General features: G+C 70.8%; 56 protein-coding genes (1 of these 56 only partly in view). 20 read left to right on the forward strand and 36 right to left on the reverse strand.

All coding sequences use genetic code 11. From position 1 onward, the window contains the following. From QL987_RS01185 to QL987_RS01215, 7 genes are all read right to left on the reverse strand, one after another. On the reverse strand, positions 1–1243 hold a 1243-nt coding region (locus tag QL987_RS01185; RefSeq protein ID WP_290155879.1), incomplete at its 3' end, for a histidine kinase dimerization/phospho-acceptor domain-containing protein. Beyond that, entirely contained in the window at positions 1240–1965 is a 726-nt protein-coding gene (locus QL987_RS01190; protein ID WP_290155881.1) for a response regulator transcription factor, read from the reverse strand. The genes QL987_RS01190 and QL987_RS01185, both read right to left, overlap by 4 nt. 54 nt (positions 1966–2019) lie before the next feature. Continuing rightward, entirely contained in the window at positions 2020–4170 is a 2151-nt protein-coding gene (locus QL987_RS01195; RefSeq protein ID WP_290155882.1) for a glycosyltransferase family 39 protein, read from the reverse strand. Between the two features lie 90 nt (positions 4171–4260). Beyond that, a complete protein-coding gene (locus QL987_RS01200) occupies positions 4261–5016 on the reverse strand; it encodes an HAD-IB family hydrolase (protein WP_290155883.1) in 756 nt (251 codons plus the stop codon). Between the two features lie 41 nt (positions 5017–5057). Further along, positions 5058–5531: a hypothetical protein gene (locus QL987_RS01205; RefSeq protein WP_290155884.1), complete on the reverse strand. Its 474-nt coding sequence runs from the start codon at positions 5529–5531 to the stop codon at positions 5058–5060. A gap of 140 nt (positions 5532–5671) precedes the next feature. Continuing rightward, positions 5672–6484, reverse strand: a complete 813-nt coding sequence (locus QL987_RS01210) for a fructosamine kinase family protein (RefSeq protein WP_290155885.1) — start codon at positions 6482–6484, stop codon at positions 5672–5674. Positions 6485–6551: 67 nt separating this feature from the next. Then, entirely contained in the window at positions 6552–7400 is an 849-nt protein-coding gene (locus tag QL987_RS01215) for a LysR family transcriptional regulator (protein WP_290155886.1), read from the reverse strand. 70 nt (positions 7401–7470) lie between these two features. Here QL987_RS01215 and QL987_RS01220 point away from each other — a divergent pair, with 70 nt between their 5' ends. Genes QL987_RS01220 through QL987_RS01230 form a run of 3 tightly spaced genes read left to right on the forward strand, consistent with a single transcriptional unit; the run spans position 7471 to position 10480 of the window. Next, positions 7471–8379 carry a DMT family transporter gene (locus QL987_RS01220; protein ID WP_290155887.1) on the forward strand — a complete coding sequence of 303 codons (909 nt, stop codon included), beginning with the start codon at positions 7471–7473 and terminating at the stop codon, positions 8377–8379. A 33-nt stretch (positions 8380–8412) separates the two neighbouring features. Then, positions 8413–9282 (forward strand): UbiA family prenyltransferase, encoded by an 870-nt coding sequence (locus tag QL987_RS01225; protein ID WP_290155889.1) that lies wholly within the window; start codon positions 8413–8415, stop codon positions 9280–9282. A gap of 31 nt (positions 9283–9313) precedes the next feature. Beyond that, positions 9314–10480, forward strand: a complete 1167-nt coding sequence (locus tag QL987_RS01230; protein ID WP_290155891.1) for a N(5)-(carboxyethyl)ornithine synthase — start codon at positions 9314–9316, stop codon at positions 10478–10480. Between the two features lie 144 nt (positions 10481–10624). Here QL987_RS01230 and QL987_RS01235 read toward each other — a convergent pair whose 3' ends face one another. Further along, complete coding sequence (locus tag QL987_RS01235) at positions 10625–11824, reverse strand: FAD-dependent monooxygenase (RefSeq protein WP_290155892.1); 1200 nt, start codon at positions 11822–11824, stop codon at positions 10625–10627. 116 nt (positions 11825–11940) lie between these two features. Here QL987_RS01235 and QL987_RS01240 point away from each other — a divergent pair, with 116 nt between their 5' ends. Continuing rightward, a complete protein-coding gene (locus QL987_RS01240) occupies positions 11941–12165 on the forward strand; it encodes a hypothetical protein (RefSeq protein ID WP_253464432.1) in 225 nt (74 codons plus the stop codon). Continuing rightward, positions 12162–13400, forward strand: coding sequence for an MFS transporter (locus tag QL987_RS01245; protein WP_290155893.1), 1239 nt, complete (start codon positions 12162–12164; stop codon positions 13398–13400). Before QL987_RS01240 ends, QL987_RS01245 begins: the two co-directional genes overlap by 4 nt. 115 nt (positions 13401–13515) lie before the next feature. Here QL987_RS01245 and QL987_RS01250 read toward each other — a convergent pair whose 3' ends face one another. The 3 genes from QL987_RS01250 to QL987_RS01260 form a co-directional block, all read right to left on the reverse strand. Then, on the reverse strand, positions 13516–14718 hold the full coding sequence (locus QL987_RS01250) for an acyltransferase (protein WP_290155894.1): 1203 nt from the start codon (positions 14716–14718) through the stop codon (positions 13516–13518). 150 nt (positions 14719–14868) lie between these two features. Further along, on the reverse strand, positions 14869–16200 hold the full coding sequence (locus tag QL987_RS01255) for an NAD(P)/FAD-dependent oxidoreductase (RefSeq protein ID WP_290155895.1): 1332 nt from the start codon (positions 16198–16200) through the stop codon (positions 14869–14871). Between the two features lie 115 nt (positions 16201–16315). Next, positions 16316–16786, reverse strand: coding sequence for a hypothetical protein (locus tag QL987_RS01260; RefSeq protein WP_290155896.1), 471 nt, complete (start codon positions 16784–16786; stop codon positions 16316–16318). A 148-nt stretch (positions 16787–16934) separates the two neighbouring features. Between QL987_RS01260 and QL987_RS01265 the strand changes: the two genes are divergently transcribed. Further along, the gene (locus QL987_RS01265; protein WP_290155897.1) at positions 16935–17723 is read left to right on the forward strand and encodes an alpha/beta fold hydrolase; all 789 of its coding nucleotides are present in this window, start codon (positions 16935–16937) and stop codon (positions 17721–17723) included. Next, positions 17720–18454, forward strand: a complete 735-nt coding sequence (locus QL987_RS01270; protein WP_308118706.1) for an alpha/beta hydrolase — start codon at positions 17720–17722, stop codon at positions 18452–18454. The genes QL987_RS01265 and QL987_RS01270 overlap by 4 nt, the downstream gene beginning before the upstream one ends. A 238-nt stretch (positions 18455–18692) precedes the next feature. Here the strand turns inward: QL987_RS01270 and QL987_RS01275 are convergent, their stop codons facing one another. Then, the gene (locus QL987_RS01275; protein ID WP_290155898.1) at positions 18693–19700 is read right to left on the reverse strand and encodes a LacI family DNA-binding transcriptional regulator; all 1008 of its coding nucleotides are present in this window, start codon (positions 19698–19700) and stop codon (positions 18693–18695) included. Positions 19701–19856: 156 nt separating this feature from the next. Then, entirely contained in the window at positions 19857–21095 is a 1239-nt protein-coding gene (locus QL987_RS01280) for an endo-1,4-beta-xylanase (protein ID WP_290155899.1), read from the reverse strand. Between the two features lie 633 nt (positions 21096–21728). Between QL987_RS01280 and QL987_RS01285 the strand changes: the two genes are divergently transcribed. Together QL987_RS01285 and QL987_RS01290 are read left to right on the forward strand one after the other, a co-directional pair. Then, a complete protein-coding gene (locus tag QL987_RS01285; RefSeq protein ID WP_146248161.1) occupies positions 21729–22232 on the forward strand; it encodes a hypothetical protein in 504 nt (167 codons plus the stop codon). A 364-nt stretch (positions 22233–22596) separates the two neighbouring features. Continuing rightward, a complete protein-coding gene (locus QL987_RS01290) occupies positions 22597–22935 on the forward strand; it encodes a hypothetical protein (protein WP_290155900.1) in 339 nt (112 codons plus the stop codon). 28 nt (positions 22936–22963) lie between these two features. Here QL987_RS01290 and QL987_RS01295 read toward each other — a convergent pair whose 3' ends face one another. Next, a complete protein-coding gene (locus tag QL987_RS01295) occupies positions 22964–23416 on the reverse strand; it encodes an NUDIX domain-containing protein (protein WP_290155901.1) in 453 nt (150 codons plus the stop codon). 105 nt (positions 23417–23521) lie between these two features. Between QL987_RS01295 and QL987_RS01300 the strand changes: the two genes are divergently transcribed. Next, on the forward strand, positions 23522–23872 hold the full coding sequence (locus tag QL987_RS01300) for a VOC family protein (RefSeq protein WP_056071613.1): 351 nt from the start codon (positions 23522–23524) through the stop codon (positions 23870–23872). 130 nt (positions 23873–24002) lie between these two features. Here QL987_RS01300 and QL987_RS01305 read toward each other — a convergent pair whose 3' ends face one another. The 5 genes from QL987_RS01305 to QL987_RS01320 all read right to left on the reverse strand — a co-directional run bounded on the left by QL987_RS01305 (position 24003) and on the right by QL987_RS01320 (position 26649). Next, entirely contained in the window at positions 24003–24473 is a 471-nt protein-coding gene (locus tag QL987_RS01305) for a GNAT family N-acetyltransferase (protein WP_253465808.1), read from the reverse strand. Between the two features lie 67 nt (positions 24474–24540). Next, positions 24541–24756 carry a hypothetical protein gene (locus tag QL987_RS01310; RefSeq protein WP_290155903.1) on the reverse strand — a complete coding sequence of 72 codons (216 nt, stop codon included), beginning with the start codon at positions 24754–24756 and terminating at the stop codon, positions 24541–24543. A 121-nt stretch (positions 24757–24877) separates the two neighbouring features. Continuing rightward, positions 24878–25309 (reverse strand): hypothetical protein, encoded by a 432-nt coding sequence (locus QL987_RS01315; protein WP_290155904.1) that lies wholly within the window; start codon positions 25307–25309, stop codon positions 24878–24880. A gap of 255 nt (positions 25310–25564) precedes the next feature. After that, on the reverse strand, positions 25565–25933 hold the full coding sequence (locus QL987_RS16880; RefSeq protein ID WP_356839140.1) for an SdpI family protein: 369 nt from the start codon (positions 25931–25933) through the stop codon (positions 25565–25567). Positions 25934–26223: 290 nt separating this feature from the next. Beyond that, positions 26224–26649 (reverse strand): hypothetical protein, encoded by a 426-nt coding sequence (locus tag QL987_RS01320; RefSeq protein WP_290155905.1) that lies wholly within the window; start codon positions 26647–26649, stop codon positions 26224–26226. Between the two features lie 304 nt (positions 26650–26953). On the opposite strand from QL987_RS01320, the gene QL987_RS01325 reads away from it, so the two are divergent. Next, positions 26954–27223 carry a cytidine deaminase gene (locus QL987_RS01325; RefSeq protein ID WP_290155906.1) on the forward strand — a complete coding sequence of 90 codons (270 nt, stop codon included), beginning with the start codon at positions 26954–26956 and terminating at the stop codon, positions 27221–27223. A 45-nt stretch (positions 27224–27268) separates the two neighbouring features. Here QL987_RS01325 and QL987_RS01330 read toward each other — a convergent pair whose 3' ends face one another. From QL987_RS01330 to QL987_RS01350, 5 genes are all read right to left on the reverse strand, one after another. Beyond that, the gene (locus QL987_RS01330) at positions 27269–28081 is read right to left on the reverse strand and encodes an AAA family ATPase (RefSeq protein WP_055960810.1); all 813 of its coding nucleotides are present in this window, start codon (positions 28079–28081) and stop codon (positions 27269–27271) included. Then, positions 28078–29481 (reverse strand): Mu transposase C-terminal domain-containing protein, encoded by a 1404-nt coding sequence (locus QL987_RS01335; RefSeq protein ID WP_071301383.1) that lies wholly within the window; start codon positions 29479–29481, stop codon positions 28078–28080. Before QL987_RS01335 ends, QL987_RS01330 begins: the two co-directional genes overlap by 4 nt. 6 nt (positions 29482–29487) lie before the next feature. Further along, positions 29488–30090: a recombinase family protein gene (locus QL987_RS01340; RefSeq protein ID WP_055960814.1), complete on the reverse strand. Its 603-nt coding sequence runs from the start codon at positions 30088–30090 to the stop codon at positions 29488–29490. Between the two features lie 140 nt (positions 30091–30230). Beyond that, the gene (locus QL987_RS01345; protein ID WP_253465504.1) at positions 30231–30659 is read right to left on the reverse strand and encodes a uracil-DNA glycosylase; all 429 of its coding nucleotides are present in this window, start codon (positions 30657–30659) and stop codon (positions 30231–30233) included. Positions 30660–30799: 140 nt separating this feature from the next. Continuing rightward, complete coding sequence (locus tag QL987_RS01350) at positions 30800–31864, reverse strand: TDT family transporter (RefSeq protein ID WP_240614499.1); 1065 nt, start codon at positions 31862–31864, stop codon at positions 30800–30802. Between the two features lie 165 nt (positions 31865–32029). Between QL987_RS01350 and QL987_RS01355 the strand changes: the two genes are divergently transcribed. Further along, positions 32030–32962, forward strand: coding sequence for a LysR family transcriptional regulator (locus tag QL987_RS01355; protein WP_208385475.1), 933 nt, complete (start codon positions 32030–32032; stop codon positions 32960–32962). On the opposite strand, the gene eno is transcribed toward QL987_RS01355, so the two are convergent. The 8 genes from eno to QL987_RS01395 all read right to left on the reverse strand — a co-directional run bounded on the left by eno (position 32947) and on the right by QL987_RS01395 (position 39634). Continuing rightward, a complete protein-coding gene (gene eno / locus QL987_RS01360; protein WP_083393829.1) occupies positions 32947–34281 on the reverse strand; it encodes a phosphopyruvate hydratase in 1335 nt (444 codons plus the stop codon). The two genes, QL987_RS01355 and eno, sit on opposite strands and share 16 nt — an antisense overlap. Before the next feature lie 145 nt (positions 34282–34426). Next, positions 34427–34912, reverse strand: coding sequence for an inorganic diphosphatase (locus QL987_RS01365; protein ID WP_055960822.1), 486 nt, complete (start codon positions 34910–34912; stop codon positions 34427–34429). A 26-nt stretch (positions 34913–34938) separates the two neighbouring features. Continuing rightward, a complete protein-coding gene (locus QL987_RS01370) occupies positions 34939–35310 on the reverse strand; it encodes a CrcB family protein (protein ID WP_055960823.1) in 372 nt (123 codons plus the stop codon). Next, complete coding sequence (locus QL987_RS01375; RefSeq protein ID WP_055962328.1) at positions 35307–35717, reverse strand: CrcB family protein; 411 nt, start codon at positions 35715–35717, stop codon at positions 35307–35309. The genes QL987_RS01370 and QL987_RS01375 overlap by 4 nt, the downstream gene beginning before the upstream one ends. A gap of 89 nt (positions 35718–35806) precedes the next feature. After that, positions 35807–36562, reverse strand: a complete 756-nt coding sequence (locus QL987_RS01380; RefSeq protein WP_290155907.1) for a 2,3-diphosphoglycerate-dependent phosphoglycerate mutase — start codon at positions 36560–36562, stop codon at positions 35807–35809. Further along, positions 36547–37053 (reverse strand): universal stress protein, encoded by a 507-nt coding sequence (locus tag QL987_RS01385; RefSeq protein ID WP_060915497.1) that lies wholly within the window; start codon positions 37051–37053, stop codon positions 36547–36549. The genes QL987_RS01380 and QL987_RS01385 overlap by 16 nt, the downstream gene beginning before the upstream one ends. 1016 nt (positions 37054–38069) lie before the next feature. After that, positions 38070–38894: a hypothetical protein gene (locus QL987_RS01390; RefSeq protein ID WP_290155909.1), complete on the reverse strand. Its 825-nt coding sequence runs from the start codon at positions 38892–38894 to the stop codon at positions 38070–38072. Positions 38895–39202: 308 nt separating this feature from the next. Next, positions 39203–39634 carry a hypothetical protein gene (locus QL987_RS01395; protein WP_290155910.1) on the reverse strand — a complete coding sequence of 144 codons (432 nt, stop codon included), beginning with the start codon at positions 39632–39634 and terminating at the stop codon, positions 39203–39205. 261 nt (positions 39635–39895) lie between these two features. Here QL987_RS01395 and QL987_RS01400 point away from each other — a divergent pair, with 261 nt between their 5' ends. Further along, positions 39896–40297, forward strand: coding sequence for a DUF6578 domain-containing protein (locus QL987_RS01400; protein ID WP_290155911.1), 402 nt, complete (start codon positions 39896–39898; stop codon positions 40295–40297). Between the two features lie 303 nt (positions 40298–40600). Here QL987_RS01400 and QL987_RS01405 read toward each other — a convergent pair whose 3' ends face one another. After that, entirely contained in the window at positions 40601–41635 is a 1035-nt protein-coding gene (locus tag QL987_RS01405) for a LacI family DNA-binding transcriptional regulator (protein WP_253464395.1), read from the reverse strand. A 154-nt stretch (positions 41636–41789) separates the two neighbouring features. Between QL987_RS01405 and QL987_RS01410 the strand changes: the two genes are divergently transcribed. The 6 genes from QL987_RS01410 (at position 41790) to QL987_RS01435 (ending at position 49561) form a co-directional block, all read left to right on the forward strand. Further along, a complete protein-coding gene (locus QL987_RS01410; RefSeq protein WP_290155912.1) occupies positions 41790–43091 on the forward strand; it encodes an extracellular solute-binding protein in 1302 nt (433 codons plus the stop codon). A 2-nt stretch (positions 43092–43093) separates the two neighbouring features. Then, positions 43094–44125 carry a sugar ABC transporter permease gene (locus QL987_RS01415; protein WP_111074509.1) on the forward strand — a complete coding sequence of 344 codons (1032 nt, stop codon included), beginning with the start codon at positions 43094–43096 and terminating at the stop codon, positions 44123–44125. After that, positions 44125–45006 (forward strand): carbohydrate ABC transporter permease, encoded by an 882-nt coding sequence (locus QL987_RS01420; RefSeq protein WP_290155914.1) that lies wholly within the window; start codon positions 44125–44127, stop codon positions 45004–45006. Before QL987_RS01415 ends, QL987_RS01420 begins: the two co-directional genes overlap by 1 nt. Next, positions 45003–47456, forward strand: a complete 2454-nt coding sequence (locus QL987_RS01425) for a glycoside hydrolase family 3 N-terminal domain-containing protein (protein WP_290155916.1) — start codon at positions 45003–45005, stop codon at positions 47454–47456. The genes QL987_RS01420 and QL987_RS01425 overlap by 4 nt, the downstream gene beginning before the upstream one ends. 175 nt (positions 47457–47631) lie before the next feature. Then, positions 47632–48858 carry a multidrug effflux MFS transporter gene (locus QL987_RS01430; protein ID WP_290155918.1) on the forward strand — a complete coding sequence of 409 codons (1227 nt, stop codon included), beginning with the start codon at positions 47632–47634 and terminating at the stop codon, positions 48856–48858. A gap of 97 nt (positions 48859–48955) precedes the next feature. Next, positions 48956–49561, forward strand: a complete 606-nt coding sequence (locus tag QL987_RS01435) for a YbaK/EbsC family protein (protein ID WP_290155920.1) — start codon at positions 48956–48958, stop codon at positions 49559–49561. 10 nt (positions 49562–49571) lie between these two features. Here the strand turns inward: QL987_RS01435 and QL987_RS01440 are convergent, their stop codons facing one another. After that, positions 49572–49940 (reverse strand): VOC family protein, encoded by a 369-nt coding sequence (locus tag QL987_RS01440; RefSeq protein WP_290155922.1) that lies wholly within the window; start codon positions 49938–49940, stop codon positions 49572–49574. Positions 49941–50161: 221 nt separating this feature from the next. On the opposite strand from QL987_RS01440, the gene QL987_RS01445 reads away from it, so the two are divergent. Further along, entirely contained in the window at positions 50162–50887 is a 726-nt protein-coding gene (locus QL987_RS01445) for a hypothetical protein (protein WP_290155924.1), read from the forward strand. Positions 50888–50946: 59 nt separating this feature from the next. Here the strand turns inward: QL987_RS01445 and hrpA are convergent, their stop codons facing one another. Together hrpA and QL987_RS01455 are read right to left on the reverse strand one after the other, a co-directional pair. Further along, positions 50947–54786: an ATP-dependent RNA helicase HrpA gene (gene hrpA, locus QL987_RS01450; protein WP_290155926.1), complete on the reverse strand. Its 3840-nt coding sequence runs from the start codon at positions 54784–54786 to the stop codon at positions 50947–50949. 34 nt (positions 54787–54820) lie between these two features. Beyond that, on the reverse strand, positions 54821–56445 hold the 3' portion of the coding sequence (locus QL987_RS01455; RefSeq protein WP_290155928.1) for a DUF255 domain-containing protein. It continues 232 nt past the right edge of the window; 1625 of the gene's 1857 nt are visible here — the last part of the coding sequence; the start codon falls outside the window, past its right edge; it ends in the stop codon at positions 54821–54823.

The following is a 56445-nucleotide window of genomic DNA, read 5'->3' on the forward strand; positions in this document are numbered from 1 at the left end:
GACGGAGGGCTCCGGCGTCACCGTCGACCACGATGGGGTCGTCGTCGACCTGCAGCGTCCAGCGGTGGCCGGGGGCGGTGGTGCGGGCGTCCATCGTCGCCTCGACGACGATCGACGTCAGGTCCACCGGTTGGGTGGTCCTGGACGTGGTCGAGCCGGCAGCGGTCGGGCCTGCCGCGACCGCAGCGGCGTCGAGCCGGGCCAGCAGCAGGAGCTCCTCGACCAGGTCGCCCATCCGGCGGGCTTCGGTGCCGATCCGGTCGACGTTCCGCCGGACCTCGGCTGGGTCGTCGGTGCGCCCGGTCAGCTCGGCGTAGGCGCGGACGGTGGCGATCGGGGTGCGGAGCTCGTGGGAGGCGTCGGCGACGAAGGTCCGCATGCCGGCCTCGGCGTCACGGCGGACGGTCAGGGCACGGGCGACGTGGCCGAGCAGCCGGTTGAGTGCGGCGCCGACCTGGCCGACCTCGCGACTGGCGGCGAGGTCGGCGTCCGCGACCCGGGCGGGGATGTCTGGTTCGCCCCGGTCGAGGTCGAGGGTGGTGACGCTCGACGCCACCGCGGCGACGTGCTCGAGCGGCCGCAGGGACCGGCGGACGAGCAGTGCGCCGGCCCAGCAGGCGACGAGCAGTCCGACGAGGGTGACCGCCGCGATGACGAGCAGCAGACGACCGATCGACGCGTCGAGGTCATCGAGCGGCAGCGCCGTGACGAAGACGTCCCCGTCCGAGCCGACGGCCTGCGCGCGGAAGGCCCCGAGGGTGCCGAGACCCGTCGTGACCGGCTGCCCGGTTGGGTCCAACGCGGCGAGGGTCCGCTGCTGCGCCGTGGTCAGGGTGTGCTGGCGTCCTCGCGCGTCGGTGTAGCCACCGAGGACCACGTCGCCGTCCCGGTAGATCGCGATCACCGTGCCCGCGGACTGCCCGGGAGCGCCGATGAACGTGTTGTCGGGATCGGGCGCAGCGGACGACGAGCCCGACGAAGACGAGGACCCAGACGACGACGATCCCGACGACGACCCGGACGGCGAACCGGTCGGGAACCCGCTCGGCATCCCACCGGGCGGCCCACCGACCACCCGGCTCGCAGCCGTCGCGAGCTCGGCGTCGAGCCGTCCGACCAGGTACCCCCGGTACGCGACGACGGTCACCGCCCCGACGACGACGTTGGTCGCGACGAGCAACAGGGCGACGGCGGCGACGATCCGCCACCGCAGCGACGGCGCCCGCCCGCTCCGACCGCTCACGGGGACGGCCGGAGCACGTACCCGGCTCCGCGGACGGTGTGGATCAGCGGCTCGCGTCCGGCGTCGACCTTCTTCCGGAGGTACGACACGTACATGTCCACGAGGTTCGACGACGACCCGAAGTCCATGCCCCACACGTGTGCCAGCAGGTGTTCGCGCGACAGCACCCGGTTGGCGTTCCGGGCCAGGTGCCGCAGCAGTTCGTACTCGGTGGGGGTGAGGTCGATCGGGTCGTCGCCGCGGCTGACGGTGCGGGTCTCCTCGTCGAGCCGGAGGTCCCCGACCACGACCGCGGTGTCCGCCGCCGCGGTCGCCGCGACCCGGGCCGAGGTCCGGGCGAGGATCCGAGCCCGGGCGACGAGTTCGTCGATGCCGAACGGTTTCGTCAGGTAGTCGTCGCCGCCCCGTGTGAGTCCCGCGAGCCGGTCCTCGGCGGCGTCCCGGGCGGTGAGGAACAGCACCCGGACGTCGTCGCGGGCGTCCCGGAGCCGGTCGAGCACGGTGAAGCCGTCGATGTCCGGCAGCATCACGTCGAGGACGATCACGTCGGGCTGGCCCGCGCGGGCGGCGAAGAGCACGTCCCGTCCGCGGTGGACGGTCTGCACGGCCCACCCGTCGGCGGCGAACGCCAGCCCGACCGCCTCGGCCAGGGCGTGTTCGTCGTCGACGACGAGGACACGGACGGGTGTGCCGTCGGTCCGTGTGAGCGGGGTGCCTGCCACGGGGGCGAGCCTACCCACGGTGCCGTCCGCGTCCTGGTCGTCGTGCACGTGCGCCTACCCCGCCGCGCCGAGGTCGTAGACGGTCTGCCCGCCGACCGTCGTCGCGTCGTAGTTCGCCGCGACCCACTCCGCGATGGCGCTCGCGGTGGACGAACCGCCGCCCATGCCGCCGCCGGTTCCCGAGGCGATGTAGTAGCCGATCCTGCCCGCCGCCACGTCCGCCTGGAACTCCGCCAGGGTCGGGGTGGGGTCGCTCGACCAGCCGCCGATCGCCATCACGGCGGTGTCGGTGTCGAGTTCGAGCTGTGCGGCGGACTGCGAGCCGCCGACCGCGGCGGACCAGGTGGTGTCGGTCGATCGGAGCAGCTCCTCGAGCGCCGAGGACGTCGAGGCGCCGCCGCCCATGCCGCCACCGGTCCGGGAGCCGCCGTCGCTGCTGTCGGACGGGAGGCTCGTCCCCGACCCCGACGCGTTGGTCCCGTCCCCGGTGGTCCCGTCTCCCGTGGTCCCACCCGGCATCGCCGGCGGCTGGCCGCCGTCGGCGCCGGACGGCGGTGTCCCGCCGGGACCGCCCTGTGTGCCGGAGTCGCCGCTGTCGGAGCTGTCGTCCCCGGTGCCGGCGGCCGATCCGCCGGGGCCGTTCGTGCCTCCCGGCATGCCGCCCATGCCACCCGAGGTGCCGGACGGACCGACGCTCGGGATCGAACCGGAGTGCCCGACCGTGGTGGTGACGACCGCGTAGGCGGTGGTGCCGGTGAGGCCGCAGAGCGTACCGACGAGGACACCGACGGCGACGAGGCGACGCAGCTGCGGGACGCTGCCGATCACGATGAGCGCGGCCGAGAGCAGGCCGCCGGCGAGCACCAGCCACCGCAGCCAGGGCAGCCAGTCCGGGTTCTCGTTGAGCAGGCACCAGCTCCAGGCGGCGGTCGCACCGGTCATCGCGGCGAGGCCCAGGCGCCCGGTCGTGCGGTGTCGGGCGTGCCAGAGCAGGGCACCACCGGTCCCGACCAGTCCGGCGATCGCCGGGGTGAGCGCGACCGTGTAGTACGGGTGGATCGTGCCGGACATGTACGAGAAGACCAGCCCGGTGACGAGCAGCCAGCCGCCCCAGAGGACGAGTCCGGCGCGGGCCGGGTCGGCGAGGTGGCGCTGGCCGACGACGACCAGGCCGAGCACGAGGGCGATGAGGGCGGCCGGCAGGAGCCACGAGATCTCGAGGCCCATCTCGGACGAGAACAGCCGGTCGAGTCCGGTCGCGCCGCCGAAGGACGACCCCGCGGTGCCGCCGGTCGCGCCGCCGCCTCCGCCGTTGCCCGAGCCGCCGAAGATCCGGCCGAGCCCGTTGTACCCGAAGACCAGGTCGAGCACCGTGTCGTTCGTCGACCCGCCGATGTACGGGCGGGCGTCCGCCGGCCACAGTGCGACGGCGAGGACCCACCAGCCGGCCGCGACGACGAGCGAGACCGCGGCGATGAGCAGCCCGACGATGCGTCGCGGCCACGAGGTCCGGGCAGCGACCAGGTAGACCAGGCCGAACGCCGGCAGGACGAGCAGCCCCTGCAGCATCTTCGTCAGGAACGCGAACCCGAGCGCGACCCCGGCCAGGGCGAGCCACCGCCAGCTGCCCCGCGGCAGGGCACGCACGGTCGCGTACGCCCCGGCGGTCATGAGGAACACGAGCAGGGCGTCCGGGTTGTCGAAGCGGAACATCAGCGCCGCCGCCGGGGTCGCCGCGACGACGAGGCCCGCGAGCAGTGCGCCGACCCCCGCCGTGGTCGATCCCAGCCGCGCCAGGGTCCGGCGGACCGTGCCCCAGACCAGCGCGACGGTCCCGACGGCCATCAGCGCCTGGGGGAGCAGCAGGCTGGTGCTCGAGAAGCCGAACAGCCGCGCGGACAGCACCATCACCCACAGCGACGCCGGGGGCTTGTCGACCGTGATGAAGTTCGACGAGTCGAGCGAGCCGAAGAAGAACGCCGTCCACGACTTCGTGCCGGCCTGCACCGCGGCGGCGTAGAAGCTGTTGGCGTAGCCGGAGACGCTGAGGTCCCAGAGGTACAGCACGGCGGTCAGGGCGAGGAGCGCCCAGAACGCCGGCCGGAGCCAGCGGGCGTCCTCGCGCTCGCCGAGGAACAGACGAGCGAGGGGCGGGCGACGCCGGACCGGCGCGTCACTGCGCGCGCGGTCGCGACGATCGGTCACGGGTACCGGGTAGGTGGTCATGGCAGCGAGCATCGCGGTCGGGGGTCGACCCGGCCGATGGGTCTGCTGTGGAGCGCCTAAGACCGGCGATCAGGCGGTGGGCGTGCCGCCCGCGGTCGCGGCGTCCTGTCGGACCCGACGACGGGCCTCCCGGAGGCTCGAACGCTGCATCCGCATCGAGGGCCAGCCCGCCGCACGTGCGTGCGCCGCGAGTCCCTGGTCCGGGTTCACCACCACCGGGTTCCCGACGAGCGAGAGCAGCGGGATGTCGTGGCGTGAGTCGGAGTACGCCCAGCACACGGCCGGGTCGGCACCGGTCTCGCTGAGCAGCCGGCGCGCGGCCACGGCCTTGTGCTCGCCGTGCAGGAACGCGCCCTCGAGCCGGCCCGTGTAGGCGCCGTCGCTGGTCTCGAAGACGCTGCCGAGCGCGCCGGTGAGGCCGAGGCTGCGGGCGATCACCTCGGCCAGGAAGGTCGGCGTCGCGGTGACGAGCCACACCTGGTGGCCCTTCGCCAGGTGCTCCTGCGCCAGGGCGGCGGTCTCCGGCCACACGGTCGCGGCGGTGTGGCGGACGTAGACGTCGTCGGAGAGCTTCGCCATGTCGGCGACGGTGATGCCGGTGATGACCTCGAGCCCGCGGGTCTGGGCGGAGGCCAGGTGCCGGTCGTTCTCGCCCCGCACCTTGAACCGGGCGTGCTTCCACCCTGCACTGAGGATGTCCCGCGTGGTGATGAGCCCGGCGGCACGGAGTCCGCGCACCAGGTGGAACGCGCTCGCGCCGTGGATCAGGGTGTTGTCCACGTCGAAGAACGCGAGGACCGGGGTACCCGCCTGCTCGACCGTCATCGGCCCAGGCTAGGCGCTCCCCCTGACCCCTCGCGGACCGGTCAGGAGGTCCAGACGTTCGGCGCGATCTGGTGCAGGGCCTCGCTGCCGGTGTCGGTGAAGCCGTCGCTGACGAGGGACGTCTGGTGTCCCTGTTCGTCGAGCATGCTGACAACGACGGAGGCCCGCCCGACGAAGGAGCCGTCGGCCGCGTTCCCGCCGCACACGGTCCAGTTCCCGACGCTGTCCGGGCCGTCGGCGGCGATCAGACAGGCCCCGCCCTCCTGGCCGACCGCCACCCAGTAGGTCGTCCCGTCGACGGTGCCGACGCGTCGCTGGCTGTTCGGCACGACGGTGTCGTCGGATGCGGTGGAGCCGTCCGGCAGGGCGTCCGACGCCGCGAACGTGCGGTGCAGCACCGTCAGGTACTCGGACACGTCGGTGTGTTCCGCCGCTGCGCTCGTCCGGTGGGGCTTCGTCGGCACGTCGTCGTTGCCCGTGCAGCCGGTGAGTGCGAGCGCTGCCGCAACCGTCACCGCCGCGACGGTCGTCCTCGTGCGTGCCCTCGTGCGTGCTGTGGTCTGTCCCCGCATCGTTTCCCCTCGGCCGATGCCCGCAAGCTAGCGGTCCCCGTGGCTCCGGCGACAGTCCCACTTCCGCGCCGGGTCGGGAGGGGTCAGGCGTAGCGGCGGGCTGCGCGGAGGGCCGCGTCCGTGTACGAGCCGCCGAACAGCAGCACGTGCAACAGCAGCGGTGCCAGCTGGTGCAGCTCGACGCGCTCCTGCCACCCGGCCGCCAGGCGCGACTCGGCGTCGTACGCGGCCAGGACGGTCTCGAGGCGGGGCAGCCCGAACAGTGCGAGCAGCGCCAGGTCCGTCTCGGCGTGCCCACCGTGCGGGTTCGCGTCGATGAGCACCGCTCCGGTCGGCTCGGACCGGTCCCGCGGCCACAGCACGTTGCCGGCCCAGAGGTCCCCGTGCAGTCGGGCTGGGCCGTCACCGACCAGTGCGGGCTGCGGGGACCCGAGCGTGCCGTCCTCCAGCCGGTCGCAGACGCGCTCGAACACGGCCGCTTCTGCCCCGTCGTAGCCGCCCGCGTCGACGATGCGCTGCACGTAGTCGCGGATCCGGTACTCGGCGAAGAACTCGCCCCAGCTGTCGGGTGCCTCGGCGGCGGGCACGAACGGCGTCCGCGAGCGCCCCATCCGCAGCGGCCCGTTCGCGGGGAACCCGGGCGACGGCGCTCCCCAGTGCGACGCCCCGGCAGCGTGGGTGTGGGCGAGCGAACGACCGAAGCGCTCCGCCTGGGCCGCCGAGGGTGCGGCGTCGGAGATGAACTCGAGCTCGAGCACCGTCGGACGTGGGCGTGCCATGACCCGGGCTGTGCGGGTACCGCCGGCGTCCTCGGCCTCGGCGAGCCACTCCAGTCCGGCCGCCTCGGCAGCGGCCTCGTCCGGGCTGGTGAAGGTCTTGACGTAGGTCTCCGACATCACCCCATCCTGCCCGCGCACGCTCGGCGAGCGCACACCGCGCACACCGCCGCGCGCCGTCCGGGCCTCACACCGCGTCGACCAGCGCCCGCGCCAACGGGTGCCACGGCCGCGACGACGGCCCCGACAGCACCAGGGTCCGCTCGTACCGCGGCGCCACCGGCAGCATCACGAGCCCCGCGGGCAGCATCACGCGGCCGAGGGTCGGCACGATCGACACCCCCTCGCCGCGCTCGATCATCCCGAACATCGTGCTCATCTCCCGCACTCGATGGGCGTACCGGAAGGGCTGCCCCGCGAGCTCGTGCATCCGCTGGATCTGGTGCTCGCAGCCCCCGCCGCCGGCGACCAGGCCGTCGTCGTGCAGGTCGTCGAGCGTCAACGCCTCGGCAGCGGCGAGCGGGTGGTCGCGTCGCACCACGGCGGCCATCTCGTCGGTCGCCACGACGACCCCGCCGTCCGGCACGGTGACCGGGTCGACGAGCACCGCGGCGTCGACCGTCCCGGCTTCGAGCCACTCCGGCATCTCGTCGTCGTCGCCCTCGTAGACCTGCACGTCGACGTCGGGCAGCGTCACCGCCCAGAGTTCCCGGAGGCGCGGGAGCAGCCCTTGGCAGACGGTCGGGACGGCGGCGAGGCGCACGGTGCCGCGGGCCGTGGCGGGCCGGACCACGGCCTCCAGGGCGTCGACGGAGGCGAGCACGCTGCGGGCGTGGGCCAGCAGCCGCTCGCCCAGCGGGGTCGGGACGGTCGCGGAGCCACGGCGGACGACGGGGCCGCCGACCTCGCGCTCGAGTCCGGCGACGGCGTGCGAGACGGCGGACTGGCCGACCCCGAGGGCGACGGCCGCCGTGGTGAACGAGCCGGCGTCGACGGTCGCGACGAAGGCGCGGAGCTGGGGGAGCGAGACGGTCATGCGTGTCCTTCATGTCGGCATGAGGTCCATGCGTTTGCCGCATGTGCGTGGTGTGCCGAGACTAGGCCACATGAACGCCCTCCTCTACGTGCTCGTCGCCCTGACCTGGGGATCGAGCTTCTTCTTCGCGAAGATCGGGCTCGACGGCCTGGCACCCCAGCAGGTCGCCACCGTCCGCACCGTGCTCGGTGCGCTGACGCTCGTCGTGGTGCTCCTCGTCACGCGCCGTCGCTGGCCGCGGGAGAAGCGGGTCTGGGGGCACCTGCTCGTCGTCGCGGTGTTCCTCAACGCCGTCCCGTCCTCGCTGATGGCATGGGCGGAGCAGACCGTGCCGTCGGGCCTCGCGAGCATCTACAACGCGACGACGCCGATCATGACGCTGCTCGCGTTGGCCGTGCTGGTCCCCACCGAACGGCTCAGCCGTCGGCAGGTGGCCGGGATCGTCCTCGGCATCGTCGGGGTGCTCGTCCTGGTCGGGCCGTGGGACGTCCTCGGCGACCAGGAGGTCCTGGCGAGCGTCCCCGGCCAGGTCGCGCTGCTCGGCATGACCGCCTCGTACGGCATCGGCCTCGCGTGGCTCCGCCGCTTCGGCGTCGGCGGCGGGTACGACCCGACCACCGTCGCGACGGTGCAGCTCACCCTCGCGGCCGGGTTGATGCTGGTGGTCGCGCCCGTCGTCGCCACCGGTCCGGTGCAGCTGGACTGGAGGATCGTGGGCGCCATGGTCGCGCTCGGTGCCGTGGGCACGGGGCTGGCCTACGCGTGGAACACCCGGCTGGTCGGTGCGTGGGGCGCGGGCCGGGCCTCCACGGTGACCTACCTGACGCCGGTCGTCGGGGTCGCGCTCGGCGTCCTCGTCCTCGGTGAGCCGCTGCGGTGGAACGAGCCCGTGGGTGGGTTGGTCGTGCTCGCCGGGATCGCGTTGGCCTCCGGGCTGCTCGGGGCGCGGCGGCGACGGGTCGCGGCCTCGACGGTGTGACCGGCGGCACCACCCGGCCCGTACGCTGGCCGGGTGCCCGACGCCCCGACCACCTCGACGGTCCGCCTGCTGTTCGCGTCCTCGCACCCCGGCCCGACCGTCACCGTCACCGTCCTCGCCGCGGTCATCGCCACCGCGGTCGGGCACCCGTTCTGGGTCGTGCTGCTCGTGGCACTCGCCGTGGTCGCCGGTCAGCTGTCGATCGGGCTCGCGAACGACTGGATCGACGCCGACCGTGACCGCGCGGTGGGGCGGAGTGACAAGCCGGTCGCCCGTGGCCTGATCGCGGTCGGCACGGTCCGGACCGCCGCGTTCGTGACCGCCGGCGTCGCGGTCGTCCTCTCGCTGTTCCTCGGCCCGGTCGCCGCCGTCGCCCACGTCGTCCTCGTCGCGGCCGGCTGGGCCTACGACGCCGGACTCAAGCGGTCCGTCGCCTCGGTGGTGCCGTTCGTCGTGGCGTTCGGGCTCCTCCCGGTCGTCGCGGTCGCCGCCGGTCCCGACGGCGGGTGGCCGGCGACGTGGGCGATCGTCACCGGAGCGGTGTTCGGCATCGCGATCCACTGCACCAACGTCCTGCCGGACCTGGTCGACGACGCGGCCACCGGTGTCCGGGGCTTCCCGCACCGCCTCGGACTGCACGCGTCCGGGATCGTGGCGTTCGGCTCGCTCGTCGTCGCTGCCGTGCTGGTGCTCGTCGGGCAGCTGGGTGGCGACGACCCGGTCCGTGGTGTCGGGGCGGTGCTCGCGGTCCTCGGTGCCGTCGTGGTGGTCGTCCTCGCGGTGGTCGGGGTCCGGCTCGTGCTCACCGGTCCGCCGACACGCACGCTGTTCCGGCTCGTCATCGCGTCGTCGCTCGTGCTCGTCGTCGAGCTCGGGTTCGCCGGAGCCGCCCTCGTGGCCTGAGTCCTGCTCGGGTGCGCCGCTACAGTGCACCATGACCGAAACCACGCCCACCTCCCGCCCGCTCCGGCTCGGGGTGTTGGCCGTCTCCCGGAAGGCCGACGAACGTCGCCTGCCGATCCACCCCGCCCACTTCGGGCGCATCGACCCGGACCTGCGCGCTCAGATGGTCCTGGAGCGTGGGTACGGGGACCGGTTCGGTGTGCCCGACGCCGACCTCGAGCCGCTCGTCGCCGGCATGGCCACGCGCGCCGAGATCATCGCCACCGCCGACGTGGTGCTCCTGCCGAAGCCGCTCGCCGCCGACCTCGCCGACCTCCGCGACGGACAGGTGCTCTGGGGCTGGCCGCACTGCGTGCAGGACCAGGAGCTGACGCAGCTCGCGATCGACAAGCGCCTGACCCTGATCGCCTGGGAGGCCATGAACCACTGGCGCGAGGACGGCGGCTTCAGCCTGCACGTGTTCCACAAGAACAACGAGCTCGCCGGGTACTGCTCGGTCCTGCACGGACTGCAGCTCTGCGGCTCGACGGGGGACTACGGCCGTCGCCTGACCGCCGTCGTGATCGGCTTCGGTGCCACGGCTCGTGGCGCGGTCACGGCGTTGAACGCGCACGGGGTCCACGACGTCCGCGTCCTGACGAACCGGGACATCGCGGCGGTCGGGTCGCCGATCCCGTCGGTCGACATCCTGCAGTTCGAGCACGACGACCACGAGCCCTTCGCGAGCACGGTCCGGACGCCCGACGGCCCGGTGCCGCTGGCGCCCTACCTGGCCGAGAACGACATCGTCGTGAACTGCACGCTCCAGGACCCGAACGCACCGCTGACCTACCTGCGGACCGAGGACCTCGACGCCTTCCGTCCCGGCAGCCTCATCGTGGACGTGTCGATCGACGAGGGCATGGGCTTCGACTGGGCACGCTCGACGTCCTTCGCCGAACCGATGGTCACGGTCGGGGACTCGACGAACTACTACGCCGTCGACCACAGCCCGTCACTGCTCTGGAACTCGTCGACGTGGGAGATCAGCGAGGCGCTGATGCCGTTCCTCCGCACCGTGATGTCGGGGCCGTCGGCCTGGGCCGAGTCCGACACGATCCGCCGGGCGATCGAGATCGAGGACGGGCAGGTCCGCAACGACGCGATCCTGGCGTTCCAGGGTCGTGCGGCCGAGTACCCGCACGCGGTCACCGCCTGACGAGGCGACCGGAACGGCGTCTGGCCGAGACACGTCGGTCGGCCCGAGACGCCGCCGAATCCTGCGGCGTCCTGGGCGCTCGGCGGCGTCCTGCACAGACGGGCCCGTCTCGACCGGCCGCCCGTCCGTCCGCCCGCCCGCCGACTACGCCCACGCCATCGCGTAGAGCCGGGCGAGCGCACCCGAGGTCGGGAGGGCCAGGACGGACCGGAGCAGCGCCTCCCGGCCGACGCCGACCGCGTCCGGGACGGCACGACCGAGGGCCATGTTCGCCTCGGCCTGCCGACCCGCTCGACGGGCGGCGGCTTGTCGGCGCCGTGCGTAGGACGGCCACGGTCCGGCCTCGCCGGTCCGCACCGCGTCACTGAGCAGGGGCGCGAGGTCCGCCGCGTCCAGCCAGCCGAGGTTCATGCCCTGCCCGCCGATCGGGCTGATCTCGTGGGCCGCGTCGCCGATCAGGACGACGCGTCCGACGCCGATGCGCTCGGCGGTCCGCCGGCGGACGCGGAACGCGCTGAGCATCGAGCAGGTGGCCGGGTCGGGTGCGACGCCGGTGCGGTCGCGGACGATCGCGGCGAGCCGGGAGGCGCGTCCCGCCTCCGGTGCGTCCGCTGCGGTGGTCGGGGCGGACCCCTCCACGAGCGGGTCGTCGTCCGGGAGGAGCGCGACGTAGCGGCGACGGCCGCGCGGGAGCGGGAAGGACTCGACGACCCCGGCCGGTCCGACGTCGACGAGCGCGGTCGCGCGGGCATCGGCGTCCTCGGGGTCCGCGAAGTCGCCCATCACGTAGCGGTCGGGGTAGTCGCGGCCGGTCGTGCCGATGCCGAGCAGGTCCCGGACGACGCTGCGGGCCCCGTCGGCACCGACCACGAACGAGGCCCGGACGCTGACCGTCCGGCCGTCCCGGTCGGTGCCGGTCGCGTCGACGTGGTCGGCGTGTCGGTCGAGGCCGACGAGTGCGGTGCCGGTGCGGAGGGCATCCGGCGCGGCGGCGACCAGCCGCTCGCGCAGCAGGGTCTCGGTGCGGTGCTGGTCGAGCGTCGCCACGTACGGGTGGGTGTCGGAGGCCCGGTCGAACGACAGCGCGCCGAGCACCCGGCCGCGGCTGCGGGCGACACCGGTGCGGACGAGCACGGCCTCCTCGAGCACCGGACCGGCCAGGCCGACCTCGGCGAACGCGTCGAGCGACGGCGGGTGGATGCCGATGGCGCGGGAGCCGACCGGGTCGGTGGTCCGCCGTTCCCACACCTGGACCGCGGTGCCGCGTGCTGCGAGGAGCGCGCCGAGGAACAGGCCGACCGGTCCGCCGCCGACGACGAGGACGTCCGTGGTGTCCGTGGTCATTGGGCGAGCCTACGCAGGGCCGGGCGTACGGGCGGTCGGGGTGCGGATCGTGACCGGCGGCCGGACCCCCAAAGAGCCCTTTGACGGTCGTTCGGCCCGGCTGCCACGATGCCCTCATGTCCACCGTCGACGAGCTCCGCGCGACCGCCCGCGCGCAGGCTGACGGCCCCGGCGTCACCACGGACGCCGAACTCTGGGTGGACCCGGAGACCTGGCGTCGGGTGGTGCAGCACATCGGGCAGGCGTCCGCGATCCTGCACGCCGCTGCCCGCCCGCCGCGGACACCCGGCACGCGTCCGGTGTCCGTCACGGCCGCCCTCTTCCCCCTCCGCCGCTCGTGAGCACCACGGTCGACCGGTTCGGTCCGCTCCGGTCCGCGCCCTTCCGGTGGTTGCTGGCCGCGCGGACGACGAGCATCCTCGGCAACGCCGTCGCCCCGATCGCCCTGGCGTTCGCGGTGCTCGACCTGACCGGGTCCGCGGCGGACCTGGGTCTCGTCGTGGCGTCCCGGTCGGTCGCGAACGTCGCCGTCCTGCTGTTCGGTGGGGTGATCGCGGACCGGCTGCCGCGGGACGTGGTCCTGGTCGGGACGTCGTTCGCGGCCGCCGTCACGCAGGGCGCCGTGGCAGTGCTCGTCATCATCGGGTCGGCGAGCATCCCGTCGCTCGTGGTGCTGAGCGTCCTGAACGGAGCGGTCGCCGCCGTCAGCCTGCCCGCCGCGGGAGCACTCGTGCCCGACACCGTCCCCGAGACGCAGCTCCGGCCGGCGAACGCCCTGCTCCGCCTCGGTCTCAACGGCGGGAGCATCCTCGGCGCCTCGGCCGGTGCCGGACTCGTCGCGGTGGTCGGACCCGGGTGGGGGCTCGCCGTCGACGCGGCGGGCTTCGCAGTGGCCGGGGTCCTGTTCGGGCGGATGCGACTGCCGCGCGGGGCCCCCGACGTCGGCCGGACGGAGCGCACCTCGGTCGTCGCGGACCTCCGGGAGGGCTGGCGCGAGTTCGTCAGCCGCCGCTGGGTCTGGATCGTGGTGCTGCAGTTCGCCGTGCTCAACGCCGCCTTCGTCGGTGCCACGGCGGTGCTCGGGCCGGTCGTCGCAGACGCCTCGTTCGGCAGGGCGGCGTGGGGCCTCGTCGTCGCCGCGCTGTCGGTCGGGCTCGCGGTCGGCGCGGTGGTCGCGCTCCGCTGGCACCCGCGACACGCGCTCGGCATCGGGGTGGCGCTCATGGTCGTGGCCGCGGTGCCGGTCCTCACCCTGGCGCTCCGCCCCTCCGTGCCGGCGTTGATCGTGTCGTTCGCGGTCGCCGGAGCCGCGATCGAGGTCTTCTCGATCGCGTGGGACCAGTCCCTGCAGACGAACGTGCCACGGGACGTCCTGGCCCGCGTCTACTCGTACGACGCCGTCGGGTCGGTCGTCGCCGTGCCCTTCGGCGAGGCCCTCGTCGGCCCGCTCGCACACACGGTCGGCACCACGCCGACCCTGCTCGGGTGCGCCCTGCTCATCGTCGTCGCCACCGTGGCGGCCGCGGTCACGCCGAGCGTCCGGCGGGTGACGGTCCTGGAGGCTCGTCCCGCCTGATCCCGCAGGCCCCGGTCCCGCGGGCGGTCACGCCAGGCATGACACCACCCGACACCACACCACCAGACACCACAACAGCCGGCGGCAGGCCAGCCGCCGCCGCTGACCGGGGCCGTCAGCTCGTGGAGGCGCTCCGGGCGGCGCGGTCCTCGGCGACCAGTCGGCGGGCCTCCCGGGCGCGGGCGCGGAGCTTCTCGACCGGCAGCTCGACCGCGTAGGTCGCCCCGATCGACACCACGACAGCGGCGGCGAAGAGCCAGACGTTGCCGAACCAGCCGATCGCGAACGTGCCGAGCAGCGCGATGACGAGCGGGTGCCAGAGGTACGCGGAGTACGACACCCGGCGGCCGAACCAGGCGATCGGGCTCCAGGACAGCGCCCGGGACACCGGAGTCCGCACCGAGACGAGTCCGCCGATCAGCACCGCGGCGAAGAGCCCGGTCACCGGCATGAGCAGGCCGAAGGTCCACGCGTGCTCGGTCCAGTCGTCGCCGATCCAGAACTGCACCCCGAGCACCACCGCCGCACCGACCCAGGTGCCGACGTGCCCGGCGAGCCCCGCGGCGAAGGCCCGGAACCGGTCGTCGTCGAGCAGCAGGGCGAGCAGGCACCCGGTGGCGAGCGGCACGACACCGAGCACGGGGGAGAAGTACACGTCCGGCGTGGACCCACCGGAGGGGGCGCGGTAGCTCAACCAGGTCGCGGCGGAGGCGGCGACGATCACCGCGGACAGCCCGATGACGAGTGCGCGACGACGGCGTCCGAGAGCGAGCAGGACCACGAGCACCGGCGGCCAGACCAGGTAGAACTGCTCCTCCATCGACAGGCTCCACGTGTGCGCGAACACGCCCTGCGTGGTGTCCCAGAACGACCGGTAGAGGTTGCCCGTGTAGGTGAGGGCGATGAACGCGGCCTCGCCCGCGGAGAACGAGGCGCCCTTGTAGTCGCCGACCCAGTTCCAGAGCAGCAGTCCGGCGACGACGAGGGCGACCAGCGCCGGGTAGAGCCGCAGCAGGCGCTTCCACCAGAACGTGCCGAGTCGCACGGTGCCGGTCTTCCGGCGTTCGCGGAGCAGCAGCGTGGTGATGAGGTAGCCGGAGAGCACGAAGAACACGGTGACGCCGATCCACCCGCCCTCGAACTGCGGGACGTGCAGGTGGTACAGGATCACCATGACGATCGCGACGGTGCGCAGGCCGTCGAGGGCCAGGGCGCGGGAGGCGAGGGGTGCGGGCGCGGTCGACTGTGCGCTGGCGGCTGCGGTCCCCGTCCGGTGGACGGTCGTCGGGGATGGCGCCGGGGCTGCGGTCCGGGTCATCCGGCCAGTGTGCTCCGGCAGTCCATGAACCGGCTCAGTGCTGTCCGGTCCCGGCTGAACGATGGACCACACGACGGACGGGAGGCTCCCCACCGGACCGGTGGGGAGCCTCCCATCCGTCACGTGGTGACGGCTGTCGTGCGGTGGCGGCTACTCCGCCTTCTGCAGCTGCCAGGGCTCCGGCTCGCGGTCGCCGTTCGGACGGACCGGGCGCACGTCGCCGACGATCGGGATCGAGCGCTTCCGCATGAACCACACGTAGCGGACGAAGAAGTGGGTCAGCGTCGACATCCGGTTGCCGTTGCCGAGCAGGCTGGTGATGTGGACGAACACCCACGCCGCCCACGCGACCGGCCCGACCATGGTGATCCCGCCACGGAGCTGGGCGACCGCGGCGTTCGTGCCGATCGTCGCCATCGTGCCCTTGTCGAAGTACTTGAACCGCTCGGTCGGCTTGCCGGCCAGGAGCCGCTTGATCTGCTCGGCCGCGTGCTTGCCGCCCTGCAGTGCCGGCTGTGCGAGCTGCGCCAGCGCGCTGTCCTGCGCGGCGATGTCACCGGCCGAGAACACGCGCTCGACGCCCTTGACGCTGAGGTCGTCGTTCACCTGGATGCGACCGCCGTGGGTCTGCGGCAGACCCCAGTTGCCGACCTCCTTGTGTGCCGAGACGCCGGTCGCCCAGATCACCTGGGAGGCCGGGATGACCTCGCCGCCGGCGATCCGGACACCGTCGGGCATGACCTCTTCGACCCCGGCGTTGAGGCGCAGCACGACGCCGCGCTTCCGCAGGATCTTCGCCGCGTACCGGCGCAGGCGCGGAGCGAACGGCTTGAGGAGCTCGCCGCTGCGGTGCACGAGCGTGATCGAGATGTTGCCGCGTTCGATCTCCGGGTACGCGCCAACCAGCGCCTGGTCACGGAGTTCGGCGAGCGCGCCGGCCATCTCGACGCCGGTCGCACCGCCGCCGACGATGACGACGCGGATCTCGTCCGGGCCCTGCTTCGCCGCGGCCTGCTCCAGGCGCGTGAAGAGTTCGTCGCGGATGCGGAGCGCCTGCGACCGGGAGTACATCGAGTACGCGTACTCGTACGCACCGGGCGTGCCGAAGTAGCTGGTGTTCACGCCGTTGGCGAGGATCAGGTAGTCGTAGTGCAGGTGTTCGCCGTCGGACATCTCGGCGATCCGCTCGTCGTGCCGGATGCCGGTGAGCAGGCCGTGGCGGAAGTCCGCGTTCGACTGGCGGGCGCGCAGGCTGCGGAGGAAGTACGTCACGTCGCCGGCGTTCAGGCCGCCGGTCGCCACCTGGTACATGAGCGGCTGGAACATGTTGTAGACGTGGCGGTCGACGAGGGTGACCCGTACCGGAGCGTCCTTCAGCTCACGCATGGCGGCGATGCCGGCGAATCCACCGCCGACGATGACGACGTGCGGGCGGGTGTCCTGCGGCATGGTGAGCTCCGGGTTTCGTGCGGTCTGGGCCACCCAGAAGGGTACGCCGGTCAGGCGTCCACGCGGTCCACCTCTGCCGACCTCCGGTCTGCATCCAGCCGGGAGGCGCGGGTCGGGTCCGCCGGCAGCGTCCCGCACCCCGGTCGGCTCAGCTCCCCTGGGGGCTGACGGTGGCGCCGCCCGGCAGCTCCTGCGTGCTGCCGTTGCTCGTGCTGCCGCTCCCGTCGGTCCCGTTCCCGCCGGTTCCGGACTGCCCGCTCCCGGACTGCCCGCGCGGGCCGTACTGGCCACCACCCGGGCCGGTGAACGAGGAGACGCCGTGGCTCGCGACCGCGTGCCCGACCGCGAAGCCGACGCCACCGCCGACCAGCAGGGCGCCCAGGCCGATCGCCGCCGCGATGACCGGCCAGAACCACGGCGGGTGCGGGGTGCTCCGGCCCGCGGGTGCGGAGCCCGGGCCAGTGGCAGGGGCCGGGGCAGGGGTCGGCGTGCCGTACCAGGACGGTGGGGGCGGCGAGAGGGTGGCGGTCGGCGCTGCCGCCGGAGCAGCGGCCCAGGCGTCAGGGCGTTCGCCGTGCCGTTCGTCGGGTCGTCGTTCCGGAGGGGTCGTGTCGGTCATGGCCGTAGTGCACCCCGCGGACCTTGCAAGAGTCGAAGACCCGGCTGTCCCCGCGCTGCGGATCACGGACTGCGCGTCGCTGCGCGTCGCTGCGCGTCGCTGCGCTGCTCTCCCAGGTGGCGATCGGGCCCCGGCATAGTCTCGGGTGATGCGTGCGCTGGTGGAGACGGTCCGGGTCGACGGTCACCGCGTCCGACTCCGGACGGTGGCGCCCGCGGGACGCCTCCACGACGCGTTCGCCCCCACCGTCGTCCTGGTGCACGGCATCGGCATGTCGCACCGCTCGTTCCGCCGACTGCAGGCCGCGCTCTCGCGCAGTCACCGCACCGTCGCCGTCGACCTGCCCGGCTTCGGCGGGGTGCCGTCCTCCGGGCGTCGCTTCGAGGAGCACGAGTACGCCGACCTCGTCGTCCGCGCGGTCACCGAGCGGGGTGCCGGGGACCTCGTCGTCGTCGGCCAGTCGATGGGCACCCAGGTCGCCGTCGAAGCGGGCCTCCGGCACACCGACGTCGTGTCCTCCGTCGTGCTCATCGGCCCCGTCGTCGACGACCACCGACGCTCGCTGGTCCGGCTCGCCACCGCGCTCGCCGTCGACTGCACGTTCGAGGGCGTCCGGATGAACGCCGTCGTCCTCACCGACTACCTCCGGAGCGCCGCCCAGTACCTCCGCGAGCTCCGACCGATGCGCGACTACCGGATGCTCGACCGCGTCCGGGCCCTCACCGTGCCGGTGCTCGTCCTCCGCGGCGAACAGGACCCGATCGCGAAGCACGACTGGGGGCAGCGGGTCGTCGGCGCCGCCTCCCGCGGGGCACTCGTCGAACTGCCGGGCGGCCACCACGTGCAGGAGCGCCAGCCGGTCGCCGTCGCCCGGCTCATCGAGGAGTTCCGCCGGGTGCAGACCCTCGAGGCCAGTCGCGACGAGGTACCGCAGTGACCGACGCGACCACCGGCGGGGGCGGGGAGACGCGGACGACGGGAGCCGTGCCTCCCGTCCGGGTCGGACTCGTGCGACGCGCACGGTGGGCGCTGCTGGACTGGGTCTACGCCGTCGTCTGGCAGGTCCGCAGCCTGGGACCGACCACCGCCGACGACTACCGGACCGGCGACCGCCAGCCCGTCGTCGTGATCCCGGGCGTGTACGAGACCTGGCACTTCATGCGCCCTCTGATGGACGTGCTGCACGACCGCGGCCACCCGGTGCACGTGCTCACCGTGCTCCGGCACAACGTCAAGCCGGTGCCGCTGTCGGCAGAGGAAGTGATGGCGTACCTCGACGAGCACGACCTGCACGGAGCGCTCGTCCTGGCACACAGCAAGGGCGGCCTCATCGGCAAGTACGCGATGACCCGGCTGGACCCGCACGGCCGCATCGACCGGATGGTGGCGGTGTCGACGCCGTTCGCCGGCTCGAAGTACGCCGTCCTGGCACCCGTGCGGCACCTCCGGGTGTTCCGTGCCGCCGACCCGGTGCTGGCGGGCCTTGCTCGGGAGCTCGACGCGAACGCCCGGATCACCTCGGTGTACGCGGTGTTCGACACCCTGATCCCGGGCGGCAGCGAACTGACGGGCGCCGAGAACGTGCGGCTCGACCTCGGCGGGCACTTCCGGATCCTCGGCGACCGGCGCACGGCGGCTGCCGTCTTGCGGGCGGCGGACGGGGACTGACGGCGTCGGTGGTCGTTCACCGGGGGCGCCGGTCGCTGTCGGCGCGGCCTGCGGCGTCGGGGTCGCCGGGTCGGCCGGCGCCGTCCCTTCGCGCACGACGGCGATGCTCCTGCCGTGGTCGCACGACATGCCGGCCGCTCAGAGCTGAGGTCGCGCGTTCTGCCGTCGCGGGTACCCGGAGGCAGCAGTTCATGCGACCTCGGGGCTGAGGACGGGCCGGGGTCGCCCCGCCCGCGGGTCAGCGCCCCGCGACGCTCGCGCGCTCGACGATCCGGTGCGGTACGACGACGGTCCGGACCGGCGCCTCCCGGTCCTCGATGCGCCGCTCGAGCAGGTCGAGGGCCGCCGCCGCGAAGTCCCGCCGGTCGAACGACACCGTCGTCAACGCGGGCACCGCGAACGCCGCTTGGTCGACGTCGTCGAACCCGACGACGCTCACCTGCTCCGGCACGCGGACGCCCCGGCTGGCCAGGACGTGCAGCACGCCGAACGCGATCGAGTCGGTGAACGCGAACACCGCGTCGGGCAGCGGGTTCCGGTCGAGCCACTCGCCGAACGTCCTCGCTGCGGCCGAGGTCGTCCACTCCGGCAGCGGGACCCGCAGAGCAGGGTCGACGGCGACCAGCTGTGCGGCGAGCGCGTCCTCGTGGCCGAGCTGCCGCAGACGTGCGGTGGCGGTGACCGCGTCGTCCCGCTCGGCACCGACGATCGCGATCCGTCGGTGCCCGCGGTCGAGCAGCATCGTCGTGACCTCGCGCGCCGCCGCCCGGCTGTCGACGTGCACCTGGTCGACGTGCTCCGGTTCGACCTCGCCGATCACGACGGTCGGCGGCAGCCCGGCGGTGTTCGCGAGGGTGCTGGCATCGAGCGACACCGGGTTGAGGACCAGCCCGTCGACCAGGTGCGCCCGCGCCCGCGAAACCAGGTCACGCTCCCGCTCCGGGTCGGTCGCGGTCTGTTCGAGCTGCACGACCAGGCCGCGGTCGTGCGCGAGGACCACGAACCAGCGGGCGAGGTCCGCCGAGTACGCGCTCGCGAGCTCCGGCAACGTCACCGCGATCGCGCCGGTCCGGCCGTTCCGCAGCCCCCGGGCGGACAGGTTCGGCACGTACCCGAGTTCGACGACCGCCGCCTCGACGCGGGCGCGGGTCTCCGGGCGCACGACGACACCGCCGTTGACGACGTTGGAGACGGTCTTCGGGGACACCCTCGCGAGGGCGGCCACGTCCCGCACGGTGGCGCGCATGAGAGCACCGTAGCGCGGTGGCGGCAGCCGCTCGGCGGGTCGCCGCGCGGGGGAGCCGGGTCCGTGACGGACGGGAGGCGCGTCCCGACCGGTCCCGCGCCTCCCGTCCGACGGCGGTCCCGTCGGCATCCCGCGCCGGCAGTCCGTCGTCAGCCGTCAGTCCGCGGTCAGCCGGACCGCCGTCGGCGCGTCCCGCCCGATCGTGACCGTGGACTCCGCGCTGCCGGCGCGCACCGTGTACTCGCCCCGGAACCCGCGCAGCCGTGCGCGCCCGGAGTCGTCCGTGCGGACGGTCGTCGGCCCCGTCCACCACTCGTCCTTCACCAGGCGACGGAGAGCGTCGTAGGACGGCTTCGGCGTGCCGTCCGCCCGCACCAAGCCGATCGGCGCGTTCAGCCAGGCGCCTCGGTCGGTGATGCCCCAGTAGGTGATCGCCTCGACCGCGGGGTTTCCGACCAGGCTGCGGTAGTGCCGTTCCAGCTCGTCGGCCTGGCGTGCCTCGCCCTCGGGCGTCGAGGGCCAGGAGTCCACCTGGTGGTCGTTGAGGTCGACGATGTGTGCGGGCATCAGGTCGCCGGACACCAGCGAGGTCTCGGTCAGGTGCAGCGGCCGGCCGTACCGGGCGAAGCGGTCCACCATCGCGAGCATGGTGTCCTCGCCCCAGTAGCCCTGGTGCATGTGGGTCTGCAGGCCGATGGCGTCGATGCCGATCCCGGCTTCCAGGACGCCTTCGATCAGGCACTCGTACGCGTCCGACAGGTCGAAGTCGTTGAGCAGCAGCGTGACGGACGGGTTCGTGACACGGGCCTCGTCGACCGCCATCCGGATCATCGCCAGGCGGCCTCGGGCCAGGGCGAGGGGTGTGATCCCGTTGTCGCCGTTCGCGAAGTGCGGCATGATCACGACCTCGTTGATCGCGTCCCAGGTGTCCACGAGGCCGGTGAAGTCCCGCACCTCGCGGCGGATCCGGTCCCGCTGCAGGCGCTCGACCTCGTCGGTGTCCAGCCCGAGCAACCAGTCCGGCTGCACGGTGTGCCAGACCAGCGGGTGGCCCTTCGTCGCGACGCCGCGGTCACGGAACCACGCGGCCGTCCGCTGCAGCCGCTCCGTGTCGGGGCGGCCGCGCTCGGGTTCGAAGCGGCCCCAGTAGAACGGCAGGGTGGCGGTGTTGAAGACGTCGAGCCAGAGGTCGGCGAGCTCGGGGGTGCCGACGTCGTCGGGGTCGTGCTCGCCGTTCGCGAGGCCGATGAAGTCGAACCCGATGTTGCCGAACCCGAACTCGTGGCGCCGCTGTTCCACGACGACCTCGGTGCCTGCCCGGGGTGTGCCGTCGGCGTCGGTCACGGTGACGATGAGCTCGCCGCTCCGGTGTGCTGTGTCGTGCTGCGTCTCCATCGACGGCCTCCCGCATTTGTTGTGAGCGGGAACTTATCAGGTCGGGGTGGTGGAAGCGAGCGTGTCCTTTTGAGGCTGTCGCCGCGCGGATCACCCGTCTCCCTCGCACACAGCTCGTTGCCGGAGCGCGTTCATCGGTGCTGCCTCAGTCAGTGGACGTCTGCCGGCGGTCAGGAGCAGGCTGCCGTGCGCGCTTGCTTGTTGTCGGGGTGGTCGCCGGGCTCAGGGTCGTGTTCGATCGGGATGCACGCGGCGATCTGAGGCCCGCGCTGACGTCCCAGAGGAGGAGCACCGCACCCGTCTCCGGCTCCGTGGACGGTGTTGCATTCGACGCCCCTTCACCGGGCGTATTCGCGGGACAGTCATACGGGAATCCCCAGGTCAGGGAGGATGCGGGCTAGTTGTCATGGTTGTCGGCGTCAGCCGTGTGCCGGTGGGGGACCGGCTTGCGAGACGCGTCGGGACGACCGTTTCCCGCCCCTCCTCGCGGGGCGGCGAGACCGATCGGCTGGCGGACGCTTCAAGGTTGGCCGGTGCTACCCCATTTCCAGCGGCTCCCGTCAACCCCTGACACCGATGACGCCAGAACGGGAGGGTGCAGGACGGAGCCATGTGCACGAGACTCTGTCCAGCATGATCACTTCACCTGCCGACCCCCAAGGCCACCGTCGGCTAATCGGGCTCGTCGGGCTGACGCTCGTGACCGCGATGTCGCTTGCAGCCTGTTCCAGCCACGTGAACGCTGTCGGCGACGAGAAGGCCTCCTCTGCTTGGATGGAGAGCGTCCAGGACCGATGGGCCGAACAGCCCGGCGAACTCGGCAGTGGTGCCGGCACGAACGATTCATCGAGTCGGCTCTCTCTCGGCGTCGCGGACGGCGGGACACCCGCGCACGTTCGTGTGTCCTTTGCGTGTCAAGGGCACGGAACGGTGTCGATGGCCGTATGGAGCAAGCGCTTGGTCAGCGGTGCCGAGAACGGGAAGCGGCTTGCATCACGCTCGATCCAATGTGGTCACGACGAAGACCTGTACGTCGCGACATCGAGCGCTTGGATCACCATCGGGCCGACCTCCGGGGACTCGAGCGTGAGCTGGTACGCCGCGGCCTATGCCGACCCGCTTTCGGGATCAAGCTGAAAGCAGCGTCCGCTAGCCGATGGTCTTCTGAGACTGCTGCTCATGGGTAAAGGCGTTCGCCGTGGGATGCTGATGTGGTGCTCCTGCTGACCGAAGGCCTGCGAGGTAATTGGCTGGTGAAGCGCGCCGGTCGATGGGCGACTGTCGGCGGTGTCGCTGGCACGGGCTTCGAGGCGTACGCGCGGCTGCTGCACCCGGTGGATGCGAACCGTACTGACCCGAGCACGCTCGACGAGTGGGGCAATCCCGTCGAGGTTGAGCACACGCGTTGGCGGTGGGCTGAGGTTGCGCGCCGCAACGGCCGGGTGATGCATCCCCTGGTGCAGTGGTTCCGCATCAGCAACAACGAGCAGACGAGGCACGCATGCAGATGCCCTGGCCCGGTCGGGACATGTGGTTGTTCAGCTCAAGCCTCGACGAGCTTGCGGACTCGAGGTGGGCGCAGCGCACCGTCCCCGGATGGGAATGCAGCCGCCACGGCCAGGAAGGGCCGTACACGTCGCTGATCTGGTCTGAAGATCACACCTGGGTCGTCGCTTCCGAGGAAGACTGGGACTCAACGATCGTCGCCGGCTCACGCACACTCGTCGACAGCATCCTCGCGGACAAACACTTCGAGGCCTTCGAGGTGCACGAAGATGACGACCTGAGCTGGGACGGCGACCTCCTCAACCCCCGCCCACAGCCGATACCAGGGCTCTGAGACGACCAGACGCCCGGTGAGGGATCCACTACCGGGTGGCGTCGATCAGCACCTGGTCGATCCACTCGTGATGATCGAGTTCGGTGAGCTCGGCGAGAGTCGCCCACCGGGTTTCGAGCACTTCGTCCTCGTCGAGGAGGAACGGCGACGTATGCAGTGAGCAGAGGTACGCCACGGTCACGTACCCAACTTGGTCACCGTTGGGGTAGACGTTCTCGAGGGCGGCGCCGCCGTAAGCCCCGATGATCCGGATGACGTCGCTGCCCACACCGAGTTCTTCTCGCACTTCCCGCAGCAGAGCCACGCGGGGGTCCTCGCTGGGCTCGATGCCGCCCCCTATCAGGCTCCATCGTCCGGAGTCGCGCTGCCGCGCCAGGAGGAACCGATCGTCGTCTCGGATGACCGCGGTCACGCCCGGAAGGAGTAGGTAGCTGCTCCCAATCCGCTCGCGCAGCAATCGAACGTACTGAGAGGCCGGCATGCTCCGAAGCTACCGTGCGCCGTTCCCGCAGAGGGATCGATCATCGGACGCTCGATGGCGTGAGTTCTCTGGCGCTCGGGCTTTGACACCGATACCGTGCTCGACATGACTGCGACGGGCATCGGCGGGCTCTTCTTCCGGAGTCGAGATCCGGAAGCCCGCGCCGCGTGGTACCGGAAGCACCTCGGCATCGACGCCGGCGCGGACACCTTCTGGCGCCAAGCAGCCGGTGTGACGGTCTTCGCACCGTTCCCTGCTGACAGCGACTACTTCGCCGCCGACCAGCCCTTCATGCTCAACATCAGGGTGACGGCACTCGACGAACTGATCCGCCGTCTCGAAGCGGACGGCATCGCGGTCGAGCGCCGCGCCGAGTGGGAGACAGAGTACGGGCGCTTCGTCCGTGTGCACGATCCAGAGGGACTGCCGCTCGAGCTGTGGGAAGAGAACAGTTAGCGTCTGCCCTGGTGGAGTTCGGTTGCATGGTTCCTCTGGAGTCGACCATGTGGCCCTGATCAGGGGAGCGACTGACCGGTTGGCGATCCCCTATCGGACAGAGAGCGGGCGTGCCGGCCGACTGCCGACGTCAGAGAGCTCGTGTCATCGTGAGCTCATCTCCCGAACCGGCCGCGACGGCGAATCCGTTCCTCTCGTAGGTGCGCCGGGCGGACTCGTTCTGGGCCATGACCGACAACTCGAGGCGCTGTGCCCCAGCGGCTGCTGCCCAAGTTGCCACGGCATCGATGAGCAAGGCCGCCACTCCTCTTCCCCGAGCTGCGGGGTCCACCCACAGGGAGATGAGTTCTGCGCCAGCACCGGGCCGTGCTGACGGCGTTCCGGTCACCATGCCGATCGGACTGCCCGTTCCCGAGTCGAGGGCTACGAGGTCCATCGCCCCTGGGATAGAGAGGCGCTCGCGCCAACGGCCCTCATCAGCATCGACCCAATCAGCCAACCGAGAGCCGAAAGCCTCCGGGGCTTCGGCCAGCGCCGCAAGCCTCAGGGAGCGCCAGACTCTCCAGTCATCGGACGACAAGGTGATCAGCGTGACCGTCATGCGTTCACGCTAGCGACCGGAGCACGATCGGCCAGCGGGACAGCCATGTGCCGCCGACGAGGATGGGTCAGTAGCCGCGGCGGTAGAGCGTTCGAAACACGAACACCCAGGCGACGAGGGCGGCCAACCCGACCCCACCGATCCACGTCTCGGTCGCGTCACCGGTGAACAGCAGCCAGAAGCACAGCGCGGTCAAGAAGCCGGTTCCGATCCCCATCGCGATCCGATACCTCGTCGTCCATGTTTTTGATGCGAGGTCGGCAGGCTCATCAACATCGCTCACGACGCGAGCCTAGTTCCGGCGTCGACAGGAAAGACGGCATCGGCTAACTCGTGCGGCTTCACGCGTCGACGAGTCCGTTGACCGATCGTCAAACGAGATGGCGTCCGACCAAATGTCTTCCTCAGAACCAGCGGAGGATGAACTGCTCGAGTACGTTCCGTGCGACTCCTACCACTCCGGGGGCTGGTTCCCCAGCGTCGCGTCCGACGCTCTTGAGGAGCGCGCTCTGCGCAGCCTCGTACTCACGACGTTCGTCGTCGGTGAAAGTGTCCGGGGGTACGGTCCGACTCACACTGACGGTTTCCAGCCGACGGAAGCCGTATCGGAAGCCGACTGGCGGCGGCGCAGCCTGGATCAGCTGCAGCAGACGCGCGTGCGAGTAGTGCTCCGAGCAGCGAGCAGCGAGCAGCGAGCAGCGAGCAGCGAGCAGCGAGCAGCGAGCAGCGCGACCGATGAAGTCGGTAAGGCCCAGGAGCCCTGCTTCGGTCGAGACGAGCCGGACCTGAACGAGTCGAGCGCGACTGCAAAGGTCGTACAAGACAGCTTCATCCATCGCGATCCCTCCTCAACCTGGCCGCAAGCTTGCCACGAAGGGCCATCCTGGTGATCCAAGCGAGCAGCGCTGCCCGGTAGAGGATCCATATGCGGTCTCGACCGCCCGGGAAGTGATCGACCATCGACGGCCTGATGGATCACGCCGAGTCCGGAGCGACCGCGCTCTCGCGTGCCGATCGTTCTAGGTTGATGCCCCGCGTCACGTAACGAGGTCGCTGAGCGCGCGCCACGGGTGCCGAGGACGCCCAGGTCATCAGCCGTCCCGAGCGATTCGGCGAGCAGCCCGGGACGCGGACAGCGCACCTGCACCGAGAGCGGCCAGCGTGCAGGCGAGGGAAAGCCCGAGCAGCACGACGTAGAGCGCTGGCGCCAGTTGCGCTGGGATTGACACGACAACGACGATTGCCGCCGCGATCAAGAACGGCCGCATGACTCTCCGCGCGGCAACATGGCCGGCTCGCCAGGCCTCGTCGCTGTGCATCAGCGACGGCAATCGAATGCCAGCCGCGTGATTCCGACCCATTCCATTCGTCGCGATCGACACAACACCCCAGATCGCCGCGTCAACGAGGAGAACAAGCAGAGCGCAGCCGGCCGCCCCCAACCACCCTGGACTAGTCATCTCCGCCTCCCTCGGTTGAACCTAGCGAACCACGCAGCGGCGGTCATTCCCATCCGCGAGCCCGACGGACGAACCGGACCCTGCCACCGGCAGCTACGGGCCGGGCTGACGCTGACCGACGCCGCGCGGGGATCGCCGGCAGTGGTCGGCTCGTCGGAATATGACTCGGAAGCAGCGTCCGGTAGACGGGGCTCGACGAACGCGACCGGACCTGCGTCGCTCTACCCGGTAGGGGATCGATCACTGGACAGCAGTTCGGACGTGCTCAGACCCGTCGGAACAGTTGCTGCTTACTTAGACCCATCCGAGCAGTTGGGGAGCGCCGCGATATCGGTGCACTCGTACTCTGTCCAACCTCCCTGGCCGTAGGTGTCGTATGCAGCGGTCGAAGCGACCGTGGCGCCCGAGCCCGCCGTCATGACGAAGGAGGGGACCGGATCACCCTCGGTCGTTCGCTGGATCCATGTGAGCATGCCTACGTCGCCTGCTCTGCTCGCATCCATGAGGCACTTCAGGTTCTTCTTGGGAAGCGTTCGCTTCTGTCCGAGCTCCGCGCTGCCGCAATTGGTGCCAGTCGGCGTGCTCACCCATCCAGGTGCGTCTGCGAGTTCACGAGCCGACGCAATGGGGTCTCCGGCAGACCCAGCGCACGCTGAGAGAAGCGGTAGCGCAGCCAGCACGATTCCCGTGGCGGCAACGCTGAGAGTCTTCTTCATGGGACGAGCATCGCCTACTCGCGCCGCTCGCTTGGTCACAGTCGAGCAACAGTCAAGCCGTGGCGTCGACGCAAGGCACCGCCCGACCAGGCCACTGCCCCTCGCTCATATCACCCGTGTACCGATAGCGGATCCCCTTCCGAAACGCCCCCGCGCCCTAAGGTCGAAGCATGTTCGGTGCCCTTCCGCCCTTCCGCCCTCCGCCGCCTTCCTCACAGACGAGGACCACGCGCTTGTCGAGGCAGCTCGCTCGACCATCGATGCCGTCACTGATGCGGGCCCGAATGAGGACGGTGTGCACACCGTGGGTGCAGCTGTTCGCGCCGCGGACGGCCGGATCTTCACCGGCGTGAACGTCTACCACTTCACGGGCGGACCCTGTGCCGAACTCGTGGCGCTCGGAGCAGCCCGCGCCGGCGGTGCCACCGAACTGACGCACGTGGTCGCCGTGGGCAACCACGGCCGGGGAGTCAAGAGCCCGTGTGGCCGCGACCGCCAAGTCCTCGCTGACTACCACCCGCACGTGCGCGTCATCCTGCCCGGACCTGACGGCCTCGTCAGCGTGAGAGTGTGAGCAGCCTCGCTCTGTGTCGTCGTTTTCGCTGCGATCGGTGTCGGGTCAGGTGGTGCCGATGACGAGGGTGCTGCGGGCGGCCTCGACGACGTCGTTGGTGATGACGTCGAGCTCGTTGATCTTCAGGACGCGTTGGATCTGAGGGAGGAGGCGCTCAAGGAGCCGGAAGTTGCCGCGGGTGATGCGTTCGACGGCGGCGATGGCTTGCGCGTCGGTGAAGTCGTCGGGGTCGAGCGTCTTGCCGAGCTTGCGCCATTGACGTTCGAGGACGAAGAGCAGCTCGTCGTGGCCGAGCGGACGGTACTGGTGGGCGAAACCGAGGCGGCTGTAGAGCTGCGGGTAGTGGCTGAACTGCTTCTCGATGCCGGGCATGCCGATGAGGATCATCGCTATGCCGGTGCGGTCGTACTGGTCGCGGAGCCACTCGATCGCGTTGCCGGTGAGGCGTTCGGACTCGTCGATGATGATCAGCTCGAGCAGGGACGGGTTGGGGCCGTGTGCGTGGTCGAAGTGGCGACCCTGGAGCAGGAGGTGTTCCTCGATGCAGCGTTCGGTGCGGAGCATGTCGTGCCGGAGGTCGTCCTGCAGGGCGCGCATCGTGGCGGAGACCTCGGGCGTGTAGAAGACGGTGCGGGCTCGGTGGGCGGCGGCGTAGATCTTCGTGTCGTCTTCGCTGCGTGCGGCCCATCTGGCGATGAACGGGCCGATGCTGTCCCAGTGGGCGTAGCGGCGTGCGGAGAGGGTCTTGCCGACGCCAGCGGGGCCGAAGCAGACGCCGATGGTGTTCTGCTTCCGGACGGCGTCGGCGAACTCCGCGAACCGACGGTGTTCCTTCGTGATGATGAACTGGCTCGTCATGACCGGTCCTCCTCGTAGGTCATCAGTCGCGGTTGATCCGGTGCCGGTGCGGGTGCTGGTGGGGTGTGATCATCGGGTGTGGGGCGGACGATCGCGATGCGTTCGCGGATCTGCCCGCGCAGGGCTCTTCGTTGCGCGTTCCGGGCGGCCTGGATCTGCTTGAGACTGATGGTCTCGGTCTGATGCGCGGTACTGATCGCGGTGCACAGGAACGCGTCGCGGTGAAAGACACGGATCTCGGTGACGTCGCGGGGGTCGTACCGGACGCTGACGGTGCTGCCCACGAAGGGTGCGAGAGTGGTTGCGGTGTAGCGGAGCCCTTCGAAGTGGATGCCGTCTCGTTGCACGACACGCGTGGTCGGGACGGTGAGCAGGAACCCGTCGAGCTGCTCGAGGGAGTCCGGCATTCGTGGCAGCCACCCGTCTGCGATCCACGCTTCCAGTGGGCTCTTCCGGAGCTCGCGGTGGATGCGGGCGTTGTAGCGGCGGATGAACGTGTTGATGGCACTGTCGACACCGGCGAGATCCAGCGCCGGCGTCGGCGCCGGCGCCGAGGATCCGGGTGCGAGGTGGCCGGGGAGCGTTGGGAGCAGCTCGGTGTTGATGGTGCCGAAGAACCGCTCGATCTTCCCGCGGCCCTGGGGGCGAGCGACCTGCGAGTGGATGATGCGGAGGTGCAGCACGGCGGCGGTGTCGCCGATTCGGTGGCTGGTGAAGTCGGACCCGTGGTCTGTGTAGAGCACGTCTGGGATCCCGCAGACAGGCCAGTCCGGTTCCGGCTTGTGCCAGATCGCTTGCCGGAGCGCGAGCGCGGTGTTCGCGGCGGATGGGGCGCCGAGGAACACCATGTACCCGCAGACCGCGCGGGAGTAGTCGTCGAGGATCACCGTCAACCACGGCCGTTCGGGCTTGCCGTCGGGTCCGACGATGAGCAGATCGAGCATCGTGTGGTCCGCCTGCCAGATCGCGTTGGGGCGATCCGCACGACGTCGGAGCAGCAGTTCGTGCTTGTCCCGATATGACGCGGGCCCCTCAAGCGCGAGCGTCACCATCCCGGGATCAAGCCCGTTCACGATCGACCGCACAACGGAGTACGACGGCGCTGAGAGACCTCGTTTGGTGCAGTAATTGTCGACCTGGCGGTGAATCGTGGCGATCGAAGGTCGTGGCTTGGTGAGTGCGAGCCCCTCAATCAGGCGCACCAGTTCCGGTGCCGTCCGTCGGGCGCCGTGATCGGTGCGGGTGCCGTCGGCGAGAGCCGGGTATCCGCCGGTTCGGTAGCGGGCCAACCAGCGTTGCAGGGTGCGCTCAGCGACGCCCGTGGTGCGGGCCAGGGTGGCGAGCGGGATGGCGTCCTCGACGTGCAGTCGAAGGATGCCCCACCGCTCGCTCGCGTCCATAGCCAGCTACATCGTTGGGGAAGGCTTGGTTCGTCGCGCCGCGACGGGCTCGGCGTGCTTCGCGAGTGCACGGTAGATGGTGGTGCGGCTAACGCCGAGCACGTCGCCGATCTGCGCGACGGTCATGTCCTGCTGTTCGTAGAGCCGGCGTGCGGTGCGCACCTGGTCCGCGGAGAGCCGAGATGGTCGGCCGCCGGTGCGGCCGCGGGCTCGAGCGGCGGCGAGGCCGGCGTTGGTGCGTTCCTTGATGAGGTCCCGTTCGAACTCCGCCAACGCGGCGAAGACGTGGAACACGAGCCGGCCGCCGGGCGAGGTGGTGTCGATGGTCTCCTGCAGGGACCGGAACCCGATGCCGCGCTCGGCGAGAGCGTGCAGCTGATCGATGAGGTGCCGGATGGACCGGCCGAGCCGGTCGAGTCGCCAGACGACGAGAGTGTCGCCGGGGCGGAGCTGGTCGAGGAGCTTGTCGAGCTCGGGCCGGTGTTGGAGCGACCCGGACATGGTGTCGACGAACACGCGGTAGCAGCCAGCGGCGTTGAGCGCGTCGATCTGCAGCGACGCGTCCTGGTCTGTGGTGGACACGCGCGCATACCCGAGAAGGTGACCCATGAAGAGAACGTAGCGAAACTCGACCAGGAGGGGTAGTGGCGGCACGTAGATTCTGGGACTGGGTTCCGCTACAAGACACGGCGCCTCGCACCCGGACTGAGCGCCGGTACGGATAGTTGTAGCGGAATCGTTCGTATTTGTTACGTCTGCCGCGCTCGCGCGGCGAGCCGGAGTGCTTGCACGGAACGGAGGTGTTGTTCCGATCGGTGGCGGCCGTTGGCGGGAGACGGATGTGGTGCTGCGATGACCGGAAGGAGTCGGGGGTGCTCGTCCAGGGTGAAGTGTCGCATGACGCCGTCGAGGGCAACGGCCCCGTACGTGACGATCGCAGTGAGAGCGGGGAGGGCCGCGAGCAGTGTGGCGAGGGCATGCCGCCCCTCGTCGATGTCCTCGAGTCGCACGCGGTCGGGCAGTTCCCATGGGACAAGGTTCCAGCGGACGTACTCGCCGCGTGCGAGTCCGGACTCGACACGGGCTGCTCGGAACGCCGCCGCGGTCGGGCCCGGGTTGTCCTCGCTGCAGATCGCTGCGTGCGCTGCGGCGATGGTCTGGGGGCCAGGCGACTGCATCAGGACCAGGACACGGCTGAATCTGCCGCCGGATCGTGGGTCGAAGCTCGGGACGAACCGTCGGCTGCCGTCGGGCGCGGTCCGCCACGTCTCCGCGAGACCGTTCAGCGATCGAACGTCAGCGAGTTCCTCGGGGGTACTCATGCCGGCTGTGGCGGTGCCAGCAGGGTGCCACGGATGACGGATCCGTGAAAGGTGCGAAGGGCAACGGTGATCCATGCGGCGACGAGGCCGGCGTAGTAGATGACGGCGAGGACGGCAACGACGGTCAGGCCTGAGTGCAGGGCGAGCCCGTTCAGGCCGGTGACGCAGGTCCCGACGGGGAACGTGAAGGACCACCAAGTCAGGCTGAACGGCAAGTGTTCGCGGGCAGTGCGGATGGTGATCGCGAGGGCGATGACGGTCCACAGCAGCGCGAAGCCGAGCATCGCGAACCCGTACACCAGCGCCACGACCAGCAGGGCATGCGCGGTACTCGCATCGACAACGGTGGGGGCGTTCGATGCGAGGAGGTTCACCGCGGTGATCGACTGTCCGACCGGCCCGAGGACGATCCACAGAGTCGGGACCATGCCGGCGGCCCCGACCTTGTGCTGCGCGAGACGGTTCCAGATCAGCGTGATCACGACCAGCGACGTGATGAGGCTGAGGCCGAAGAAGCCGTAGCAGGACCACAGCAGCGTCTCCCGCGCCTGCCCGGCGGGGGCGTACGGCAGCAGGAGCGCACCGGTGGAGGCGGACACCATCGGCGGGACGATCGGCATCAGCCAGCCGCCGAACGCGGAGTCGGGCTTGTTCTCGTGGCGGGTGAACGCCAGGTACGGCACGAGCACTGCCGTGAGCAGTCCTCCGATGGTGCCGATGGTCCACAGGACCCAGTCGATGGTGACGGCGGCGGGCAGGCCGACCCAGTCCTTGCCGAGCAGGAGTGTCCCGGCGCCGACGGTGAGGAACGCCATCGGTGGTGCGCCGTAGAAGTGCGAGATCACCGGGTTGAGCTGGTGCCCGGCTGCAGTGCTCCGGTAGCGGATCCAGTGCAGCACCGTCGCGGTCGTGAGGGCGACGAGGAGCACCGCGGCGATCGCCCACACGACCGTCGCCGCGAGGCGCAGCCCGGGGAACTGCAGCGGCAGTGACGCAGCTGCGACAGCGACGATCCCCGTGCCCATGATCGACGCGAACCAGTTCGGTGTGAGATTCGACACGATCAGGCCTGGCCGCTCCAGGTCACGGAACAACGCCGTCTGCGGCCGTTGGGGCAGCTGGCTACCGTTCGCGGGTGCAGGGTCCGTGCGGAGCGTTGTCATGGGCCAAGCCTGCGCGAATCCTGCCTCTGGCGGTACCCGGAACCTCTTGGCAGGGCACAATCAATGATTGTGGCACTACGGCGACTCACGGACCGAACCCTCGACCTCGACACACTCGACGTGCTCGCACGCGTCGCCGAGACCGGCTCCCTCTCCGCTGCCGCTGGAGCGCTCGGCGTCACGCAACAGGCAGTGTCTGCTCGGATCCGGGTCGCCGAGCGCATGGTCGGTCACTTGTTGGTGCACCGCTCGACCACGGGGTCGGTGCTGACCGAGACCGGCAGGCTCGTCGTCGGGCTGGCCGGACCGGTCCTCGACGCGTCTCGCCACCTCGAAGCAGGAGTGGCTGCGCTGCGGACTCCCACGGGTTCGCTCGTCGTCGCAGCGTCACAGACGATCGCGGAGCTGCTGCTGCCGGGCTGGCTGCTCGAATTCCGCCGCCGCGAACCCGACGTGCGGGTGCGCCTGATCGCGGGCAACTCCGCCGCGGTGACGGACCTCGTGCAGTCGGGTGGCGCGAACCTCGGGTTCACGGAGACCCCGGTGACGGCGGCAGGTGTGTCCGCGCAGGTGATCGCGGACGATGAGCTCGCGGTCGTCGTTGCGCCGGAACATCCCTGGGCTCGGTCGACCGGGATCACTGCGGAGGTCCTGGCGGCGACGGCTCTGCTCCTGCGGGAAGAAGGTTCCGGAACTCGCGCGACCCTCGCCGCATGGCTCAGGGAGGCCGGTTTGAGCATGTCGGTTCCGGCCGCGGTGCTGGAGACCACGAGCATCATCCGGGCGAACGCGCAGGCTGGAATTGCACCGGCGGTGATGAGCCTTCGCACGGTCGCCGCCGACATCAACGACGGGTCGCTGGTGCGGGTCCCGCTCGCTGGGCCGCCACTTGCCCGGCCGTTGCGGGCGATCTGGTCGGGAGAGCCTCAGCCAGCTGGTTCTGCTTTCCTGCGCGTCGCCCACGAGGTGACCGGTCGGGGTCAGCGCAGCCCGTAGGGCAGCTCCGGATTGTTCTCCGCGATCTCGGTGAGCCGGTTGTACTTGGCGACGCGTTCTCCGCGGGCGGGTGCGCCGGACTTGATCTGTCCGGTTCCGGTGCCGACGACGAGGTCCGCGATGAACGTGTCGGTGGTCTCGCCGGACCGGTGCGACACCATGCTCCGCATCCCGAGCGAGCGTGCGACGCCGATCGCGTCGAGGGTCTGGGAGACGGTGCCGATCTGGTTCGGCTTGATGAGCGCCGCGTTCGAGAGCCCGTCCTTCCCACCGTCGCGGATGCGCTGCGGATCGGTGACGTAGAGATCATCGCCGACGATCTGGAGCATGTCGCCGAGCGCGAACGACATCGCCTTCCAGCCGCCGTGGTCATCTTCGGAGAAGCCGTCTTCGATGCTCCGGATCGGATACCGGCTGATGAGGTCGCGGTAGTAGTCGACCATGCCTGCGCGGTCGAGCCGGCGGTCCACGACCCGGTAGCTACCGTCACCGAGCGCGAACTCGTTCGCCGCCGGGTCGAGTGCGATCGCGACGGTGTCCACGCCGGGCTCGTAACCGGCGGCACTGATCGCGGCGACGAGGAGGTCGAGGGCCTCCTCGGGCGCGGCGATCGACGGGGCGAAGCCGCCTTCGTCCCCGAGACCGAGACTGCCGAACCGTTCCCGGACCAGTGCCGCCAGCGCGTGGTAGACGTCCGATCCGATCCGAACCGCGTCGGTCATGGTCTCGGCGTTCACCGGGGCGATCATGAACTCCTGGAAGTCGAGCGCGTTCGCTGCGTGCGCTCCGCCGTTGAGCACGTTGAAGTGCGGGACGGGCAGGCGGGGCGTGCTGCCGGTGACGTCTGCGATCCAACGCCAGAGCGGCAGCTCCGCTGCGGCGGCGAGAGCGCGTGCCATCGCGATCGAGGTCGCGACGACACTGTTCGCGCCGAGCCGGCGGTGGTTCGGGGTGCCGTCGAGGGCAGCGAGGGCGGCGTCGGCCTGCCCGATCGAGGTCCACGACTGGCCGGTGATCATCGGTGCGACGTCCGTCGTGATGAGGTGCAGTGCCTGGCTCACGTCGCGGCCGCCGTAGCTGCTGCCGCCGTCGCGAAGCTCGACAGCCTCATGCGCGCCAGTGGATGCGCCTGCGGGGGCGTCACCGGTGACGACGGTGCCGTCCTCGAGCTCGAGACGCACCTGGATCGTCGGGTAGCCGCGGGAGTCGAGGATCCGGGAGCCGTGCAGGCTGCTGATGGTGACGGGGCGGCTGGTGTGGGTCACGTACTCGCCCTGATGGTGGGTGGTGTGGTGGACGTTGCTGATGTAGTCGTTCACGGCGGTTGTCGCCTTTCGGGTTGGTCGTGCGGGTGTGGGCCGCGGGGAGGCGGAGGGACGACCTCCTGGCGATCACTGGGCGCCAGTTGCCTCCCCACGGCGGTTCAGGGCGCGCACTGGATGGTGTCGGGTGCGCGGGTGCCGGTCAGGGGTGCGGGGTGAACCGTTCCTGTGCGGCGCGGATGATGGCTTCGGCGTCGACACGGTTCGCCCACCCGTTGGTGGTGACGTGCTTGCCGTGCTCGATCTCCTTGTAGTGGGCGAAGAAGTGCTCGATCTCCGCCAGGACCGGCTCGGCGACGTCGGAGATGTCCTGGACGTGGTCGAAGCGGACGTCTCCGGCGGGGACGGTGAGGATCTTGTCATCGCCGCCGTTCTCGTCGACCATGCGGAGCATCCCGACCGGGCGGACGTCGATGACGACGCCGGGGAACGTGGGCCGGGGCAGCAGCACGAGCGCGTCGAGGGGGTCGCCGTCATCGCCGAGAGTGTCGTCGATCGAGCCGTAGTCCTGCGGGAACACCATGCTGGTGAACACCGCCCGGTCCAGGCGGATCCGTCCGGTGGCGTGGTCGACCTCGTACTTGTTGCCGCTGCCGCGGGGGATCTCGATCGTGATGTCGAAGTGCATGAGCTGTTCGTCTCCCAGTCGGATGGTCAAGTGAGGGTGCCGAGGGTGACGCCCCCGGCGGCTGCGGCGACGGAGACGACGAGCATCCCGAGCCCGTTCACGGCAGCCGCGGTGGTGCGGCCAGTGCGTGCGAGGCGGACGGTCTCGAAGCTGGCGGTGCTGAACGTGGTGTAGCCACCCATGAGCCCTGTTCCGAGCACCGCGACGGGGGTGGCGCCGAGGTGACCGGCGGCGCCGGTGATCAAGCCCAGCAGGAACGAGCCGGTGATGTTGATCGTCAGCGTCCCGACCGGGAGCCGGAACTGCCGACCCCGGTTGATCGCACCATCCACGAAGAACCGTGCGGCCGCGCCGACACCGCCAGCGACCGCGACGCTGAGGAAGGCCAGGGCGCTCATGATGTGGCCCCGTTCGGTCGGACCAAACCCGCGATCGCGAGGCCGCTACCGGTGGCGATCGCGCCGGCGAGGACCGTCAGGAGCGCGTACCCGGTGCCGGCCAACCCGCGGCCAGCGAGGAACAACACCGCGGTGCTGGTCGCGAGGGTGCTGTAGGTGGTGAACCCGCCGAGGACACCGGTTCCCAGAAGCAGGCGCAGTGTCCGGCGGCGACCCTCGTCAGGTCCGCGATGCGCGAGGTGTTCCAGCAGCACACCCAGTAGGAGCGCGCCGGCGATGTTGATCCAGAAGATCGCCCAGGACACCTCCTGCTGAGCGGGGAACGCGGTGCTGAGTCCGTCGCGTGCGGCGGTACCGATGGCGCCGCCGAGTGCGACGACACCGAGGTACCGCCACCGCAGATGCACTGGCCGGTCGATACGTTCCGGGTCGTTGGCGTCGATGTCTGGGTCGGGCGGGAGCTGCCCATCGGGCAGGTGCGTGTCCGTTCGGGAGGTCATGTTCCACCTTCCGCAGCGACCGCTGCCGCTGCTGCTCGTGCTGCCGGATGCAGGTACTCCCCACCCCGCGGACAGAACCCACCGTCGCCGTCGAACCGGTAGATCAGGGGTTCGCCCGTGGGGAGGTTCAGGTCCGCGAGCTCACCGTCAGTTAGGCCGTCCATGCAGGCACACAGTGCCCGCAGTGAGTTGCCGTGCGCGACGACGAGCACTGTCTGCCCGTCGCGGAGTGCCGGGGTGATGCTGTGCGACAGGACGGGTTGGACCCGGCGGATGACGTCGGAGAGTGTTTCGGTTCGACGAAGTGCCGCCCACGGCAGTCCACGAAGCGCCGGCGTCCGCCGGAGCGCCAGCCACGCGCGGATCGACATGCGTGGTGGCCGTCCCGTGCGGGTCCAACGAACAGCGAAGAACTGCTCCGCCCCCAACGCCGCTTGCGCATTCTGCTTGGACATGCCGGTGAGGGCGCCGTAGTTCCGCTCGTTCAACCGCCACGTCGACTCGATCGGCGCATCACGTCCGAGGACGTCGGTGACGAGCTCCGCCGTGTGGAGCGCCCGCTCGAGCGTCGACGTGAGCACGAGGTGCGGTCGGATGCCGGCATGCAGAAGTAGCAACCCAGCCCGATTCGCTTCGGCGCTGCCCTGTTCGGTCAGCGCGACGTCTCGCAAGCCGGTGAAGGTACCGGCAGCGTTCGCAGTGCTCTGTCCGTGGCGGAGCAGAACAAGCTGGCCGGTCACGGGGTGTCCCACGGCAGTGGGGCATCGAACCCGACCGGATCAACGGGCACTACGAGCACTGAACGGTGCTGCTGATGGGTCAGCCGTACCGCGACCGACCCCGTGAAGAACTCCGCGATTCGACCCGCTCCCGTCCTGGCCCCGACGACCAGCATCGCCGCGTCGCGGTCTTCGGCCACCTGCGACAGTGCCCGGCTCGGATCCCCGACACCCGGGACGAACGTGACGTCGACGCCGTAGGTCGTTGCGGCAGCACGTACTGCCGCCTTGTCACTGTCCGACAAGCCCTGCGGTGTCGTGTCAGCGGTGTCAGGGTCGATCGGTTCCACCATCACCGACCCGTCCGAGCGCGTACCGGCATCGAAGAGCGATGCATCCACGCTGACGCACACCAGCGTCGTACCGAAGCGCCGCGCGATAGACGACGCAACCTCGATGACCCCCGGAGCGAGGCCGGGCAGGACGCCGACGACGACCGGTCCGGAACCGATTGGTGCTGTCATGACACTCCCTACCTCAGGCGCGCAGAAGCGCGACCAGCTGAGATAGGGACTGTTGTCGACAACTGTCGAGGTTGGGTCCGGCAAGCCCCACTACCGGGTCCGAAGACACCACCATTATGCACCCGAACCCCAAGTCACGCGGGCCGTCTCGCGCACCCGCGACGTCCCGACACCGAAGGAAGCGATTCCGACGACACGGAGCGAAGCTGCCCACACGTGAGAGCGAGCGACCTGCTGCCGCTTGCCTTCGACCACAGCGCCGAACAGGTCTGACGAAGCGTCCGCAGGGGATCGGCAAACGAGACACCGCGTTGAGCTGCACGAGCCTGTCAGACGAGTGCGCTGTCCGGTTCAGTCTCGAACGCTTCGAACCTCGCATCGGCGAGCAGGCTCGAAATCAGCCTGGCGGGCCGGCGACGATGGTCGAGTCGGTGTCGATTTCGGTTGGTACCGCGACGCCGAGCACGTCCGAATGCTGATCGCTCATGAGGCACTGATGTCGCCACGTGAAGAACCTGTCGGGCGCTCAGCGCTGGGTGGCCGCGTCGCTGACGTTGACCGCTATCTGCCTCGTCGCTGGACTCATTGCAGTCAGCATCGGTGCTTCCAACCTCGACGGCTGGTGCCAGGTCGGTGCTACTGGGAGCGATGGCGCGCAGACTTGGGAGGGCTGCACGAAGGACACATCGAGCCTGTGGTGGGGTGGCGCACTCACAGCGGTGGGGCTTGTGCTGGCAGGCATGACGTGCCTGGCCGGAGCGATTGTCTGGACTCTCGAGCGTAGACCGGTAGACCGGTAGACCGGTAGACCGGTAGACCGGTAGACCGGTAGACCGGTAGACCGGTAGCCGATGCCCTACCGGGGGAGGTGGCGTGGACGAGCCGTTCGTTGCAGCTCCCGGCGGGCGTCCTGGGGCAGACTTTCCGTGGGCCTGCCGAGCACGCCGTCGGTCGGTACGGGCGATGGGTGCAGATGAGTGTGCGGCTGCTGGTGGAGCGTGCAGTCGTGCCTCCGACTAGGGCTTCGCCCCGTTCCCGAACGACCCGTGCAGCGTCGTCCCGGCGAACGCGGTCCCGTCGATCACCCCGTGTACCCGAGCGAGCGTGGCGTCGTCCGCCGGGGAGACCCCGATCGTCAGCGAGCCGTAGTCGATGCGCATCGTCTGCGGGATGCTCGCCTCGAGTCCGGTCACGCCTGGCGTGGCGGCGAGCGTCGCCAGTCCGGACGCAACACCGAGGGCCGTTGCGTCAGGGATCTGCTGGTCGAACGTGCCCGAGTAGGTGACGGTGGAGAGGACGTGTCCCGGCCCGGCCGGCACCTGCAGCGTGAGGGTGACACCGGTCCAGGCGATACGCTCCGCCATCGCGACCGCGACCGCCATCGCTTCCGACGGGGTTGCGTCTGGGTCCATCGTGACCACGAAGGCGCTCGAGAACGAGTGCGTCTCGGTCGCACCGACCGGGGGCGTGGGACGAGCCGAGGGCGTGGGCACCGGCGGGAGCACGGGATCGTCCGGGGAGACACCGCCGATCGGCGGCGGTGCAGCCGGGCCGGCGTCGCGGTTGTCCCATGCGTCGAGGCCGGGGGGCGTGACGTCCGTTCCGTCGGCGGCCGTGTAGCGCTGGTGCAGCTCGATCCGGTTCGTCGCGCTCGCGACGCCGGGGCTCGCCTGCACGGTGCGGAGTGCGTCGTCGAGCGTGGACGCGACCTGCGGGTCCAGCTTCGGGACCTCCGCCGTCGTGGCGGAGGAGGCCGTGCCTCCCGGCCCGGCTGCGCACCCCGCGACCGAGACGAGCGTGATCACGAGGGCTGCGGTGACGGCGGCGGTTCGCTGAAGCATCTTCCGACCGTACGGGCCCAGATGACCCGACGCATCGACCGTTCGGCGGGGATCGCGTGAGACGGTGCTCGGCCGGACGCGATCGAGTCCGGCCGAGCACTGTCTCGACGGGCGACCGGCCGATGAGACGTTCCATGGGTTCGACCGAGTGCCATGGGCCCGCGAAACGACCGACTGCCCGTCATCAGCTGGGCGCAGGCCGCCGACCGCTCCGAGGCGGAGGGCGCGAGCCCGCTGCTGAGGATGATCACGCTCGTCACCGGGACAGGGCGCGACGGCGTGTGGCGAAGGATCGTCTCAGGACGACGTCAATGACAGGCCCACCTGCTTCCGAACGCGTCGTGCACGCGCCGAAGGGCTTCCGCGTTGCCCCACTCCTGGATGCTCGAGCAATCGGCCTTCGCACGGGCTGCGACCAGGCCCCAGTTGCCAACACTTTGGTAGGCGTACTGGTAGTCCGAGCCCGACCTCGACGCACCGCCACCGCCCTGTTGCTCCGGTAGCTGAATCTGCTCACCATCGGGGAAGACGAGGGTCTGCCCGATCGGATCACACGTGGGCAGGTGCTTGGTGTTCAACGCCTCGACCATGACCGGCGCTGCGGTCGGGCAAGCAGACAGAGTTGCCTCACCTGCAGTCAACGTGAGGTACCCATCGTCGTTGTCCGCTTCGCTGCAGCTCGTCAGAGAAACCACAGCTGCCAAGAGCAGGCCACAGACCCCGAAGACACTAAGGTTCACGGGAACCAGTCTGGCGCTGACGGGCAGCCTCCGCTAGCCGATCGGCTGACGAACGGCCAGGCGCTTCACCGTGAGGCTGCACTCGTCGGAGACGCTTACTCTCAGGGCATGCGTCCAGGGGATCGATCGAACCTGCTGCGGTCGGGGCGAGCCGGCATGCCCCGGCGGTTGTACGAACTGCTCTTCGGGTCTCCGTTGGAAACCACCCGCCGTTCTCCGGCCCCCCGGACCCCGACGCCGGCAGCGCCGCCCGAGGGATCGGTGCCAGCCCTGAACGACGGAGAACTCGACGTCTGGCTCACCGAGTGGCAGATCGAAGAGGACGGCTACGACGTCGCGGTCGGAGACGAGATCACCTGGTCGTTGTACGCAGCGGATCAGCCGTGGATCGACCACATCCTGGAAGCGCCTCGCACGGTCCCCCTGCAACTCGACTTCTACGCCGAAGAACTCAGCGAAGTGGAACGAGCGACGCGAGAAGACGTACGCGGCACCATCATCCGGATTGACCAGGTCTCGGTGCGCTTCGTCACTGATCCAGACAAGCGGGGGTTCTCGATGCCCGAAACCCGTGGTGGGCAGCAGCACAGCGTGTCGTCACTGTCCGACCGCCGACCGCACCACGGCAGCATCGATGGTCGGGTCGTTCGAGTTCGTAGCTGACTGAGCTTCCATCAGCGGTGACGTCGCCGTTCGGTCAGATCACGTGACACGCGCGCCGTCGCCGAGCCGCACGAGCGGAGTTGGCGACGACGATCGAGTCCGTCGACAGGAACGAGCGGGGCGGGCTGATGGCGGGCCTCCCGTCCGGGTGGGTTGCGCGAGACAGGGGTGTCTGCGTGGGACGCCGCCGAGTGAACGAGACGCCGCGGAAGTCGGCGGCGTCTCGGGGCTGCCGAGGTGTCCAGCGAAGACGGGGGCGTCTCGAGCGGACCCGGGCGCCGGGGCACCGGGAGCGCCGGGCCCTCAGGAACCGGGCGGGGGCGGCGCCGTGCTCGCGCGGACCACCAGCGACGCCGGCAGCTGCACGTGCGCCGGCACGTCGCGGCCGCCGAGCAGTTCCAGCAGCATGCGGAGCGCCTCGGCACCGAGGTCGTGCAGCGGCTGCGCGACCGTGGTCAGCGGGGGAGTGGCGTTCGCGGCCTGGGGGACGTCGTCGAAGCCCACGACGGACAGGTCCTGCGGTACGCGGAGCCCGAGTTCGCCGGCGACCTGCAGGACCCCGATCGCCGAGCTGTCGTTCGCCGCGAACACCGCGGTCGGCCGGTCGTGGCGGGAGAGCAGTTCGCGGGCGACCTCGGCGGTGGCGGCGGTCTGGTAGTCGCCGACGCAGACCAGGTCGGGGTCGAAGGGGATGCCGGCGGCCTCGAGCGACTGGCGGTACCCGAGTTCGCGCAGTTCGGCCGAGGCCAGGTCGGCACGTCCTCGGATGTGCGCGATCCGGCGGTGTCCGAGGGCGATGAGGTGCTCGGTCGCGGCCCGCGCCCCGCCGACGTTGTCGGAGTCGATCGCGGCGTGGCCCTCGGGTCCGGTGTGCGGGTCGATCGACACGACGGGGATCGGGGTGCTCGCCATCAGGGTGGTGGGGGTGACGACGATCGCGCCGTCGATCAGGGTGCCGGCGAGCCGGGAGAGTGAGCGGCGCTCCCAGCCGGGGCGTGCCTCGCCGCTGACCAGTCCGGCGTAGGCGAGCAGCTCGTACCCGGTGCCGTCGGCGGCGGACGAGATGCCCTTGAGCAACTCGGTCGAGAACGGCTCGAACTCGGTGACCAGGATGCCGATCACGTCCGTGCGGCTGCGGCGGAGACTGCGGGCGACCAGGGAGCTCTCGTACCCGAGCGACTCGATCACCGCGAGCACGCGTTGGGAGGTGGCGGCGGCAACGCCATCGCGTCCGTTGATGACCTTCGAGACGGTCGGGACGGAGACCCCGGCAGCCCGCGCGACATCGCTGATGGTGGTCCGCCCCCGCAGGGGAGCCGGACGGGCGATGGCATCCACGTCGACACCGTACCCCGCCGAGGGGTCCTCAGCCGCGGACCGCCACGGACCGAAATCGTTATCGAAATCGATTGACAAGCCGAATGAGCGCCAGGCATGCTCTCCGTGCGGCCTCGCGGTCGCATGTCAACGACGACTACCGAGGGACTCCACAATGACGAGGAAGAACAGGTTCGCGGCGGCCATCGCCATCGCAGCCGGCACCGCACTGCTCGCCACGGGCTGCTCGAGCGGCGGAGCCGCCGACGACGGCAGCGGCAACGGCAAGGTCACGATGACCTTCTGGCACAACTCCACCACCGGTCCGGGCAAGGCCTACTGGGCCGACACGGTCAAGGCGTTCGAGAAGAAGAACCCGAACGTCACGATCAAGATCCAGGCGATCCAGAACGAGGACCTGGACGGCAAGCTCCAGACCGCGCTGAACTCCGGCGACGGCCCCGACGTCTTCCTGCAGCGCGGTGGCGGCAAGCTCAACGCCATGATCAACGCCGGGCAGCTGCTCGACATCAAGGACTCGATCAGCGCCGACGCCAAGAAGTCGATCAGCGCCGGCACGTTCTCGGGCTACGACGCGAAGGACGGCACCTACGCCATGCCCGTCGCCGTGCTCCCCGAGGGCATCTGGTACTCGAAGGACCTGTTCGAGAAGGCCGGCATCACGGGCACGCCCACCACGATGGACGAGCTCAACGACGACATCGCCAAGCTCAAGGACTCCGGCGTCGACCCGGTCGCCGTCGGTGCCAAGGACGCCTGGCCGGCCGCGCACTGGTACTACAACTTCGCCCTCCGCGCCTGCAGCGAGAAGACCCTGACCGGTGCCGCCGAGTCGCTGAAGTTCGACAACGCCTGCTGGACCAAGGCCGGCAAGGACCTCGAGGCCTTCAACGACACCAAGCCGTTCAACGACGGCTTCCTCACCACCGCCGCACAGCAGGGCGCCGGCAGCTCCGCCGGTCTCCTCGCCAACCACAAGGCGGCCATGGAACTCATGGGCGCGTGGGACCCGGGCGTGATCTCCTCCCTGACCCCGGACGCCAAGCCGCTGCCGGACCTCGGCTGGTTCCCGTTCCCCGCCGTGTCCGGCGGCAAGGGTGACACCAAGTCGATGATGGGTGGCGTCGACGGCTACTCCTGCACCGCGAAGGCCCCGAAGAAGGCCTGCACCGACTTCCTCAACTTCATCGTGCAGAAGGACAACCAGGAGGGCTACTACAAGGCCTTCCAGGCGATCCCCGTCAACCAGGACGCCCAGTCCGTCGTGTCGGAGTCGTACCTGAAGACGGCGCTCGCCGCGTACAAGGACGCCCCCTTCGTGTCGCAGTACCTCGACACCCTCTACGGCCAGAACGTCGGCAACGCGCTGAACACCAGCGTCGTGGACGTCCTCGCCGGCAAGGGCACCGCCAAGGACATCGTCACCACCACCAACCAGGCTGCGGCCAAGGGCTGACCATGACCCTCGACACCTCGCTCGGAACGGACCCGGCCACCGGGTCGGACCGCGGTGCGGGGTCCACGCAGGCAGGGCGCGGTGCCTCCACGGCACCGCGCCCCGCCGGGCGTCGGCCCGCCAAGCGGCTCGCGGACTGGCGGCAGCGCGCGGAGATCGCCGTCCTCGCCGGACCCGCCGTGATCGTCTTCGTCACGTTCGTGATCCTGCCCGTGGCCATGGCCGCGTACTACGGGTTCTTCAAGTGGCAGGGCTACGGCCCGCCCACCGACTTCGTCGGCCTGCAGAACTACGTCATCATCTTCCAGGACCAGGCCTTCCGGTCGGTCCTCATGCACAACGGCTTCATCGTCGTCCTGTCGCTGGTGTTGCAGGGCCCGATCGCCATCGTCCTCGCGCTGCTGCTCAACCAGAAGATGCACGGCCGTGGTCTCATCCGCGTCCTGGTCTTCGTGCCGTACGTGATCTCCGAGGTCATCGTCGGCACCGGCTGGAGCCTGCTGCTGCAGTCGAACGGCGCCGTGAACGACCTGCTCCAGGGCATCGGCCTCGGTGGTCTCCGCGCGGACTGGTTGTCCAACCCGGACATCGCCATCTGGACGCTGCTCGTGATCATCTCGTGGAAGTACATCGGCTTCGCGGTGATCCTGTTCCTCGCCGGCCTGCAGAGCATCCCCGAGGAGCTCTTCGAGGCCGCCGCGATCGACGGCGCCGGCTACTGGCAGATCCAGCGGCGCATCACGCTGCCGCTGCTCGGACCGACCATCCGCATCTGGGCGTTCCTGTCGATCATCGGGTCGCTGCAGCTGTTCGACCTCGTCTACATCATCTGGGGGCAGTACATCGCCTCCACCGCAGGCACGTCGACCATGGCGACCTACATGGTGGCGAACGGCCGTACTTCCGGGAACTACGGGTTCGGCAGTGCCGTCGCCGTCGTGATGTTCATCATCTCCCTGGCCGTCGCGCTCATCTACCAACGATTCGTGCTCCGCCGGGACACCGCCGGTGCGATCACCGAAGGGAAGAAGTGATGGCCACCACGAGCATCGTCGCCCCCGGGCGCCGGGCGACGCGTGACCGCCGGTCGAGCGCGGCCATCGGTCGCGCCAACCCGCTCACCTACGTCGTGGCGATCCTGTTCGTCGCCGCGAACCTCGCCCCGGTGCTGTACATCGTGCTGGGCGGCTTCCGGACGAACTCGCAGATCACCACCAGCCCCGCCGGTCTGCCGGCTCCGTTCGAACTGGGCAACTACGGCTCGGTCCTCGGCAGCTCGATCTTCTGGCGGGAGCTCGGCAACTCGGCGATCAGCGCGATCGCGACGACCGTCGGGGTCGTCGTGCTCGGCCTGATGGTCAGCTACATCCTGGCCCGCTACCGGTTCGCCGGCCGCGGTGCCCTGTACGCGCTGTTCGCCGCCGGCCTGATGTTCCCGATCACCGTCGCGATCACCCCGCTGTACCTGCTCATCAAGGACCTCGGTCTGACGGACAGCCTGGCCGGTGTGATCCTGCCGCAGATCGCCTTCGCCCTGCCGACGACCGTCATCATCCTGGTGCCGTTCCTCCGGGCGATCCCCGACGAGCTCGAGGAAGCGGCGTCCATCGACGGTGCCAGCCGCCTCGGGTTCTTCTTCCGGATGATCGTGCCGCTGTCCCTGCCGGGCGTCGTCACCGTCGGGATCCTGGCGTTCATCGCCAGCTGGAACAGCTACATCCTGCCGCTGTTCATCCTCAACAACGAGGGCAGCTACACGCTGCCGCTCGGTGTGCAGGCGTTCTCGTCGCAGTACTCCGTCGACACGGCGAAGGTGCTGGCGTTCACGTCCATGTCGATGATCCCCGCGCTGGTCTTCTTCACGATCTTCCAGCGCCGGATCGTCGGCGGCCTCACCGGGGCGGTCAAGGGATGACGATCACCAACGAACCCCGACAGGTCGACACGGTCCGCACCGAACTGTCGGACCCGGCCACGGGCCTCCCGGCCGTCCCCGAGGTGAGCGACCGTGTCCGCGACCTGCTCGCCCGGATGACGCTCGAGGAGAAGACGGCGCAGATCGTCGGCTACTGGCTCGATCAGAACGGCGTCGTCGCACCCATGCAGGGCGAGATGGCGGCCGCGCAGGACGACCGGGCCACGCTGCCCGACGTCACCCGTGACGGCATCGGGCACTACACCCGCGTCTACGGAACCCGCCCGGTCGACGCCGAGGAGCGAGCCGCGTGGCTCTGGCAGGAGCAGCGCCGCCTGAAGCGGGAGACGCGGCTCGGCATCCCCGCCCTCGTGCACGAGGAGTGCCTCACCGGACTGGCCGCCTGGAAGGCCGCGACCTTCCCGACGCCGCTCGCGTGGGGTGCCTCGTTCGACCCGGAACTCGTCGAACAGGTCGGCCGTGCGATCGGCGACTCGATGCGTGAGCTCGGCATCCACCAGGGGCTCGCCCCGGTGCTCGACGTCGTCCGCGACCCCCGCTGGGGCCGCGTCGACGAGTGCATCGGTGAGGACCCGTACCTGGTCGGCACGGTCGGCACCGCCTACGTCCGCGGCCTGCAGGACGCCGGCGTGCACGCCACCCTGAAGCACTTCCTCGGCTACTCGGCGTCCCGCGCCGGACGCAACCACGCGCCCGTCTCCGCCGGGCCGCGCGAGATCCGCGACGTGTTCCTGCCGCCGTTCGAGATGGCGCTGCTCGACGGCGGTGCCCGCTCGGTGATGAACTCGTACACCGAGACCGACGGCGTCCCGATGGCCGCCAACCCCGAGTACCTGACGGGTGTGCTCCGCGAACAGCTCGGCTTCGACGGCACCGTCGTCGCGGACTACTTCGCGATCGCGTTCCTCGAGGTCATGCACGCCGTCGCCGCCGACCGTGGGGAAGCGGCGGCGCTCGCCCTCGAGGCCGGCATCGACGTCGAGCTGCCCACCGGCGACGCGTACCTGCAGCCGCTGCTCGAGCGCGTCCGGTCCGGCCAGCTCGACGAGGCGTACGTCGACCGCGCGGTCCTCCGTGCCCTCGCGCAGAAGGAGGCCCTCGGCCTGCTCGACCCCGAGGCGTACGAGGACGAACCGCCCACCGGCGTCGACCTCGACTCGCCCCGGCACCAGGCGCTCGCCCGACGTCTCGCCGAGGAGTCGATCGTGCTGCTCGGCAACGACGGCTTCCTGCCGGTCCGGCAGACCCCCGGCACCGTCGCCGTCATCGGCCCCAACGCCGACCGGGCCGAGGCGCTGCAGGGCTGCTACTCGTTCGCGAACCACGTCCTGGCCGCCCACCCCGGTCTGCCGCTCGGGTTCTCGATCCCGACGGTCGCCGAGGCGCTGACCGACGCGTTCGCCGGCGCGTCGGTCCGGGTCGTCGAGGGCTGCACGGTCGAGGGGGAGGACCGCACCGGCATCGCGGACGCCGTCGCCGCCGCGACGGAGGCCGAGCTCGCCGTCGTCGTCGTCGGCGACCAGGCCGGCCTGTTCGGCCGTGGCACCGTCGGCGAGGGCAACGACTCCGAGTCGCTCGACCTGCCCGGCGTGCAGCGCGACCTGGTGGAGGCCGTGGTCGCCACCGGCACGCCGGTCGTCCTGGTGCTCCTCACCGGCCGGCCGTACGCCGTCAGCTGGGCGCTCGACGGCGAGGGGCCGCGGCCCGCCGCCGTCCTGCAGGCGTTCTTCCCCGGTGAGGGCGGCGGGCTCGCGATCGCCGACGTCGTCACCGGTCGGGTGAACCCCTCCGGTCGACTGCCGGTGTCACTGCCCCGCTCCGCCGGCGCGCAGCCGTACTCGTACCTGCACCCGGCCCTCGGTGGTCCGTCGGACGTCACCGCGACCGACTCCACCCCGGTGCGGCCGTTCGGCTTCGGCCTGTCGTACGCGTCCTTCGAGTACGCCGACCTGGTCGTCGACGAGTCGGTCCGTGCCGGGTCAGCGTTCAGTGCCAGCGTCACGGTGACGAACACCGGCTCGGTCGCCGGCGCCCACGTCGTGCAGCTGTTCGGGCACGACGTCGCCGGATCGGTCACCCGTCCGGTCGTGCAGCTGCTCGGTTACGCCCGCGTCGACCTCGACGCCGGCGCCTCCGTGCGGCTCGGATTCACCGTCCCCACCACCCGCCTGGCGTTCAGCGACCGGCGCATGGTCCGGATCGTGGAACCCGGCGACGTGGAGGTCTGGGTCGGCTCGCACGCGGCGGCCTCGGCCTCCGTGGCGGACGCCGACACCGCGACCGGTGGCGTCATCGTCAACGAGCGCGCCACCGCCGCCCGGGTCCTGCCCGGCACCGCGACACCGCGAGCGCTCCTCGCGGTCGAGGGACCCGTGCACGAGGTCACCACCCGCGACGCGCGACTCGTCACGTGGGAGGTCGTCGGCTGACGGGGAACCGGCCGGTGACGGCCGCCGCGGGGGAGCGCGGGGCCGTCGGACGGGAGGCCCGTGACCAGCTGGTCACGGGCCTCCCGTCCGTCATGGGGCCGGGTGCCGATCCGGATCCGTGGTGGCCGTGGTCTGCCCTGTCGCCACGGGGTGTGCGCGGGCTAGGGTGGCGGCGATGAGCAGCGCTGCCGATCCGGCCCGCACGTCCTGGACCGGACGCCGGGGACCGTTGCTGACCCTCAGCCTGATCGTCGGGGTGTCGCCCTTCGCGACCGACATGTACATCCCGGGGCTGCCGGCCATCGCCCGCGACCTCGACGTCTCGACCGCCGCCGTCCAGCTCACGCTGACCGCGTTCCTGGTCGCCTTCGCGGTCGGGCAGATCGTCGTCGGACCGATCAGCGACGGGGTCGGACGGCGCCGGATCCTGCTCGGTGGCACGGCCCTCTTCGCCGTCGCCGGACTGGTCTGCGCGATCGCCCCGGACATCGTGACCCTGGTCGTCGCCCGGGTCGTGCAGGGCCTCGGTGGAGCCGCCGCCGCGGTGGCGGGTCGGGCGATGGTCGGTGACGCGGCCACCGGGACCGAGCGCAGCCGGCTGTACTCGACGCTCGCGGTCGTGAACTCGGTCGGGCCGGTCGTCGCACCGCTCGCGGGCGGGGTCGTGCTGTCGTTCTCGACCTGGCGCGGGGCGTTCGTGGTGCTCGCGGTCCTCGGCGCCGTCCTCACCATCACGGCTGCGCGGTCCCTGCCGGAGACCCTCGTGGAGCCCACGCCCGGCGGCCGGTCGCCCGGGGCCGTGCTCGGACGGATGGCCGAGCTGCTGCGCATCCCGCGGTTCCGCTGGTACCTCGTCACCGGGTGCTGCGGGACCATCGGGTTCTTCTCGTACATCGCCACGTCGTCGTTCGTGTTCCAGCAGCAGTACGGCTTCGGCGAGGGGCTCTACACGCTCGTCTTCGCCTCGAACGCGTCGTGCATGATCGTGTCGACCCTGGTGTTCCGGCAGCTCGTCGGCCGCGTCCCCGAGGACCGTCTCTACACGATCGGTCTCGCGGTCGGCACCGTCGGTTCGGTGCTCGTCCTGCTCGGCGCGGTCAGCGGGGCCGGACCGGCCGTGGTCTGGCCGGCGCTCGCACTCGTCACCGCAGCGTGGGGCTGGGTGATCCCGGGGTCGATCACGCTGACCCAGGCGCTCGGCCACCGGCACCCGGGGACGGCCTCGGCGCTGGCCGGTGGGCTGACGTTCGGGCTCGGTGGGTTGGCGACGCCGCTCGCCGGGGCGCTCGGCGGCACCGCGACGGCGATGGGCGGGATGATGGCCGGGTTCATCGCGCTCGGGCTGGTCGTGCAGGTCTGGGCATCGGCGCGGCACGGGCGGCGGGTGGTCGGCTCGCGGTGAGGGTCGGGTCGGGTCGGGCCGGGTCGTGTCGTCTTGTGTCGCTTCGTCCGCGTTGCGGCTGACACGTCGTCGTGGCGGACGTCCCTAGTGTGGAGCGATGCCGACGTTGAACCGCATGCCCGTCCTGCTCGCCACCGGCTCCATCGCCATCCCCGTCGCGGAGGCCCTGGTCGCCCTGCCCTCCGCCGTGCTGCAGCGGATCGAGGCGTCGCCGATCAATCCGGACCTGGCGGACACGGCAGCGTTCTCCGAGGCCTACGGCTTCCCGGTGTCCGGCGGTGCGAACTGCATCGTCGTCGCGGGCAAGCGCGGCGACACCGTGACCTACGCGGCGTGCGTCGTGCTCGCGTCCACGAAGCTCGACGTCAACCGGACCGTCAAGGGGCTGCTCGGCGCCCGGAAGGTCAGCTTCGCGCCGATGGACGACGCGGTCGAGCGCACCCGGATGGAGTACGGCGGGATCACGCCGATCGGGCTGCCCGCGGACTGGGCGGTGTACGTCGACTCCCTGGTGCTCGAGGCGCCCGAGGTCGTCATCGGGGCAGGTGTGCGCGGAGCGAAGCTGTTCCTGCCGGGTGCGGTGCTCGCCGAGCTGCCGCGGGTCGAGGTGGTCGAGGGGCTCGCGGTCGAGCCCGGCTCGCCCGCCTCGCCCGCTTCGCCTGCCTCGCCGACCGGGCCGGCCGAGCCGGCGCCGTCGGCCTGACCGGCGCCGGTCAGTCCTGGGGGCGAACCAGGCAGAACGGGTGCCCCGCCGGGTCGAGGTAGACCCGGAAGGTGTCGGTGCCCTCGCCCGTCGCCCGCGCGCCGATCGCCAACACGGCCTGTTCACCGACGTCGAGGTCGTCCACCTTCACGTCGAGGTGGACCTGCTGCGGGACGTCCTGCCCCGGCCAGTCCGGAGCCCGGTAGTCGTCGACCCGCTGCAGGGCGAGCAACGGTCGGTGTCCGGCGAAGGGCAGGACCACTTCGGCCCAGTCCTCGTCGTAGGCGACGATCTCCCCGCCGAGGACTTCGGCGTAGAAGCGAGCGAGGGCGCGGGTGTCCGGGCAGTCCAGGACGACGACGTCGAGTGAGCCGATCATGGCGGTCACCGTAGTCCTGGTCCGGCAAGATGGGTCTCGGGGGGAACATGAACGTTGCACGCGATCACGACCGCGGACCGGACGACGGACCCGAGTCGCAGCCGGACGAGGACCGGGCTGCACCAGGTCCCTACGGGCTCGACGCTGCCGTCCCGGGCCGGACGACCCCGGCGCCGCCCGCCCAGTCCACACAGGTGACCAACCGGTCGTCGAGTGTCGTCGTGGCGTTGCTGATGCCGGTTGCCCTCGTCGTGGGCTTCGCGTTCCAACTCGGGGCGAGCCTGCAGCAGACATTCGGGTCCGGAGAGCCGACCCCGGGCACCACACTGGCCGTCCTGTTGGGCGTCGCCATCGCCGTCGGGATCCCGGCAGCCGTGCTCGTCGTCGAGGTCCGCGAACGCCGGGAGGACCGCAGCCGGTCGTCGGCGGCGATGATCGCGGCGATCGTCGTCCTCTGCATCGCCGGGGCGTTGGACGGAACGGCGCTGCTCAACACGATCGGCACCACCGCCCAGCACGCCCAGCGACGCGCCCAGCCAGCCACCGCGGCGGAACGCCACTTCGGTGACCGAGACGCTTCCGGGGAGCTTCGGGAGCTGGGTTCCCGCACCGCTGCGCTCCTGCAGTCGGACCTGGACCCCGCGGGCGCCGAGGTGACCAGGCAGGAGTGCCCACTCCGCAACGACCAGCCGGGCACGTCCTTCATCTACGACCTCCGCCGCCCCGATGAGGGTTCCACGGCGGCACCGACCGCACCGACAGCGGAGGAGCGGACTCGGTTCGACGCCGTGGCTGCGCTCTGGTCGGGTGCGGGCATCAGCCAGGATCCGCCGAGTACTGAGCATCCGGAGGAGCTGAACGGCTCGTCGCCGTGGACCGTCCGTGCCGTCGCCACGACCTCCGGCGAGGTGTTCATCAGCACCGAGTGCCTGGCCGACCGCGGGTGAGGCCCGCCTCCTCGCTACTGGTCGGCGGGCCGCGCCGTCCCCCGTCGGGACGGCGCGGGTCAGCGGCTGGCGGCGGTCAGCGCCTTCGTGATCCGCTGCAGGGACACGGTCTCCGCCGTGCCGAGCTCCTGCGCGAAGAGACTGAGGCGGAACTCCTCGAGCATCCAGCGTGCGTGCACGAGCTCCGGGTGCGAGCCGACCGACGGCGGGAAGGCCCCACCCGCCTCGACGTAGCGCTCGGTGGCCCCGGTGACCTCGCGCATCCAGCTCGCGTCTCGGCCCGGGTTCTGCAGCAGCTTCGTCACGCGGGCCTCGATGCCCTGCAGGTACACGCGGATGCGTCGGAGCCGGTCGAGCCCCGCCACCGAGACGAACCCGGCGAACACCAGGCGCTCCATCTGCTGCCGCATGTCCGACAGCGCGGGCAGCAGCGCCATGTTCGTCGCCTGCTTCATCGCCCGTTCGGCGTTCCGCTGCGCGGTCAGGACGGCGGCGACCTCGGACACGGCGGTGAACATCGTGTCGACGACCGTCGACGACACGGCGTCGCGCACCTGGTCGAACGCCACCCGCGCGAACACCATCCCGTCGGGGTGCGTCCGGCGGATCCCGGCGTCGACGACGGCGGCCAGGACGTCGTCGAACAGTGCGTTCGTCGACGGGTACGGGCTCGCGGCCAGGGCGAGCTTCTCCTGCGCGGTGAGGTGCTGCTGGATGTACGACACGGGGGAGGGCACGGCGAGCATCACCAGGCGTCGGACCCCGGCCGGCATCTGCACGGCGCGGTCGCCCGGCGTCGCGAGGAGTTGCACGCCGACGGTCGCCTTCGGGCCGGAGCCCTCCTCGACCAGGGCCGGGTACGCGCGGATGACGCCGCCCGCCTGCTTCGTGTCGAGGACCTCGGGCAGGTCCTGGTCCGGCCACGCGGTGAGGCCGGACCGTTCGATGCGGCGGCCGGAACCGGCGTCGGCGACGCGGGACGAGCCTCCCGACCGCTGCGTGGCGGCGGCGACGCTCTGCTGGGTCCGGTCCTTCAGCTTCGTCTGCAGGGCGGACAGGTCCTTGCCGGCCTCGACCCGGCGGCCGCGTTCGTCGACTACCGCGTAGGTGGGCAGCAGGTGTGACGGCACCCGGGACATGTCGAAGTCGGACTCCGACACGGGCACGTGCACGAGCCGCTGGATCGTCTTCGCCAGGGTGGCGCGGAAGCTCTCGGTCGGCGTCGTCGGGGCGTCGTCGGGGAGTTCGGTGACGATCTTCTCGGCCCAGTCGGCAGCCGGGACGACGTTCTTCCGGATCTGCTTCGGCAGGGCCTTGATGAGCGCGGTCACCAGCTCCTTGCGGAGGCCGCGCACCTGCCAGTCGAAGCCCTCTTCGCGCATGCGTGGCAGGACGGCGAGCGGCACCTGCACGCTGACGCCGTCGTCCTCGGCGCCCGGCTCGAACCGGTACCGGACGGCGAGGCGCTGGTCGCCGCTCCGCCACTGGGTCGGGTACTCGGCGTCGTCCTCGGCGGCGGAGGCAGCGGACTCGTCGAGCAGGTCCTCGCGCCGCATGGTGAGGAGATCCGGCTGGTCACGCCGGGTCCGACGCCACCAGCCCTCGAAGTCGCGGGTGGTGGCGATCTCGGCCGGGATCCGCGCGTCGTAGAACTCGACGACCGTCTCGTCGTCGAGCAGGATGTCGCGGCGGCGGGTGCGCTCCTCGAGCTGTTCGAGTTCGCGGCGGAGCTTCCGGTTCGACCGGTCGAACGCCTGCTGTGACTCCCATTCGCCCTCGACCAGGGCGTGCCGGATGAACAGCTCACGCGAGTGCACGGGGTCGATCCGGTTGTACTGCACGCGTCGGCGCTGCACGATCGGGACGCCGAACAGGGTCACCCGTTCGTAGGCGACGACGGCGCCCTGCTTCTTCTCCCAGTGGGGTTCGCCGTAGGTGCGCTTGAGCAGGTCACCGGCCAACGGTTCGACCCAGGCGGTGTCGATGCGGCCGACGGTCCGGGCGAACAGTCGGCTGGTCTCGACGAGCTCGGCGGCCATCACGGCGTCCGGCTGCTTCTTCGCCAGGACGCTGCCGGGGAAGACCACGAACCGGGTGTTCCGCGAACCGAGGTAGTCGCGCTTCTCGCGGTCGCGGAGCCCGATCTGGCTGAGGAGTCCCGCGAGCAGCGCGCGGTGCACCGAGTCCGGGTCGTCCTTGCGTTCCGTGCCGACGTGGATGCCGACCTGCTTGGCCGCGCGGGACAGCTGGCGGTACAGGTCCTGCCACTCGCGGATCCGCAGGTGGTTGAGGAACTCCGTCTTGCACATCCGGCGGAACGCGCTCGACGACAGTTCGTCCTGCTTCTCTTCCAGGTAGTTCCAGAGGCCGAGCAGCGTCAGGAAGTCGCTGGTCGGGTCGGCGAAGCGACTGTGCAGCTGATCGGCCTGGGCACGCTTCTCGAGCGGACGTTCGCGGGGGTCCTGGATGCTCAGCGCCGAGACGATCGCGATGACCTCACGACCGACACCCTGACGGCTCGCCTCGAGCACCATCCGGCCGAGCCGCGGGTCGATCGGCAGGCGGGTGAGCTGCTTGCCGGTCTTCGTGATCGCACCCTCGGTGTCGACAGCACGGAGCTCACGGAGCAGGTCCAGACCGTCCTTCACGCCGCGAGAGTCCGGCGGCTGCAGGAACGGGAACGACTCGATGTCCCCGAACCCGAGCGAGATCATCTGCAGGATGACGGCCGCCAGGTTCGTGCGGAGGATCTCCGGGTCGGTGTACTCCGGACGGCGGTCGAAGTCGTCTTCCGAGTAGAGCCGGATCGCGATGCCCGCACTCGTGCGACCGGCACGGCCGGAGCGCTGGTTGGCGGACGCCTGCGAGATCGCCTCGATCGGCAGCCGCTGCACCTTCGCCCGCGGGGAGTACCGCGAGATGCGGGCGGTGCCGGTGTCGACGACGTACTTGATGCCGGGGACGGTCAGCGAGGTCTCGGCGACGTTCGTGGCGAGCACGACACGTCGGCGGAGGCCCGGGGTGTTCGACCGCTGGAACACCCGGTGCTGGTCCGCTGCGGACAGTCGTCCGTAGAGGGGGAGGACCTCGGTGCCCGGGTAGCGCTTGCCCTCGATGGCGTCCTGCGCGTCGCGGATCTCGTTCTCGCCGGACAGGAACACCAGGACGTCGCCCGGGTCTTCCCGCGCGAGTTCGTCGAGTGCGTCGGTGATGCCCTGCAGGGTGTCGCGGTCGTCGGCGTTGCTGCCGCTGTCGCCGGTGCGGGAGTCGGACTCGTCGTCGTCGGAGTCGTCGCCGGTGTCCTCGGCGACGAGCGGCCGGTACCGGATCTCCACCGGGTACGTGCGGCCGGAGACCTCGATGATCGGGGCGTCGTCGAAGTGCCTGGAGAAGGACCCCGGGTCGATCGTGGCACTCGTGATGATGAGCTTGAGGTCGGGGCGCCGTGTGAGGAGCCGCTTGAGGTAACCGAGCAGGAAGTCGATCGTCAGGGACCGCTCGTGCGCCTCGTCGATGATGATCGTGTCGTACCGCTTCAGGTCGCGGTCGAAGTGGATCTCGTTGAGCAGGATGCCGTCGGTCATCACCTTGATCCGGGTGGCGGCACTGACCTTGTCGGTGAAGCGCACCTGGTACCCGACGAGGTCGCCGAGGCCGCCGCCGAGTTCTTCCGACACCCGTTCCGCGATCGTGCGCGCCGCGATGCGTCGGGGCTGGGTGTGGCCGATGCTCTCGCGCCCGAGTTCGAGGCAGATCTTCGGCAGCTGCGTCGTCTTGCCCGACCCGGTGGCACCGGCGACGATGACGACCTGGTTGTCGCGGATCGCAGCGGCGATGTCGTCCCGCCGCTGCGAGACGGGCAGCTCGGGCGGGTACGTGATGACGGGGGGATTCGACATGAGCATTCCAGGATACCGTCCGGGCGCGCCGTGCTCAGCCGTGCCGGACAGCGAGCTGGCCCAGCAGGTCGTCCGTGTTCCGTACCGGCAGCGCACACACCCGGTCGTGGCACACGTAGGTAACGCCGTCGAGTCCGTCGCGGCCGTCGAACAACGAGAAGCCCGCCGCGGCCCACTCCGCAGCCTGTGCTCGCGTGAGCACGGCGATGAGTGTTCCTGGACGTCGGGCGGTCCGGACGGCGTCGAGCATGCCCGCGACCGTGGGGTCTGACCGCTGGTCCGCCACCAGGACGACCTCTCGTGAGGGCCGCTGCAGCGCCAGCGCCAGACCCAGGGCGTCGGCGTGCCCGAGCGGCCGCTCCACACCCGTCCGGGCGCGCTCGGCGACGAGCCGCTCGGCAGCGTGACGGAGCTCGTCGTCACCAGTGAGGGCGGACAGCGTCGCCGCAGCACCGGCCAGCGCCACCGTCCCCGATCGCAGGGCCGTCTGCGGCTGTTCGCCGGTCGCGGTGCCCGCGGCAGCCAGGACGGGGTCGACCTCGAGCGCACCGGAGAGTCCGTCGTCCACCAGGGTTCGGGCGATCGTCGCGTACCGCAGTTCACCGGTCGCGAGGGCGAGTTCGAGCAGCCCCTCCGCGAACAACCCGAGGTCCTCCACGGTCGCCGGCGCGGACGAGACACCGCGCGGCGTGCTCGACCGGACGACGACGTGGCCGTCGCGGAGGTGCCCGTCGATCACGGCGTCGGCCGCGGCACATGCGAGGGTGATCATCTCGTCGTCGCCCGCGCGAATGCCCGCCAGCACCAGCCCCCGGATCGCGAGTCCGTTCCAGCCGGTGAGCACCTGGTCGTCCAGCGGCGGCGGATCGAGCCGGGCGCGTTCATCGCGGGGCAGCCGGTACCACTCGCCCTCCACCCGACGGCCGTCGATCGTCGACTCGCTGTCCTGTGCCGCCACGAACGCGCCGTCCGGTCGGCGCAGGGTGTCCCGGAGGAAGTCCGCGATGCCCCGGGCCCGGTCCGCGTCGGCCACCGCGAGCAGCCCGGCGTTGTCGTAGAGCATCCGCTCGTAGTGCGGGACGGACCAGTCACGACGGGTCGCGTACCGGAAGACCCCGCCGTCGGGGTCGGTCAGCTCCGACCCGGCGATCGCGTCCAGCGCACGCGAGAGAAGGGCGCCGGCAGCGGCGTCGCCGTCCGCGGCCGCGTCGCCGAGGAACTCCAGCAACGGGGCGTTCGGGAACTTCGGCGCTCCACCGAACCCGCCGTACGTCGCGTCTTCTGCGCGCTCGAGGTCCGCGACGACGCCGTGGATCGCATCCGCTGACGGGAGGCCCGCCCCACCCCCGCCATGCCGCGCGGCCTGCGCGGCCGCCGCGTCCGCCTCGGCACCCTGACGGATCGCCCGCGCGACGGCCGCCGCGTTCGCGTCGACCTCGTGCCGGCGGTCCCGCCACGCATCGAGCACCGCCGCCGTGACCTGCTGGAACGACGGGTGCTCGCCGACCGGCTGCGGCGGGTAGTAGGTGCCGGCGTAGAACACCTGCGCGTCCGGCGTCATGAAGACCGTCAACGGCCACCCGAGCTGTTCCGTGAAGGCGCTCGCCGCGGCCATCGCGCTCGAGTCGACGTCGGGCCGCTCTTCACGGTCCACCTTCA

It is taken from the genome of Curtobacterium sp. APC 4022 (assembly GCF_030407555.1).
Taxonomy (GTDB): Bacteria; Actinomycetota; Actinomycetes; order Actinomycetales; family Microbacteriaceae; genus Curtobacterium.

Coding starts and splice junctions, on each gene's coding strand:
- QL987_RS01200 (WP_290155883.1), bottom strand. CDS start 5,016: ATGACGGTCGAGCAGGCGGGTACCCCGGTCCTCGCGTTCTTCGACGTG.
- QL987_RS01210 (WP_290155885.1), bottom strand. CDS start 6,484: ATGTCGGAGACCTACGTCAAGACCTTCACCAGCCCGGACGAGGCCGCT.
- QL987_RS01215 (WP_290155886.1), bottom strand. CDS start 7,400: ATGACCGTCTCGCTCCCCCAGCTCCGCGCCTTCGTCGCGACCGTCGAC.
- QL987_RS01220 (WP_290155887.1), top strand. CDS start 7,471: ATGAACGCCCTCCTCTACGTGCTCGTCGCCCTGACCTGGGGATCGAGC.
- QL987_RS01230 (WP_290155891.1), top strand. CDS start 9,314: ATGACCGAAACCACGCCCACCTCCCGCCCGCTCCGGCTCGGGGTGTTG.
- QL987_RS01235 (WP_290155892.1), bottom strand. CDS start 11,824: ATGACCACGGACACCACGGACGTCCTCGTCGTCGGCGGCGGACCGGTC.
- QL987_RS01240 (WP_253464432.1), top strand. CDS start 11,941: ATGTCCACCGTCGACGAGCTCCGCGCGACCGCCCGCGCGCAGGCTGAC.
- QL987_RS01250 (WP_290155894.1), bottom strand. CDS start 14,718: ATGACCCGGACCGCAGCCCCGGCGCCATCCCCGACGACCGTCCACCGG.
- QL987_RS01260 (WP_290155896.1), bottom strand. CDS start 16,786: ATGACCGACACGACCCCTCCGGAACGACGACCCGACGAACGGCACGGC.
- QL987_RS01265 (WP_290155897.1), top strand. CDS start 16,935: ATGCGTGCGCTGGTGGAGACGGTCCGGGTCGACGGTCACCGCGTCCGA.
- QL987_RS01275 (WP_290155898.1), bottom strand. CDS start 19,700: ATGCGCGCCACCGTGCGGGACGTGGCCGCCCTCGCGAGGGTGTCCCCG.
- QL987_RS01280 (WP_290155899.1), bottom strand. CDS start 21,095: ATGGAGACGCAGCACGACACAGCACACCGGAGCGGCGAGCTCATCGTC.
- QL987_RS01285 (WP_146248161.1), top strand. CDS start 21,729: ATGATCACTTCACCTGCCGACCCCCAAGGCCACCGTCGGCTAATCGGG.
- QL987_RS01290 (WP_290155900.1), top strand. CDS start 22,597: ATGCAGATGCCCTGGCCCGGTCGGGACATGTGGTTGTTCAGCTCAAGC.
- QL987_RS01295 (WP_290155901.1), bottom strand. CDS start 23,416: ATGCCGGCCTCTCAGTACGTTCGATTGCTGCGCGAGCGGATTGGGAGC.
- QL987_RS01300 (WP_056071613.1), top strand. CDS start 23,522: ATGACTGCGACGGGCATCGGCGGGCTCTTCTTCCGGAGTCGAGATCCG.
- QL987_RS01305 (WP_253465808.1), bottom strand. CDS start 24,473: ATGACGGTCACGCTGATCACCTTGTCGTCCGATGACTGGAGAGTCTGG.
- QL987_RS01315 (WP_290155904.1), bottom strand. CDS start 25,309: ATGGATGAAGCTGTCTTGTACGACCTTTGCAGTCGCGCTCGACTCGTT.
- QL987_RS16880 (WP_356839140.1), bottom strand. CDS start 25,933: ATGACTAGTCCAGGGTGGTTGGGGGCGGCCGGCTGCGCTCTGCTTGTT.
- QL987_RS01320 (WP_290155905.1), bottom strand. CDS start 26,649: ATGAAGAAGACTCTCAGCGTTGCCGCCACGGGAATCGTGCTGGCTGCG.
- QL987_RS01330 (WP_055960810.1), bottom strand. CDS start 28,081: ATGACGAGCCAGTTCATCATCACGAAGGAACACCGTCGGTTCGCGGAG.
- QL987_RS01335 (WP_071301383.1), bottom strand. CDS start 29,481: ATGGACGCGAGCGAGCGGTGGGGCATCCTTCGACTGCACGTCGAGGAC.
- QL987_RS01340 (WP_055960814.1), bottom strand. CDS start 30,090: ATGGGTCACCTTCTCGGGTATGCGCGCGTGTCCACCACAGACCAGGAC.
- QL987_RS01345 (WP_253465504.1), bottom strand. CDS start 30,659: ATGCAGTCGCCTGGCCCCCAGACCATCGCCGCAGCGCACGCAGCGATC.
- QL987_RS01355 (WP_208385475.1), top strand. CDS start 32,030: ATGATTGTGGCACTACGGCGACTCACGGACCGAACCCTCGACCTCGAC.
- QL987_RS01365 (WP_055960822.1), bottom strand. CDS start 34,912: ATGCACTTCGACATCACGATCGAGATCCCCCGCGGCAGCGGCAACAAG.
- QL987_RS01370 (WP_055960823.1), bottom strand. CDS start 35,310: ATGAGCGCCCTGGCCTTCCTCAGCGTCGCGGTCGCTGGCGGTGTCGGC.
- QL987_RS01385 (WP_060915497.1), bottom strand. CDS start 37,053: ATGACAGCACCAATCGGTTCCGGACCGGTCGTCGTCGGCGTCCTGCCC.
- QL987_RS01390 (WP_290155909.1), bottom strand. CDS start 38,894: ATGCTTCAGCGAACCGCCGCCGTCACCGCAGCCCTCGTGATCACGCTC.
- QL987_RS01410 (WP_290155912.1), top strand. CDS start 41,790: ATGACGAGGAAGAACAGGTTCGCGGCGGCCATCGCCATCGCAGCCGGC.
- QL987_RS01415 (WP_111074509.1), top strand. CDS start 43,094: ATGACCCTCGACACCTCGCTCGGAACGGACCCGGCCACCGGGTCGGAC.
- QL987_RS01420 (WP_290155914.1), top strand. CDS start 44,125: ATGGCCACCACGAGCATCGTCGCCCCCGGGCGCCGGGCGACGCGTGAC.
- QL987_RS01425 (WP_290155916.1), top strand. CDS start 45,003: ATGACGATCACCAACGAACCCCGACAGGTCGACACGGTCCGCACCGAA.
- QL987_RS01430 (WP_290155918.1), top strand. CDS start 47,632: ATGAGCAGCGCTGCCGATCCGGCCCGCACGTCCTGGACCGGACGCCGG.
- QL987_RS01435 (WP_290155920.1), top strand. CDS start 48,956: ATGCCGACGTTGAACCGCATGCCCGTCCTGCTCGCCACCGGCTCCATC.
- QL987_RS01440 (WP_290155922.1), bottom strand. CDS start 49,940: ATGATCGGCTCACTCGACGTCGTCGTCCTGGACTGCCCGGACACCCGC.
- hrpA (WP_290155926.1), bottom strand. CDS start 54,786: ATGTCGAATCCCCCCGTCATCACGTACCCGCCCGAGCTGCCCGTCTCG.